Source organism: Litoribrevibacter albus, from assembly GCF_030159995.1.
Taxonomy (GTDB): domain Bacteria; phylum Pseudomonadota; class Gammaproteobacteria; order Pseudomonadales; family Litoribrevibacteraceae; genus Litoribrevibacter; species Litoribrevibacter albus.
The window spans coordinates 1-57,671 of sequence record NZ_BSNM01000011.1 but is presented as its reverse complement, the minus strand read 5'-3'; the positions used below and the strand labels follow the sequence as shown (position 1 = coordinate 57,671).

Annotated in this window: 50 protein-coding genes, 2 tRNA genes and 2 pseudogenes (1 of these 54 running past the window's edge); 37 read left to right on the top strand and 17 right to left on the bottom strand. The window is 44.3% G+C overall.

The genetic code is table 11. The features are described 5' to 3' along the window. Window positions 1-241, bottom strand: the 5' portion of a protein-coding gene (locus QQL66_RS07355; protein WP_284380417.1) for a CidA/LrgA family protein. It extends 119 nt beyond the left edge of the window; the window shows 241 of its 360 coding nt (coding positions 1-241); its start codon is at window positions 239-241; its stop codon lies off the left edge, out of view. Between the two features lie 143 nt (window positions 242-384). Between QQL66_RS07355 and QQL66_RS07350 the strand changes: the two genes are divergently transcribed. Continuing rightward, entirely contained in the window at window positions 385-597 is a 213-nt protein-coding gene (locus QQL66_RS07350; RefSeq protein WP_284380416.1) for a hypothetical protein, read from the top strand. A 335-nt stretch (window positions 598-932) separates the two neighbouring features. Here QQL66_RS07350 and QQL66_RS21245 read toward each other — a convergent pair whose 3' ends face one another. From QQL66_RS21245 to QQL66_RS07320, 6 genes and pseudogenes are all read right to left on the bottom strand, one after another. Beyond that, entirely contained in the window at window positions 933-1,241 is a 309-nt protein-coding gene (locus tag QQL66_RS21245) for a Trm112 family protein (protein WP_431356899.1), read from the bottom strand. Window positions 1,242-1,260: 19 nt separating this feature from the next. Beyond that, a pseudogene (yidD, locus tag QQL66_RS21240) lies at window positions 1,261-1,461 on the bottom strand (membrane protein insertion efficiency factor YidD); the annotation flags it as partial. Window positions 1,462-1,485: 24 nt separating this feature from the next. Continuing rightward, window positions 1,486-2,886, bottom strand: a complete 1,401-nt coding sequence (cysS, locus tag QQL66_RS07335) for a cysteine--tRNA ligase (RefSeq protein ID WP_284380413.1) — start codon at window positions 2,884-2,886, stop codon at window positions 1,486-1,488. Window positions 2,887-2,950: 64 nt separating this feature from the next. Continuing rightward, on the bottom strand, window positions 2,951-3,799 hold the full coding sequence (locus QQL66_RS07330; protein ID WP_284380412.1) for a 6-pyruvoyl trahydropterin synthase family protein: 849 nt from the start codon (window positions 3,797-3,799) through the stop codon (window positions 2,951-2,953). A 162-nt stretch (window positions 3,800-3,961) separates the two neighbouring features. Further along, window positions 3,962-4,543: a Fe-Mn family superoxide dismutase gene (locus tag QQL66_RS07325; RefSeq protein ID WP_284380411.1), complete on the bottom strand. Its 582-nt coding sequence runs from the start codon at window positions 4,541-4,543 to the stop codon at window positions 3,962-3,964. 150 nt (window positions 4,544-4,693) lie between these two features. Next, entirely contained in the window at window positions 4,694-5,749 is a 1,056-nt protein-coding gene (locus QQL66_RS07320; RefSeq protein ID WP_284380410.1) for a saccharopine dehydrogenase NADP-binding domain-containing protein, read from the bottom strand. A gap of 160 nt (window positions 5,750-5,909) precedes the next feature. On the opposite strand from QQL66_RS07320, the gene QQL66_RS07315 reads away from it, so the two are divergent. Further along, window positions 5,910-6,773, top strand: a complete 864-nt coding sequence (locus QQL66_RS07315) for a hypothetical protein (protein ID WP_284380409.1) — start codon at window positions 5,910-5,912, stop codon at window positions 6,771-6,773. A gap of 42 nt (window positions 6,774-6,815) precedes the next feature. Here QQL66_RS07315 and QQL66_RS07310 read toward each other — a convergent pair whose 3' ends face one another. Beyond that, on the bottom strand, window positions 6,816-7,385 hold the full coding sequence (locus QQL66_RS07310; protein WP_284380408.1) for a hypothetical protein: 570 nt from the start codon (window positions 7,383-7,385) through the stop codon (window positions 6,816-6,818). 88 nt (window positions 7,386-7,473) lie between these two features. Between QQL66_RS07310 and QQL66_RS07305 the strand changes: the two genes are divergently transcribed. Then, entirely contained in the window at window positions 7,474-8,394 is a 921-nt protein-coding gene (locus QQL66_RS07305; RefSeq protein ID WP_284380406.1) for a hypothetical protein, read from the top strand. Here QQL66_RS07305 and QQL66_RS07300 read toward each other — a convergent pair. Next, a complete protein-coding gene (locus QQL66_RS07300; protein WP_284380403.1) occupies window positions 8,374-9,807 on the bottom strand; it encodes a hypothetical protein in 1,434 nt (477 codons plus the stop codon). The two genes, QQL66_RS07305 and QQL66_RS07300, sit on opposite strands and share 21 nt — an antisense overlap. Before the next feature lie 210 nt (window positions 9,808-10,017). Here QQL66_RS07300 and QQL66_RS07295 point away from each other — a divergent pair, with 210 nt between their 5' ends. Next, the gene (locus QQL66_RS07295) at window positions 10,018-10,686 is read left to right on the top strand and encodes a DUF2846 domain-containing protein (RefSeq protein ID WP_284380402.1); all 669 of its coding nucleotides are present in this window, start codon (window positions 10,018-10,020) and stop codon (window positions 10,684-10,686) included. A 36-nt stretch (window positions 10,687-10,722) separates the two neighbouring features. Here the strand turns inward: QQL66_RS07295 and QQL66_RS07290 are convergent, their stop codons facing one another. After that, window positions 10,723-11,043 carry an H-NS histone family protein gene (locus tag QQL66_RS07290; protein WP_284380401.1) on the bottom strand — a complete coding sequence of 107 codons (321 nt, stop codon included), beginning with the start codon at window positions 11,041-11,043 and terminating at the stop codon, window positions 10,723-10,725. 195 nt (window positions 11,044-11,238) lie between these two features. Next, window positions 11,239-12,426 (bottom strand): pyridoxal phosphate-dependent aminotransferase, encoded by a 1,188-nt coding sequence (locus QQL66_RS07285; RefSeq protein ID WP_284380399.1) that lies wholly within the window; start codon window positions 12,424-12,426, stop codon window positions 11,239-11,241. Between the two features lie 223 nt (window positions 12,427-12,649). Here QQL66_RS07285 and uvrB point away from each other — a divergent pair, with 223 nt between their 5' ends. The 11 genes from uvrB (at window position 12,650) to QQL66_RS07230 (ending at window position 22,835) form a co-directional block, all read left to right on the top strand. Then, window positions 12,650-14,692 carry an excinuclease ABC subunit UvrB gene (gene uvrB, locus QQL66_RS07280; RefSeq protein WP_284380398.1) on the top strand — a complete coding sequence of 681 codons (2,043 nt, stop codon included), beginning with the start codon at window positions 12,650-12,652 and terminating at the stop codon, window positions 14,690-14,692. Between the two features lie 113 nt (window positions 14,693-14,805). Further along, a tRNA-Val gene (locus QQL66_RS07275) sits at window positions 14,806-14,882 on the top strand. A 166-nt stretch (window positions 14,883-15,048) separates the two neighbouring features. Then, window positions 15,049-16,968 carry a threonine--tRNA ligase gene (gene thrS, locus QQL66_RS07270; RefSeq protein ID WP_284380397.1) on the top strand — a complete coding sequence of 640 codons (1,920 nt, stop codon included), beginning with the start codon at window positions 15,049-15,051 and terminating at the stop codon, window positions 16,966-16,968. 8 nt (window positions 16,969-16,976) lie between these two features. Further along, window positions 16,977-17,522, top strand: a complete 546-nt coding sequence (infC, locus tag QQL66_RS07265; protein ID WP_284380396.1) for a translation initiation factor IF-3 — start codon at window positions 16,977-16,979, stop codon at window positions 17,520-17,522. A 154-nt stretch (window positions 17,523-17,676) separates the two neighbouring features. Further along, a complete protein-coding gene (gene rpmI / locus QQL66_RS07260; RefSeq protein WP_284380394.1) occupies window positions 17,677-17,871 on the top strand; it encodes a 50S ribosomal protein L35 in 195 nt (64 codons plus the stop codon). A 55-nt stretch (window positions 17,872-17,926) separates the two neighbouring features. Further along, complete coding sequence (gene rplT, locus QQL66_RS07255; protein ID WP_284380393.1) at window positions 17,927-18,283, top strand: 50S ribosomal protein L20; 357 nt, start codon at window positions 17,927-17,929, stop codon at window positions 18,281-18,283. A gap of 241 nt (window positions 18,284-18,524) precedes the next feature. Then, window positions 18,525-19,523 carry a phenylalanine--tRNA ligase subunit alpha gene (gene pheS / locus QQL66_RS07250; RefSeq protein ID WP_284380392.1) on the top strand — a complete coding sequence of 333 codons (999 nt, stop codon included), beginning with the start codon at window positions 18,525-18,527 and terminating at the stop codon, window positions 19,521-19,523. Between the two features lie 89 nt (window positions 19,524-19,612). Then, window positions 19,613-21,997 (top strand): phenylalanine--tRNA ligase subunit beta, encoded by a 2,385-nt coding sequence (gene pheT, locus QQL66_RS07245; RefSeq protein ID WP_284380391.1) that lies wholly within the window; start codon window positions 19,613-19,615, stop codon window positions 21,995-21,997. A gap of 3 nt (window positions 21,998-22,000) precedes the next feature. Then, a complete protein-coding gene (gene ihfA / locus QQL66_RS07240; protein ID WP_284380390.1) occupies window positions 22,001-22,303 on the top strand; it encodes an integration host factor subunit alpha in 303 nt (100 codons plus the stop codon). Further along, window positions 22,284-22,637, top strand: coding sequence for a MerR family transcriptional regulator (locus QQL66_RS07235; protein ID WP_284380389.1), 354 nt, complete (start codon window positions 22,284-22,286; stop codon window positions 22,635-22,637). Before ihfA ends, QQL66_RS07235 begins: the two co-directional genes overlap by 20 nt. A 121-nt stretch (window positions 22,638-22,758) precedes the next feature. Then, window positions 22,759-22,835, top strand: a tRNA-Pro gene (locus QQL66_RS07230). A gap of 7 nt (window positions 22,836-22,842) precedes the next feature. On the opposite strand, the gene QQL66_RS07225 is transcribed toward QQL66_RS07230, so the two are convergent. From QQL66_RS07225 to QQL66_RS07210, 5 genes and pseudogenes are all read right to left on the bottom strand, one after another. Continuing rightward, window positions 22,843-23,559, bottom strand: coding sequence for a 1-acylglycerol-3-phosphate O-acyltransferase (locus QQL66_RS07225; RefSeq protein ID WP_284380387.1), 717 nt, complete (start codon window positions 23,557-23,559; stop codon window positions 22,843-22,845). A gap of 46 nt (window positions 23,560-23,605) precedes the next feature. Beyond that, the gene (locus QQL66_RS07220; protein WP_284380385.1) at window positions 23,606-23,953 is read right to left on the bottom strand and encodes a hypothetical protein; all 348 of its coding nucleotides are present in this window, start codon (window positions 23,951-23,953) and stop codon (window positions 23,606-23,608) included. Between the two features lie 231 nt (window positions 23,954-24,184). After that, window positions 24,185-24,565: a CZB domain-containing protein gene (locus QQL66_RS21235; protein ID WP_431356906.1), complete on the bottom strand. Its 381-nt coding sequence runs from the start codon at window positions 24,563-24,565 to the stop codon at window positions 24,185-24,187. Next, window positions 24,560-24,928, bottom strand: a pseudogene (locus tag QQL66_RS21230) (methyl-accepting chemotaxis protein); the annotation flags it as partial. The pseudogene QQL66_RS21230 and the gene QQL66_RS21235, both read right to left, overlap by 6 nt. 516 nt (window positions 24,929-25,444) lie before the next feature. After that, window positions 25,445-26,257 carry an inositol monophosphatase family protein gene (locus QQL66_RS07210; RefSeq protein WP_284380382.1) on the bottom strand — a complete coding sequence of 271 codons (813 nt, stop codon included), beginning with the start codon at window positions 26,255-26,257 and terminating at the stop codon, window positions 25,445-25,447. Window positions 26,258-26,353: 96 nt separating this feature from the next. Here QQL66_RS07210 and QQL66_RS07205 point away from each other — a divergent pair, with 96 nt between their 5' ends. Then, window positions 26,354-27,109 carry a DUF2189 domain-containing protein gene (locus tag QQL66_RS07205; RefSeq protein ID WP_284380381.1) on the top strand — a complete coding sequence of 252 codons (756 nt, stop codon included), beginning with the start codon at window positions 26,354-26,356 and terminating at the stop codon, window positions 27,107-27,109. 62 nt (window positions 27,110-27,171) lie between these two features. Here QQL66_RS07205 and QQL66_RS07200 read toward each other — a convergent pair whose 3' ends face one another. After that, window positions 27,172-28,041, bottom strand: a complete 870-nt coding sequence (locus QQL66_RS07200) for a LysR family transcriptional regulator (RefSeq protein ID WP_284380380.1) — start codon at window positions 28,039-28,041, stop codon at window positions 27,172-27,174. A 175-nt stretch (window positions 28,042-28,216) separates the two neighbouring features. On the opposite strand from QQL66_RS07200, the gene leuC reads away from it, so the two are divergent. The 21 genes from leuC to QQL66_RS07095 form a co-directional block, all read left to right on the top strand. Beyond that, complete coding sequence (gene leuC / locus QQL66_RS07195; protein ID WP_284380378.1) at window positions 28,217-29,650, top strand: 3-isopropylmalate dehydratase large subunit; 1,434 nt, start codon at window positions 28,217-28,219, stop codon at window positions 29,648-29,650. Window positions 29,651-29,671: 21 nt separating this feature from the next. Further along, the gene (leuD, locus tag QQL66_RS07190; RefSeq protein ID WP_284380376.1) at window positions 29,672-30,319 is read left to right on the top strand and encodes a 3-isopropylmalate dehydratase small subunit; all 648 of its coding nucleotides are present in this window, start codon (window positions 29,672-29,674) and stop codon (window positions 30,317-30,319) included. A 100-nt stretch (window positions 30,320-30,419) separates the two neighbouring features. Next, window positions 30,420-31,499, top strand: coding sequence for a 3-isopropylmalate dehydrogenase (gene leuB / locus QQL66_RS07185; RefSeq protein WP_284380374.1), 1,080 nt, complete (start codon window positions 30,420-30,422; stop codon window positions 31,497-31,499). 279 nt (window positions 31,500-31,778) lie between these two features. Then, window positions 31,779-32,897 (top strand): aspartate-semialdehyde dehydrogenase, encoded by a 1,119-nt coding sequence (asd, locus tag QQL66_RS07180; RefSeq protein WP_284380373.1) that lies wholly within the window; start codon window positions 31,779-31,781, stop codon window positions 32,895-32,897. 315 nt (window positions 32,898-33,212) lie between these two features. Further along, a complete protein-coding gene (locus QQL66_RS07175; protein ID WP_284380372.1) occupies window positions 33,213-36,566 on the top strand; it encodes a FimV/HubP family polar landmark protein in 3,354 nt (1,117 codons plus the stop codon). A 47-nt stretch (window positions 36,567-36,613) separates the two neighbouring features. Further along, on the top strand, window positions 36,614-37,459 hold the full coding sequence (gene truA, locus QQL66_RS07170; protein ID WP_431356898.1) for a tRNA pseudouridine(38-40) synthase TruA: 846 nt from the start codon (window positions 36,614-36,616) through the stop codon (window positions 37,457-37,459). Window positions 37,460-37,552: 93 nt separating this feature from the next. After that, window positions 37,553-38,170 carry a phosphoribosylanthranilate isomerase gene (locus tag QQL66_RS07165; RefSeq protein ID WP_284380370.1) on the top strand — a complete coding sequence of 206 codons (618 nt, stop codon included), beginning with the start codon at window positions 37,553-37,555 and terminating at the stop codon, window positions 38,168-38,170. Beyond that, window positions 38,167-39,378, top strand: coding sequence for a tryptophan synthase subunit beta (gene trpB / locus QQL66_RS07160; RefSeq protein ID WP_284380369.1), 1,212 nt, complete (start codon window positions 38,167-38,169; stop codon window positions 39,376-39,378). Before QQL66_RS07165 ends, trpB begins: the two co-directional genes overlap by 4 nt. A 57-nt stretch (window positions 39,379-39,435) precedes the next feature. Further along, complete coding sequence (gene trpA / locus QQL66_RS07155) at window positions 39,436-40,251, top strand: tryptophan synthase subunit alpha (protein ID WP_284380368.1); 816 nt, start codon at window positions 39,436-39,438, stop codon at window positions 40,249-40,251. A 36-nt stretch (window positions 40,252-40,287) separates the two neighbouring features. Further along, the gene (accD, locus tag QQL66_RS07150; RefSeq protein WP_284380367.1) at window positions 40,288-41,169 is read left to right on the top strand and encodes an acetyl-CoA carboxylase, carboxyltransferase subunit beta; all 882 of its coding nucleotides are present in this window, start codon (window positions 40,288-40,290) and stop codon (window positions 41,167-41,169) included. Next, a complete protein-coding gene (folC, locus tag QQL66_RS07145) occupies window positions 41,166-42,437 on the top strand; it encodes a bifunctional tetrahydrofolate synthase/dihydrofolate synthase (RefSeq protein WP_284380366.1) in 1,272 nt (423 codons plus the stop codon). The genes accD and folC overlap by 4 nt, the downstream gene beginning before the upstream one ends. Then, window positions 42,427-43,089 carry an SPOR domain-containing protein gene (locus QQL66_RS07140; protein ID WP_284380365.1) on the top strand — a complete coding sequence of 221 codons (663 nt, stop codon included), beginning with the start codon at window positions 42,427-42,429 and terminating at the stop codon, window positions 43,087-43,089. The genes folC and QQL66_RS07140 overlap by 11 nt, the downstream gene beginning before the upstream one ends. Window positions 43,090-43,175: 86 nt before the next feature. Continuing rightward, window positions 43,176-43,808, top strand: a complete 633-nt coding sequence (locus tag QQL66_RS07135) for a CvpA family protein (RefSeq protein WP_284380364.1) — start codon at window positions 43,176-43,178, stop codon at window positions 43,806-43,808. Between the two features lie 26 nt (window positions 43,809-43,834). Beyond that, entirely contained in the window at window positions 43,835-45,394 is a 1,560-nt protein-coding gene (gene purF / locus QQL66_RS07130; protein ID WP_284380363.1) for an amidophosphoribosyltransferase, read from the top strand. 195 nt (window positions 45,395-45,589) lie between these two features. Beyond that, window positions 45,590-46,792 (top strand): O-succinylhomoserine sulfhydrylase, encoded by a 1,203-nt coding sequence (locus QQL66_RS07125; protein WP_284380361.1) that lies wholly within the window; start codon window positions 45,590-45,592, stop codon window positions 46,790-46,792. Window positions 46,793-46,917: 125 nt separating this feature from the next. After that, the gene (locus QQL66_RS07120) at window positions 46,918-47,841 is read left to right on the top strand and encodes an AAA family ATPase (protein WP_284380973.1); all 924 of its coding nucleotides are present in this window, start codon (window positions 46,918-46,920) and stop codon (window positions 47,839-47,841) included. A 197-nt stretch (window positions 47,842-48,038) separates the two neighbouring features. Continuing rightward, complete coding sequence (locus tag QQL66_RS07115) at window positions 48,039-49,076, top strand: DUF58 domain-containing protein (RefSeq protein WP_284380359.1); 1,038 nt, start codon at window positions 48,039-48,041, stop codon at window positions 49,074-49,076. Next, on the top strand, window positions 49,073-51,136 hold the full coding sequence (locus QQL66_RS07110) for a transglutaminase TgpA family protein (protein WP_284380358.1): 2,064 nt from the start codon (window positions 49,073-49,075) through the stop codon (window positions 51,134-51,136). The genes QQL66_RS07115 and QQL66_RS07110 overlap by 4 nt, the downstream gene beginning before the upstream one ends. A gap of 88 nt (window positions 51,137-51,224) precedes the next feature. Beyond that, window positions 51,225-52,430 carry an HD-GYP domain-containing protein gene (locus QQL66_RS07105; RefSeq protein ID WP_284380357.1) on the top strand — a complete coding sequence of 402 codons (1,206 nt, stop codon included), beginning with the start codon at window positions 51,225-51,227 and terminating at the stop codon, window positions 52,428-52,430. A 140-nt stretch (window positions 52,431-52,570) separates the two neighbouring features. Beyond that, window positions 52,571-53,821, top strand: a complete 1,251-nt coding sequence (locus tag QQL66_RS07100) for a PilT/PilU family type 4a pilus ATPase (protein ID WP_284380355.1) — start codon at window positions 52,571-52,573, stop codon at window positions 53,819-53,821. A gap of 137 nt (window positions 53,822-53,958) precedes the next feature. Continuing rightward, window positions 53,959-57,671, top strand: a 3,713-nt coding sequence (locus QQL66_RS07095) for a retention module-containing protein (RefSeq protein ID WP_284380353.1), incomplete at its 3' end; no start/stop codon positions are given.

Here is a 57,671-nt window from a genome sequence, read left to right as displayed (position 1 = left end):
TTTGAAGTAGTTCCAAGTATTGAATGACACCAACCCCTGCAGGGATAAGCAAAAGTGGTAAATACAAAAGCAGCGTTTCGCTCGTTGTAATTAGTGCTTTGGGGGCTTTATCACGCCAGCAGAGAAATGCGAACAATAACAGCATTCCTGCGACCGAGCCGGGTATGGGACTGTCCAATAGAAGAACGAGTAATTCACCAAACAGGTAAAAAACGAAAAGAATGGAAAAGCCTTGTAACATATGATTACTGTCTTTCAGATGGAACGAAGATTTTTAGTTTTGGATGTCAGCGATGTGAAGTTTAACTTTTATCGAGGTTAAAGAATAGAAGTAGCCCATCGGACTTTTTACAGGATGTAAATTCGCAAGAAATAGGAGTTTGTATGCGAGGTCGAGACTTAAAACACATTCGTGTAGGAAATGAAGTTTTCCTTAAAACTCAGGTACTTAAGAACCTATCTAAAGAAATAGGTGTATTGGTTGATCGGATGGCAACTTTATATGCCTCTGGAAACGGCGTGAATGAAGTTGTGCGTTTGGAACGCATGATTCAGCAAAGAGCGGATGTCATTAACCAGTTGACAGATATTGATTAGCTTCATTGTGCAATAAGGTCGTGACTTTGTCGTCATATTGTAAGACTTTGGCTATTAGTTGTTCTATGATTGGTCATAGGTAACGGATGTATGAAGTAGAGGTGAAGTCTGATGGATTATGAGATTGTTTTTGCTTTGGTGTTAATCGTACTTGCGATGGCAGTTAGTGGTGTAGTTTTAAGGAAGCAGTGGGTAGATTATTGTTCCCGTATTTTTAACAAACGCTCGAATAAAACAACGCGCCGCTCTAGCAAAACACACGCTTGAGTAGATTTTATAACAGGTATCGTAATGGTAGCTGTTGGAGATAAACGCTGGCTATTGCCAGCGTTTTTTTATGCGCCTTTAATACTTTCGTATTCTTCAAGAGTCAATTGGCGTGCTTCATGTTCCAGCATGACCGGAATGTCGTCCTTAATTGGATAGGCCAGTTTACTTTTCTTACACCATAACTCTTCTGTGTCAGCGTGATAGGTCAATTCGCCTTGGCTAACAGGGCAGACCAACATGGCCAAAAGTTGTTTATCGATCATCTTTGATTCCTTGATTTGTAGATTGTCTGTTGCAATGGCAGGGCGATGACACGTCTGCGTTGTTGTTTCTGACAGATGTATCTGAATCCAGCGGTTCTGTACCTGGCACATAGTCAAAACCGCCTTGATTCCAAGGGTGGCATTTACTGATACGCTTAAGTGCCAACCAGCTTCCTCTGGTTACACCGTGAACTTCAAACGCAGTCAAGGCATATTGAGAGCAGCTAGGATAAAACCGGCAATGACTTCCAATGAAAGGACTAATGCAGACTTGATAGAATCTGATTAGTCCTTTACCAATAAACTGTGGAAGTCGTTTTAGTGTATTCATATCTTTCAGCGTATTCAGGGCTTTTTAAGCTCTTTGCCAGCGTGTTCCGTCGCGTGTATCTTCCAGTTCTATACCAGCAGCTTTTAGTTCGTCGCGAATTTGGTCGGCCCGGGCAAAATCTTTGTTCTTCTTCGCATCGATGCGCTCTTGAACGAGAGTATCAATTTGCTCGTCAGTAAGGCCACCTTCTGTTTGTTTCCCTCGCGACTTAAACCATTCTTCGGTCGTATGAGTCAATAAACCGAGTAATTGAGCAGAGGCAATTAACTGTGCTGCAATTTGGCTTTTTTCTTCTTCTGAGTCCGATTTGTTGATTTGCTTGGCTAGATGATGAAGTTCCGCAATAGCGATCGGTGTATTTAGGTCATCATTCAGTGCTTCAAGCAGCGTGGTGGAGACGGCAGTGGTCTCAACTTCTGATACGTTGATATCGCGCAGCGCTGTATAAAGCTTATCTAAGGCTGTGTACGCTTGTTCGATCAAATCTGAAGACCAGTTTAATTGAGAACGGTAGTGTGCCGATAAGAGTGCAAATCGAACCACTTCACCTGGAATTTCAGACAACAAATCACGTACGGTGATGAAGTTGCCCAAGGATTTAGACATCTTCTCATGGCTGTCCGAATCTTTGTTCTGAATGGTGATGTATCCGTTATGCATCCAGTACTTAACATAGGTCTCACCATCGTGTGCACATGTACTTTGTGCGATTTCATTTTCGTGGTGAGGGAAAGTTAAATCCTGACCGCCACCGTGAATGTCAATGGTGGTACCGAGGTGACGCTCGATCATTGCTGAACATTCAATGTGCCAACCAGGGCGACCACGGCCCCATGGGCTGTCCCAACCTGGTAGCTCGTCAGTAGATGGTTTCCAAAGAACAAAGTCACCTGCATACTTTTTGTATGGGGCAACTTCAACTCGGGCACCCGCTAACATGTCTTCAAGAGATCGATTGGATAGTTCACCATACTTTTCATAGGCTTGAACATCGAACAATACATGACCTTCAGCTGCGTAGGCGTATCCTTTTTCGATCAAGCGCGAAATCATGTCGATCATTTGATCGATGTTTTCAGTAGCGCGGGGTTCTACATCAGGAGGAAGTACATTCAGTTGATGGATGTCTTCGCGATAGGCATCGGCGAACTTATCGCTGATAACGCGAATATCGACGTTTTGCTCTAACGCGGCCTTGTTAATTTTGTCGTCTACGTCCGTAATGTTGCGTGCGTAGGTCACTTTAGGAAAGTGATGTTTCAGTAAACGATACAGAGTATCAAAAACCACCGCCGGACGAGCATTCCCTATATGAATGTAGTTGTAGACCGTAGGACCACACACATACATTTTAATGTTGTTTGGGTCTGTAGGTTGGAATAACTCTTTCTTTTGGGTCAGTGTGTTATAAACAGAAATACTCATAATGTCGTTTTGAATCCTAAAGATGTGCTTCTTGGCGGCTATCATATCGAAGAGTAATACAAGGTCAATACTCTGCGATAGCTCCCTTACGGTAGCCTTCAAATGCTTTCACTTTAACAGTGGAATTAGGGTGTTGCTGATGAATCGTTTTAGCTATGTGATTGGCAATCCATTCTACAGTTGAGTCAGTGTCAATGAGGTAAACCTGATCCCGATTCATTGAAAGTTCAAACTCTCCTTGAGGTGCTTGATACTTAAACCTGATCGTATCAGGCGTTTGATCAGGTGTATCAACAATATCTTCTCGCGTCCCAATGTAGATGTCGTTGAATGTGATGGCCCACTGCTTCTCCAATATTTGATCTCTTTTTCCATCAATGTAGATCTCTATTGGAGATCGATGACCATGTGCTATGCGTTGACAGTTGCCATCATGTTTTTTAAGACCGTGGCTGTAGTGATAGAACGCAGCGTTTATTGCTTCTGGATATAGGTCCAGTGATACACCGGTCACATTATCAGGAAGAATGTTCATTAACTCCGTTTCCATCAGGCGAGCAAGTATTTCTTCAGTAATGCATTGAGCATCGATAAACAAAAACGCATCTGAAGGTGCAGATGTGTTTAGGAATCGAGGGCCATTCTTCCACTCGATACTAGTTCGATCTTGCTGTTCAGTAGTGATGGTTAAGTTCGGGGTTTGTGTAGCAATGAGCAGCTTGTGGTCAGCAAAGTTATCGATAAATTGCTTGATGGTTTTTTTAACATGCCCAAAGTCAAATAACATGCCTTCGTCGTTAAGCTCACCACTAAGCTCACAATTGACGAGCCAGCTTTCGCCAAGCAGACCTCGGTTGTGATCGAGGTAAGAGAAATCAATGACGGTTAATTGGTCGACGAACAGCCTGGTCATGTTAGTTTTGCACCTAGAATAAAGAGGCGCTTATGATACCTGATTTATCGACTAATGTATTTCTAATCGATGAGTGAACACTGCATGCTTAGACTGGGTTAGATCGCTTTCAGCAACACAATAAAAAAGGCGCCGAAGCGCCTTTTATTCAACCGGGAGCAATTATGCAAAGTTTGCAGCAGCGAAATCCCAATTTACTAGAGCCCAGAAACCTTTTAGGTATTCAGGGCGTACATTACGGTAGTCAATGTAGTATGCGTGTTCCCATAGATCTACAGTGATCAATGGTGTTACACCTTCTTCAGTGATTGGTGTGCCAGCGTTAGACGTGTTAACGATGTCTAGAGAACCGTCAGCTTTCTTAACCAACCAAGTCCAGCTAGAACCAAAGTTGTTTACTGCCTTGTCGTTGAACTGAGCTTGGAAATCTGCAAAAGAACCAAAAGCTGCGTTGATTGCGTCAGCTAGCGCACCTGTTGGCTCGCCGCCGCCGTTTGGAGAAAGACTATTCCAGTAGAAAGTGTGGTTCCAGATTTGTGCAGCATTGTTGAATACACCGCCTTCAGAAGTTTTGATGATTTCTTCTAAAGTTTTGTTTTCAAGATCCGTACCTTCAATTAGGCCATTTAGCTTTTGCACGTAAGTGTTGTGGTGCTTGCCGTGGTGGAACTCAAGAGTTTCTTGTGAAATGTGTGGTTCCAAAGCATTTATTTCGTAAGGTAATGCAGGCAATTCGAAAGCCATTGGTTAACTCTCCATATCAAGTCAATTTTCTTTGGTGTCATTTAGGCTGATCGCCTGTGTTTGACACTCTGGTGGTGGGGATATTAGCACTGATTTAATGAGTTCGCTATTCATGAAAAAAGTGTGGGTATTTCCATATCTGCTTTATATCTATCCGTACATATCGCCAAATCGAATAGAGCTGCAACCCGGTATGTTTTCCACCAATTTCCAGGTCATTAATTCTGTTGGCGTATAAACTCCACCGCTGCGGTCATGTTTTAGTAAATAACCTGCGATGTAGATTGTGGCGTCGACTGTGAATTGATAGATGTCAGGTGTAGAAACTCTGGCAACCATTTCGCGCTCGTCCGGTGAGATTCCTTTCGCCCAATAATGACTAATACCGCTTGGTTGACCTTTGTTATGACTGAACAGCTTGTCGATCATTTGATGCAGGGGCTTGGAAATTAACAAACCAGGAAACCAGTTCAGTAAACGTACGATAGGGGTAAATTGTTTAGTGATTGCAAAGTAGCTTCGTATATTGGGACATTGGGTACTGCGGTGAATGGCTGCGAGATCACCTGAGGGGACTTGGCTAACATGCTTGAGTCGGCTGGCAAAAAGAACACGCTTGGCGTTGAAGGAATATTTGGTCGCTTCAGGTGAATGATTGGTTAACTGTATATTGCCTCTGGATAGGCGATTTAGTGTGGCTTTTATGCTGCCAGCGGAAAATCGGTGGCTAATGTCATAAGCAATTTCAATATTCGTTAGCTCTTTGAGGTTGTGCTTAATACTGCCTGCTAGACAGTCTCCTGGAATGCATTCGGCTCCGATACCGGCACAAATAACAGAGTCTCCCTCTTTGGCGATGTCTGACAATGAATATAACGTGGTTAACGTATGATACTGACCACCAACGTCCAGGTAGTGACAATGTGAATTTATTGCAGCTCGTGCTATGGGTTCCGGGTTATTTACTAAGGAGCCTGCACAGTTGATGAAAATCTCGGCATCCTCAAGGTGTCGTTCAATGGTCTTGAAGTTAATAACATCAAAACAAACGTAAGGAAGGTTGGTTTTATTGGCGATTTGTTTCAGCTTTTTGAGGTTTCTTCCGGCAAGTAGAGGATATATGCCTTGTTTCAATAATTCTAACGTAACGGCTTTGCCTATTTGGCCATAGGCACCGTATACAATAATCCCAACACTTTTGGACACAAGACCTCCCATCCAAGTGAATTTCTTCGTTTATTCGACTTGAGCGAATAACTATGACAGGCTTTGTATGGGATTTCGAGCAGCATCTGCTTAATAACCTAGGTATAATGCTTCGTTATTAGAAAATTGATGGAATAGTGTGAACTTTTATAGGTAGTTTATGGCACACGATGATTTATTAGATTTAAAAGCCGAGCGTGATGATTGGCAAACGACTAAGCGTTCGCCTAAAAAAGTAGAAACCACAGTTAAAGAATCTCCTTCTGGATCGGGTGGAATGTTCGCCATTATCGTTAGTTTGATTTTGGCTGTGTTACTGGCGGGGATGGGGTATTGGGTTGCGGATCAGTTTGATCGAGTGTACGACCAGTTCGATCGAACAAACCAGCAGATTAATCTTCTCTCTCAGCGAGTGCAGGTATTGGAAGGTAAGCTGGATATTTCGAACGATTCGGTGGCCTCCTCTGAAGCAGCTTTCCGGGCTACTCTAAAAGAGCATGATTCAGAGATTAGAAAGCTTTGGGGTGTGAGTTATGACAGGAATCGTAAGAGCATTCAGGATCAGGAAAAAGAGATTGCGAGCTTAAAAGCATCTAGCAAGAGTGTTAAGTCTCAAACTGACAAGATTTCTGCTTCGCTAACTAAGGTGGATCAAAAGGTTAATGAGCTTACCAAACTAAAATTAAGTGATGCATTGGCTTCAATCAGGCAGGACATTAAACAAAGTTCGGATTTAATTAATGCGCTGTCTCAAAAAATAAATCCATACCTTCCAAAGCTGGAAGAATATCAGGCTTCTATTACAGCGAATACAAAGCAAATTAAAGACTTGAATGATGAGTTGCTTCGCTCAGTAACGGATCTTCAAATTCAATTGAATGATGATTCACTAGATAAGGAAGTTAATAAATTGTCCAAGCTGATCGAGTCAATTGATAAAAACCGAACTCGTGTCAATGCAGAATTGGTCAAGCTTTCAGGTAAAGTGAATGACTTGCAGAAAAAAATAGGAAGTCAAAAGTAGCGAAGGAAATTAAGACCTGCCGGATGGCAGGTCTTTGTATGATTAGCTTTTGCCGTTCATAGTGTCGAACTTATTAACCAGTGCTTCTGGGTATTTCTTTTTGTTTCCTTTGTTAAGTACAAATACCACTGTTTCACCATTCGGACCGTAGCCGATTTTTGCATGACGGTAAGCAGCTTCACCGGTTTTGCGAACCGCTGCCATGTCTTGGAATGCACTGAAAACATAGATGCGACCATGAAGGTGCATTTCTGCATAGAAGTCATCAGCGGCTGGAAGGCTGCCATCAAGAAGTTCCACGCTTGGAATACCTTCACGCTTTTTCTTGTCTTGTTTGGTTAAACCGAATACAAGAGTTTCACCCTTAGGGCCAGCACCAATGCGGTTATACATGTAAGCTGTGTGGCCGTGTTTTAGAAAATCTTCGTAAAGAGTGTGATCGTAGAATACATAAATGCGGTTATCCTTATGAACTTCATAAAGCTCTGCATTTCGTAGACTTTGGGCTTGATGTGCTTCAGCATTAACTGAAGAAGTATTTTCTTGAGTTGTTTGACATGCTGCAGTCAGTGCAACTGACGCAGACAATAGGGCAACTTTTAATAGTTTCATTGTAGTCTCCTTTTATATTTGGCTATAGGCTAAAGAGACGGTGTTTCAGATTTATTACAAAACCTATGTTAATTAATGGATAGAGGTTATGTGGCGAGAAATTAAATACACTATTGGTGTTAATCGAGGTGTTTCTGAGCAAACTGTTTGGATTAGGGATGTGATAATCAAGCGTCTTCCTGGCCCTATTGCTGAACAGGTTTTTTTATCCGGTACGTCAAGTAACTCTACCTCTTCTGCATTCTGGTGTGGCTATCAATCGGCGATTCAAATGTTGTTTGGACGTTTTCTTAATAATGAAATTGCATCCATTGTAGTTAATGAGCATCGAAGCTTTAAACCATCGGATTGGATTACTGAAATTGAAAAGAAATCTGAAGCTTTTGTCTTGGTGGGCAAGAAGGATTTTATAACAGCACCGGATCAAATTGATTTGCTATTGGTTGCCGCCAATGAGCAAGGTTATGAAAGTAAAGCTTCTAAACTATGTAAGGTTAAGAGAAATATTGATGGACTCTCATTGGTTGATTTGAACATGCCCGTGTTTAAGGATTTAAAAAAATCGAAGGGTGTATTTAGTCGGTTGGAGTTAGCACATGACGAGGTTTTACCTGGTGATGGATATGATTGGTTTGTAAAGCCGTTTCGTGTTGTTGAAGATTTTTATGTCTCTCTGTCAATGCTTGGATATCTTATAAAGATATTGATGAAGCATGAGTTGGATCTCACTTCATTCATTCCTCGGTTAACGCTTGTACTAAATGGAATAAGCTCAGCTGAGCAAGAGCTAAATTGTTATATAGCGAATGGTGGGGAGACTGGTTTATTTTTGGAAACTTTTATCAAAGAGGTTGGTGAGAATATTCAAGTTTTAATGCAATATTTTAAAGATAATGGGGCTTTGAAGGATTATCAGCAGGATATGATGATATTTAAGATAGGTGAAAAGGCTCGTGACATAAGATATCAACGAGCCTTAAGCAAGGAACTAGAAGTTAGTATTTCTTAGATTGGTTTGGTTAAAAGTTGAGACCGAGTTGGTTGTGATCCTTGATGATAATGTAGCGGTAACATTAACGCCTGAAGCATTCATCGTTCCTATGTTATTTGAGGATGATGAGCCTCTATTTTGATTTCGACTCAGTTGCTCAAGCGCTTCTTTTACCCTTTTGTTGAGATCTTTTTTATTGAGAGCTTCTTTAAGCTCTTCAATATCTTCATCTTCAAGCTCTTTGTCCATATCATCAATTTCACTGGTATCTGGAACGACTACCACGGTTTTCAGGGTGGTTGTGCTAACTCCACCAGCTGCTGTTGCATCTAATGCACCTTCTACCACTAGATCGGACATTTCATTGCTTTCCATTCTGGCGAGATTAATAGATGCAATTTGATCGGCTGGTATATCGAGTGAATCTGATGTTGTTGTGTTTACCTTGTTGATGGCTTCCATGATGTCGGAACTGTAATAGGAGTCCATTTGCCTTTCTGGGGAAATATAATTGCCGTAATAGTGATTAGTTACTGGATTTGCTTGTACAGGTGTTTCTACTGGAAGATTGGCTTGTGCCGTTTTTTCCGCACTTGGTGCAGTTGTGATTAAACCAGGTGTAGTATTATCTGCTTGAGATTCGATAGCTTTGCTTTGATCTGCGATTGCTGGTGCGCTAGAAAATTCCTGATTCACAGTATTTACAGGGTGTGACTTTTCTTCTGCAGCTGTAGTGGTTGGTACTGTTGAGGTTGCTACGGCTTTTTCTGAGGCTTGGTTATCTTCAGAAACTTGGTTTTCGATCTGGGCTTCAGGTTTAATTTCTTGTGGTGTCTCAGAAAGCGTTGGGACGTTGCTTTGGGTAACTTCAACCGGCTCTTTCGTGGCTGCTGATTGCTCCTTAATGGACTCAGTTCTCGGCACTTCCGTGGTGTTTGTTGTCTGAGTAGTGGTGTCATTGCCAATCTTGGTTGCGGCTACTGCTTTTTGATTTTCTTTCGATGGCTCAGTCTGTTTGCTATCAGGGTTGGCTAATGACTGCTCTTCTTTATTTGTGTCAGTGGTACTGGTAGTAGTATTTTTTGACACGAGTTGCTCATCACTTACTTTATCTTCTTCACCGGATTTCTCAGATGCTGCTGTTGTTTGGCTTGATCCTTCGGTCGTAACATCACCAATAACGTTTCCTTCATCATTGGTGTCTGATGAGTCTGTTTCTTTTCCTGGTTTCTTAACAATAACGATCGTTAGTTCTTCATCATCCAACTCAATGCCTGCTTGTTTGGCTGCTTCCGCAAGCAATCTATTTAGCTCAGCTTGTTTCTCTTTTGTAAGTTTGGACGTTTCACTGGCATAGGTGAAGCTTTGTCCCGCTATTCCTAGCGAACAAATGAGAGCAGTTGTTAACATTGAGTTCAGTTTTGAAGGCATGGCTAAGCCCTATGTATAGAGTTTGTATTATTATTGTTAGCTTAGTTGTACATGGTATGAAATTCTGTATAAATATCAATCAGTGATGCAGAATTGCCCTTAAAAGTGTGAACAAACTCCACAAATGTGCTCAACCCCATTCTTTTAGTTGGTATTCATTGATATAGTTTTGATCACAATAACAATAAAAGCCATAACTAGGATAATGTTATGCCTATCAGTCTAGCAAAACGTATTATATTTCTCTCTCTTGTAATTTTGTCTGTAGCCAATCTTCAAGGGTGTCGTATCTATCAGTCTTTGGGGAAAAGTATTCCCGGCTCGTGGTTGCATCCGGTAAATGGGCCTGAGTACTCTTTACCTGAAGATGTGGATATGGAGCGAAACGCTCTGATTGTTATATATCGTCCGAATTCACAGTGGGCATCGGAAGAAATTGAATCTCCGAGTGTATATATTGATGATATTAGAGAATTTGGTATTAAAAATAATGCGCACTACTGGTTTGAAGTGGAGCCAGGTAAGCGTCATATCGTTATCCGTAGGCCTTTATTAGGGTTGGAAGGAACAAGTCACTTTAGCTTGCGTATTATTTCTGACTTTACTGTTAATCTTCAGGCTGGAAATACTTATTTCTTGCGCTATTCCGAGTTAACGCCACCTCCAATGGATAAGGCTGTATCTGAAGAGGAACCTGTGGGTGATGGCGCTTTATTCTTAATTCCAGAAGAGTTGGCTTATCGTGATTTGTTGACTACTAAGTTTGATGATCACAGTGGTAGGTTTTTAACCTATAAAATGGAGTATCACGAACCAGAGAAGTATGAGGAGTTACAAGCTCAGAAAGATGATGGTTCTCGGTGGTATTGGCCCTTCTAATAAAAAAGCTCCTTAAAGGAGCTTTTTTATTAGGTGTTAGATTTCAAGGCTTGATAATGATTTGCCTTCTGATAGTGCTTGCTCAACCCATTTAGGCTTTCTGCCTCTTCCTGTCCAGGTTTCGCTGTTGTTTTTAGGGTTTTGATATTTAGGGGCCACTTTTGCCTTCTTTTTAGAAGGGTTCTTTAATCCATCAAGAACTTCATCTAGATCTAATCCGTGTTCATTAGCGATGTTGTGGATTTGCTGAAGAGCCGTTTTCTTTGCGTCTTGAGCTTTGGATTTAATTGTCTTTTCTAAATCTTTTTGAATTTGCTTTAAATCTTCAAGGCTGTATTCACTAAAGTTGATAGACATTTATTAAGTTTCCCGGTTGTTTTTAATGGATGGCAGTATTATAGATAATATGGCTGAGTTTTGAATATTTTCAACTAAACAAATGCATTAAATTTATTTTATAAAGAAGCGGTGGGTAGAGCGCTGTTTGATAAGGGGAATAATAAAATAAAAAACGGGCTTGATAGCCCGTTTTTTATTTAAGTGGATTGGTAATTAAAGTGCTTCGATCGCTTTTTTAATTCTAGCAATAGCGTCTTCTAATATTGCCATACTTGTCGCGAAGGATAAGCGCATGTTGCCTGGGCTTCCAAAAGCAGAGCCGGGAACTACTGCAACACCTGACTCAAGAAGGTATTCAGCCAGGTCTAAATCGTTGGACAGTTTGTCAGAGCTATCGATAACTTTCTGAGCACTTGGGAATACATAGAAAGTTCCGTCTCCTTCTATACACTCAACGCCTGGAATCTCATTAAGCGCTGAAACTACATAGTCATGGCGCTTTTTAAATTCTGTCACCATTTGCGCTACGCAGTTTTGATCTCCGGCTAATGCTGCTTCGGCTGCATATTGAGCAATCGAAGTTGGGTTTGACGTACTTTGAGACTGGATTTTCTTCATTGCGCCGATTAGTTTAGCTGGACCGCCTGCATAGCCGATTCTCCAACCGGTCATGGAATAGGCTTTTGAAACACCATTTAGGACGATAGTGCGGTCATACAGCTCAGGGCAAACATTCAGAATGTTGTTGAAACCTTCCTCATTCCAAGTGATGTGCTCATACATGTCGTCAGTGGCGATCAAAATGCTAGGGTGCTTCAGTAGGACGTCAGCCAGTGCTTTTAATTCAGCTTTTGTATATGCAACGCCCGTAGGGTTTGAAGGGCTGTTGATTACAAAGAGGCGAGTTTTGTCTGTAATGGCGCTTTCTAGTTGCTCAGCAGTTACTTTGAAACGAGACTCAATGGTTGTTTCAATAATAACGGGTTCGCCTTCTGCCATGCGTACCATGTCAGGATAAGATACCCAGTACGGTGCAGGAATAATAACTTCGTCGCCTTTGTTTAGCAGCGCAAGTGCTAAATTGAAAAAGCTTTGCTTTCCGCCGCAGGAAACCAGAATTTGATTGGCTTCATAATCCAAGCCATTATCTTGCTTGAATTTGTTGATAATCGCCTTTTTAAGAGAAGGGGTTCCGTCAACTGCAGTATATTTCGTGAAACCATTGTTTAGTGCTTCAATGGCAGCCTGTTTAATATGATCCGGCGTATCAAAATCAGGTTCACCTGCACCTAATCCGATAATGTCTTTACCGGCTGCTCGCAATTCTGCAGCACGGTTTGTTACTGCGAGTGTTGGAGAAGGTTTGATTTGTTGCACGCGGTCAGACAGTTGTACGTCCAATCTTAAATCCTCTTACAAAAAGGCCGTATTTAGTAGGTCTGCGAGAACTTATTTTTAGCATAGTAATCAATACATAAAATTAGTATTGAGTTATCATGCTTTGTCTGCAGATAAATCGGCCAGATGATACCGTAAAATAAGGGTGTCGTGAATAGTTATAGGCTTGGATCCTGCGAAAAATAAGCAATTATCCGTCCGTATTTTGTGAATGTGTTGAGTCGTTATGTCTAATGTGATTGATCTTTCTGAAAAGCAGAAACCTATTGAGGTCGTTTCTAAGTATCAGCCAGCAGGTGATCAGCCTGAAGCGATCAATAAATTGGTTGAGGGGATTAATGCAGGGTTAGTGCATCAGACGTTGTTAGGGGTAACGGGTTCTGGAAAAACGTTTACCATGGCGAACGTCATTGGACGTCTTCAGCGTCCGGCAATTGTATTGGCTCATAATAAGACGTTAGCAGCGCAATTATATGGTGAGTTTAAGGAATTTTTTCCAAACAACTCTGTGGAGTATTTTGTTTCCTATTATGACTATTATCAGCCTGAGGCTTATGTCCCAAGTTCGGACACCTTTATTGATAAAGATGCGTCGGTAAATGAACATATCGAACAAATGAGGCTTTCAGCGACTAAATCACTTCTGGAAAGGAAGGACTGTATTATCGTAGCGACAGTTTCTTCGATTTATGGACTTGGTGATCCTAAATCGTATTTAGGAATGATGTTGCATTTGGTTCGTGGGGATCAAATTGATCAGCGTAAAATAATACGACGCTTAGCCGAGCTGCAGTATACGCGTAATGATGCAGATTTTAGGCGTGCTACTTATCGGGTTCGGGGGGATGTTATTGATGTGTTTCCAGCGGAATCAGATAAAGAAGCGGTTCGTATTGAGCTGTTTGATGATGAAGTGGAGCAACTTAGTTGGTTTGATCCTTTAACGGGAGAGATTCTTAATAAAGTGCCTCGCGTTACTATTTATCCTAAGACCCACTACGTGACTCCGCGTGAAACAATTTTAGAGGCAATCGAGCATATAAAAGTTGAATTGGCGGAGAGGCTTGAGCAGCTTCGAGAAAATAATAAGCTTGTAGAGGCTCAGCGATTAGAACAGCGTACTCGCTATGATCTGGAGATGATGCAGGAGCTGGGCTATTGCACGGGTATTGAAAATTACTCGCGTTATTTGTCCAAAAGAGATCCAGGGCAAGCGCCGCCTACTTTGTTTGATTATATTCCTTCGGATGCGGTGTTGTTTATTGATGAGTCTCATGTAACAGTGCCCCAGTTAGGGGCGATGTATAAAGGCGATCGAAGTCGTAAGGAAACTTTGGTTGAGTATGGTTTTAGATTGCCGTCTGCACTGGATAACCGACCAATGCGGTTTGATGAGTGGGAGCGAATCGCTCCTCAAATGGTGTTTGTTTCTGCTACGCCTTCTCACTACGAGGCGGAACATGCATCGCAAGTTGTTGAACAGGTAGTTCGGCCTACAGGATTGCTTGATCCTGAGATTGAAGTGCGTCCTGCGTCATCACAAGTCGATGATCTTTTATCTGAGATTCGTCAGCGTGCTAACCGAGATGAAAGGGTGTTGGCGACTGTATTAACCAAACGTATGGCGGAGGATCTGACTGATTATTTGTTGGATCATGATGTTCGCGTTCGATATTTGCATTCGGATATTGATACGGTTGAGCGTGTAGAAATTATTCGTGATCTGCGTTTGGGTGAGTTTGACGTGTTGGTGGGGATTAACTTACTTCGGGAAGGATTGGATATGCCTGAAGTTTCTCTTGTGGCAATTCTTGATGCAGATAAAGAAGGTTTTTTGCGTTCGGATCGTTCTTTGATTCAGACCATTGGTCGTGCGGCCCGAAATGTGAGTGGTAAAGCTATTTTATATGCGGATCGTGAAACAGGTTCGATGAAACGAGCTATTGATGAAACGTCGCGTCGCCGGGCTAAGCAGCAGGCCTTCAATGAAGAGTATGGGATTATTCCGAAAGGCTTGGATAAGAAAATTACTGATATCATGGAAGGGGTGGTTCCGGGAGGGAGAGGGAAGTCTAAATCTCGTAAGGTTGCGGAACCTGCTCAAGAATACAAAATGTCTACTGATGCCTTGACGCCGGGTGAAATTAAGAAACAAATCACTCGGCTGGAAGATGAAATGTATCAAGCGGCTAAGAACCTGGAATTTGAGAAAGCAGCCCATATTCGTGATGAGTTGGTGCGTTTAAAGCAGAAAATACTGGTGGAGTAATCTGCTAAAGTAATAAAAATTAAGAAGATAGCTGGTGGGTGCTTGCATTTCGGAAGGATGTAAATATAATGCCCACCTCAATAACCTCTGTCTAATATGTATTAGATTCTTTTAGTCCCGTAGCTCAGTTGGTTAGAGCGCTACCTTGACATGGTAGAGGTCACCAGTTCGAATCTGGTCGGGACTACCAATCTCTTTGATTTTTCTTTGTTTTCCTGTTGACACTTATGAGTGTCGATCTTAGCATGTTTTCCCTTTGTATTTGGATGTGCTTGTTGCGAGTTAATATGTGCTTGCTGTGAGCTTAATTTTTCATGTGGCCTTTGGTATGGGCCACCACTGATGGGGATTTTATTGTGCCTGTTATTACCCTTCCTGACGGAAGTCAGCGTTCTTTTGATCAAGCTGTCACTATTATGCAAGTAGCGGAAGATATTGGCCCTGGTTTGGCTAAAGCTACAATTGCTGGTCGTGTAAATGGTGAACTTCAAGATGCGTGTGAAACCATAGCAGAAGACGCTGAGCTTCAAATTATCACGGCAAAAGATCAGGATGGGGTGGATATTATTCGTCACTCTTGTGCTCATTTGATCGGGCATGCGATAAAACAGTTGCGTCCTGATGTGAAGATGGCAATTGGTCCTGTTATTGAAGATGGTTTCTATTATGACATCGAAACCGAAGAGGCGTTTACGCCTGAAGATCTGGCTGAGCTTGAAAAGCGAATGAAGGATCTGATTGCCAAGAATTACGATGTTGTTAAAAAGTGGACGCCGGTTGCAGAAGCAAGAGCTTTATTTGAATCTCGTGGTGAGTCCTACAAGGTTGAAATTATTGATGAGATGGACGATTCCGTTAAGGAAGTGGGTCTGTATCATCACGAAGAATACGTCGATATGTGTCGTGGACCGCACGTTCCAAATACGCGTTTCTTGAAAGTCTTTAAGTTGATGAAGTTGGCGGGTGCGTACTGGCGTGGTGATAACAACAACAAAATGTTGACGCGTATTTATGGTACGGCTTGGTCAGATAAAAAAGAGTTAAAAGCTTATATTCAGCGTATCGAAGAAGCTGAAAAGCGTGATCACCGTAAATTAGCTAAGAAGCTGGATCTTTTCCATATGCAGGAAGAGGCACCAGGCATGGTTTTCTGGCATCCAAAAGGTTGGTCGCTGTATCAGGTTCTTGAGCAGTATATGCGCCAAAAACAGCGCGAGCGTGGTTATCAAGAAGTTAAGACGCCGCAGGTGGTTGATCGCTCTCTTTGGGAGAAGTCTGGTCACTGGGATAAATTTAAAGAAGATATGTTCACTACCGGTTCTGAAAATCGCGACTATGCGATTAAACCGATGAACTGTCCGTGTCATGTTCAAGTCTATAATCAGGGCTTGAAGAGTTACCGTGATTTGCCATTGAGACTTGCTGAGTTTGGTTCTTGTCACCGGAATGAGCCGTCAGGTGCGTTGCACGGTATTATGCGTGTTCGAGGCTTTGTTCAGGATGATGCGCATATCTTTGTAACTGAAGATGCGATTCAAAATGAAGTGTCAGAATTCATCGACTTCTTACATGAAGTCTATGATGACTTCGGTTTCGAAGAGTTAATTTATAAGTTATCGACTCGCCCTGAAAAACGAGTGGGCTCTGATGAAATCTGGGATAAGGCTGAAAAAGCATTGGCAGAAGCTTTGGATGCAAAAGAACTGCCGTGGGAAGAGTTACCTGGTGAAGGGGCTTTCTATGGACCAAAAATTGAGTTCTCTTTGAAGGATTGTTTGGGGCGTGTGTGGCAGTGTGGGACGGTTCAGGTGGACTTCTCAATGCCTGGGCGTTTGAGTGCTGAATACGTTGATGAAAATGGTGAAAGAAAAGCACCGGTTATGCTACACCGTGCTATTCTTGGTTCATTCGAACGATTCATCGGAATTCTGATTGAACATTATGAAGGGAAATTCCCTGTTTGGTTGGCGCCGGTTCAGGCGGTTTTGATGAATATTACGGATCGTCAGTCTGAATATGTGCAAAATATTGCGAAAAGATTGACTGAAAACGGGTTTAGAGTGAATGCGGACTTGAGAAATGAGAAGATCGGCTTTAAAATCCGCGAGCACACTCTACAGAAGGTTCCTTATCAGATCGTTGTGGGTGATAAGGAAATGGAAAATGGAGAGGTGGCGGTTCGTGCTCTCAATGGCGAAGACTTAGGTGTAATGTCTGTTGAAGCCTTTGAAAATCTGCTAAATGAAAAGATTGCAGAGCGTGGACGTAAGCAATAACTGGAGATATGGCAATTAGAAATCCAAGAGCACGTGGCGGTAAAGAACAACAAGCTCCTATCAATGAAAATATCCGCGCGAAAGAAGTTCGACTAATTGGAGCAGACGGTGAGCAGGTGGGTGTAGTCTCAATTAATGAGGCGTTAAGTGCAGCATCTGAGGCCGAACTAGATTTAGTACAGATTTCCGATGGTGATCCGATCGTATGTAAGGTCATGGATTACGGAAAGAAATTGTACGAAGATAAGCAGCGACAAAAAGCGGCGAAGAAAAAGCAGCAACAGACGCAGCTTAAAGAAATGAAGTTCCGTCCTGGCACTGAAGAAGGGGATTATCAGGTAAAACTACGCAACCTGGTACGTTTCCTTGAGAAGGGGGATAAAGCCAAGATATCTCTGAGATATCGTGGTCGCGAAATGGCGCACCAGGACATCGGTATGCAGTTGATGTTAAGACTTGAAAAAGATCTTGAAGAATTCGGCACCGTAGAACAGCGCCCTAAGATGGAAGGTCGTCAAATGACGATGGTCTTAGCCCCTAAGAAGAAGAAATAGACTGTCTAATTTACTGAGTCCTTCATTACTTAGTGAATAGTGTTTATTTCATATTTTGACTAAGCCTCCAAAGCTGATTTCAAATGCTCCAATGGTTATCTGTTGGAGCTTTGGTAGTTGGATTTTGTGTTGGCTAAATGCGGAGTTATTCCAAATGCCTAAAATGAAAACTAAGCGCGGTGCAGCTAAGCGCTTTAAAAAGACTGCGAACGGTTTCAAACACCGTCAATCTCATACCAGTCACATTTTGACTAAGAAGAGTACTAAGCGTAAGCGTCAACTTCGTCCTAAGCATCAGGTTGAAAAGTCTGATTTGAAGTTGGTTCAACGTATGGTTCCTTTCGCGTAATTTCTCTTTAACAGAGTTATTACCTTAATCAATATTTCTGGTAGAGGGTTAAGTTATGCCTCGCGTAAAACGTGGTGTTCAGGCGCGTCGTCGTCACAAGAAGATTCTTAAGCAAGCAAAAGGTTACTACGGTGCTCGTAGCCGTGTATTCCGTGTTGCTAAACAAGCAGTAATCAAAGCAGGTCAATATGCTTACCGTGACCGTCGTCAGCGTAAGCGTCAATTCCGTGCGTTGTGGATTGCTCGTATCAATGCAGGTGCTCGTTTGAATGGTCTGTCTTACAGCCGTTTCATCTCTGGCCTTAAAAAGTCAAACGTTGAAATCGACCGTAAGATTCTTGCTGACTTGGCTGTAAATGACAAAGTTGCATTTACTGCGCTTGTTGAGAAAGCAAAGACTGCATTGGCATAATATTGGTTTTTTAGCCAAATATTAGCGACTAGTGTTTGTATAAAAGAGGGAGCTTAGGCTCCCTTTTTTATTGCCTCAAGAAACTGATGGTCAGTTTCTTCCCTCATCCCCTCGGATTATCAGGGCTTTTTAGTGAATCTCTGTACCATTTTAGCTTGTGCTCAGGTAATATTATCCGTCCTATTTTTCGACTCAATTTTGTTTCGTTATTCATTAAAATTTTTAAATACGGGAACCTTTCATGGAGAATTTGAAGCCCCTCGTAGAGCAGGCATTAAATGCAGTTAAAGAGTCTGATAATGCTCAGGCTTTAGATCAAATTCGTGTTCAGTACTTGGGTAAAAAAGGTGAGCTTACCCAGTTGTTGAAGGGCTTGGGTACCTTGAGTGCTGAAGAGCGCCCTCAAGCGGGTGCCAAAATTAATGAAGCGAAACAAGAAGTTCAGCAAGCAATTAATGAGCGAAAAGATACGTTACAAGCTGAGGAGCTTAATAAGAAGCTCGCTTGTGAGACGATCGATGTAACCCTTCCAGGGCGTGGCCAGTCCGTTGGTAGTATCCATCCTGTAACTCGTACGTTAGAGAGAATTGAGTCATTCTTTGCCAAGGTTGGATTTAATGTCGAGCAGGGCCCAGAAATTGAAGATGATTATCATAACTTCGAAGCCTTAAATATCCCTGGTCATCACCCAGCACGTGCAATGCATGATACCTTCTATTTTGATGCTAACACTTTGTTGCGTACCCATACCTCGCCAGTGCAGGTACGTACCATGGAAAGCTCTGAACCGCCAATTCGGATTATCTGTCCAGGTCGAGTATATCGTTGTGACTCTGATATGACGCACACACCGATGTTCCATCAGGTTGAAGGGCTATATGTTGATAAGCAAGTGAGTTTTGCAGACCTGAAAAGTTTGATTGAAGACTTCCTGAAGGTGTTTTTTGAAAGAGATTTGGCCGTTCGTTTCCGTCCCTCTTACTTCCCGTTTACTGAACCCTCTGCGGAAGTGGACATTGAGTGGGGCCGTAACCCAGATGGCAGCATCAAATGGTTGGAAGTTATGGGCTGCGGAATGGTTCATCCAAAAGTATTTGAAGCATCGGGTATTGATTCAAAAGAATACTCAGGCTTTGCCTTTGGTTTAGGTGTAGAGCGTCTGACGATGTTGAGATATGGCGTAAACGATCTACGTATGTTCTTTGAAAATGATATGAAGTTCTTAAATCAATTTAAGTAACTTCAGGGTTAAGAGAAGCAGCAAACTCAAAGAACAGTCCATAACAATGGGCTAAAGCAAGGCAAAGAATTTAAAGGTTAGGAATAAAGATGAAATTCAGTGAAAGTTGGTTAAGAGAATGGGTTAATCCTTCCATTGATACAGCAGAGTTGATGCATCAGTTAACCATGGCTGGTTTGGAAGTCGATGGTCATGAAGCGGTTGCTGGTGAGTTTAGTGGGGTCGTGGTAGGACAGATTCTGTCTTTTGATCGTCATCCTGATGCAGATAAGCTGAACGTATGTGTTGTTGATACTGGCGACGAAGCTCCAAGCCAGATCGTTTGTGGTGCACCTAATGTTAAACAGGGGATGAAAATCCCAGTGGCAAAAGTGGGTGCGGTACTGCCGGGTAATTTCAAAATTAAGAAGGCTAAACTGCGTGGTGTAGAGTCTTTCGGTATGTGTTGCGCGGAAGAAGAGTTGGGTCTTTCTGATAGCTCTGATGGTTTGATGGAACTGCGAGAAGATGCGCCTGTAGGAACTTGTTTCCGTGAATATATGGGCCTGGATGATGTCGCGATTGATGTGGATCTGACTCCAAATCGTGGTGATTGCCTGAGTATTGCAGGTTTGGCCCGTGAAGTAGGTACATTGACGCGTACAGCAGTTACTACGCCAGAAATTCTTGCAGTTGAGGCGGTTAGCCAGGATGTGCGTGGTGTTACTTTGGAGGCGCCTTCTGCATGCCCTCGTTATGCCGGACGCGTTGTTAAGAATGTCGATGTAAAGGCTGCCACGCCAATCTGGATACAAGAAAAATTGCGTCGTAGTGGTATTCGTAGCATTGACCCTATTGTTGATATCACCAACTTTGTGTTGCTTGAGCTTGGTCAGCCGATGCACGCGTTTGATTTGAATAAGTTGGAAGGTGATATCCGGGTTCGTATGTCAGAAGCGGGCGAGAAGCTTACTTTGCTGGATGGTCAAGAAGTAGAGTTAACCGACGGTACTTTGGTTATTGCTGATCAGAAATCGGTATTGGCGATGGCCGGTGTTATGGGTGGGGAAGCCTCTTCTGTGACATCTGAGACGAAAGATATTCTTTTTGAAGCGGCTTATTTTGATCAGATTGCCATTGCTGGTAAGGCGCGCTCCTATGGTCTTCATACGGATTCATCACATCGATTCGAGCGCGGTGTAGACTTTAAGTTACAGGAAAAGGCAATTGAGCGTGCGACTCAATTATTGGTTGAAATTGCAGGTGGTGAGCCTGGTCCGGTGTTTGTTGAAGAAAACACTGAATCCGTACCGGCAGAGCGAAAAGTTGTTCTGGCTTCACAAAAAGTTGAGTCATTACTCGGACTGAAAATTTCCGATTCAGAGATTGAAGAAATTCTTACTCGTTTGGGCTTGGTTGTTTCTGAGAAAATCGATGCTGGTTGGGTATTTGAAGTGCCAAGTTATCGATTCGATATTAGTATCGAAGAAGACTTGATTGAGGAGGTGGGTCGTATATATGGCTATAACAATCTTCCTCGAACTTTGCCTGTTGCTGATATGCAGTTGCTGTCTGAGCCGGAAGTTATTTCTCCGTTGTCCAGTGTTCGTGCTCAGTTAGTAAGTTCTGGTTATCAAGAGGCAATTACCTATAGCTTTATTGAGCCAAAACTTCAGAAGCTGTTTGATCCTGAGATTGAACCGAAAGCATTAGCAAATCCTATTTCGGCAGATATGGCGGTTATGCGCACAAGTTTGCTACCAGGTTTGGCTAAGGCGCTGCAATACAATGCAAAACGTCAACAAAGCCGTATTCGCTTGTTTGAAACAGGACAGGTATTTATCCCTCAGGAAGATCAACTTCGTCAGGTAGATCATATTGCTGGTGTTGTATATGGTGCGCGACTTCCTGAGCGCTGGAATAGTGGTAAAGAAAGTGTTGATTTCTTTGATGTGAAGGGTGATATCGAAGCAATTCTGGGAATTACTGGGGCTTTGGATTCTATAGCTTTTGAACCGGCTTCTGATAATGCTGCCTTTCATCCTGGTCAGACGGCTAAGTTGATGAAGGGAGAACAGCTGGTAGGTTATGTCGGTACAATTCACCCTAATGTCGGTAAATTGGCGGAATTACCTGGAACGGTAATTGCTTTTGAATTAGAACTGGGATTAATTTTAGAGGGTAATATCCCTGAATTTAAAGATATTTCTAAATTCCCGGAAGTTCGCAGAGATTTGGCTGTGATAGTTGATGAATCTGTAAATGTGTCTAAGATTAAGAAGTGCATTGAACAGAATTCAGGCGAATTCATGAATTCATTGTCCATTTTCGATGTCTATCAAGGCAAAGGTATTGAGGAAGGTCATAAGAGTATTGCGTTGGGCTTGACTTGGCAGCACCCAGAGCGCACGCTAAATGACGAGGAAATTAATCAGTGTGTTGAATCAATCGTCAACGCATTAGATCAAGAGTATCAAGCCAAGCTAAGGAGTTAGCGCATGAGTGCTCTGACAAAGGCTGATATGGCCGAGCGCCTTTTTGAAGAGCTTGGCCTCAATAAACGTGAGGCCAAAGAAATTGTGGAAATGTTCTTTGAAGAAGTGCGTGAGTGCCTTTCGGAGAATGAGCAGGTTAAGTTATCAGGTTTTGGTAACTTTGATTTACGTGATAAAAGTCAGCGTCCAGGACGGAATCCTAAGACGGGGGAGGAAATTCCTATTTCTGCTCGTCGTGTTGTCACATTTAGGCCGGGACAAAAACTAAAAACAAAAGTAGAAGCCTATGCTGGAAGCCAGTCATAATAATGAACTCCCTGTGATTCCAGGGAAGCGCTACTTCACTATTGGTGAAGTAAGTGAGTTGTGCGGCGTTAAGCCGCACGTCTTGCGCTATTGGGAACAAGAGTTCACCCAATTGCAGCCTGTAAAGCGACGTAATCGTCGTTATTATCAGCGACAAGATGTGTTGATGATTCGTCAGATACGCAGTCTTTTGTATGATCAAGGTTTTACTATTGGTGGTGCTCGTCAACGTTTGGCGGGTGATGATGCCAAGGGTGAAGAAACTAACTTTAAGCAGTTAATTCGCCAAACCATCTCAGAACTTGAAGAAGTCCTTGAGGTGCTAAAAGCTTAATGGCTAATTCTAGTCTTAGTGCTTGAAATTTATAAAGAAAGTTCTATGATAGGCGTTCGTTGTTACGAACGCCTTTCTTTTGCATGTCTTATTTTGCTTAATAGGGTCAGTGCAGAATATTCGGAGTATAGCTCAGCTTGGTAGAGCACCGTCATGGGGTGGCGGGGGTCGCTGGTTCGAATCCAGTTACTCCGACCAGTGTTACTTAAGTCTTGTAAGTTTCCTGGTCCAGTCTTTTAATCTCGTCTTTCATTATTGACCAGCATTTTTCTCTTAATTCATTTGTATCTGACAGAGTTAACCCTTGTGTTGGGATTGCTGGAAGTTCATTTATTCTCACGGAACCTGAATTGAGCTGGTTGAGTTGAAGGTTTTTTTTGTAGCTGCTCACGCAAATAGGTATGACAGGAACCTGAGCTTCAATAGCCATTCTGAATGCGCCGCTTTTAAACGGGAGGATATTATTTCCTCTGTTTCGCGTTCCCTCGGCAAAGACCCAAATGGATGTGTTTTCTTTTTGAAGAGCAAGAGTGGAGTTATCCAGTGTTTTAGCTGATTTATCGCTGTTTTTTCTATCAATGAAGATGTTTCCAGCTAGCCAATAAAGTTGGCCGAATAATGGTAGGTACTTCAGGCTTTTCTTTCCAACGGTCACTGTTCGATAGGGGACAACGGCTCCACACACAAACAGATCAAGATTATCTTGATGGTTAACAACGTAAACTGCGGTGTGTTCTTTTTTGAATGAGAAGCTCTCGATTATTAATTTAATCCCTAGCAGCTTTAGCCCGTATTTTGAATAAATGTTTGCAAAGATGCGGGTATTGTCTGGATTGAATGGCCTTAGTAGGCAGATCAAGATTCCTAGGGCTGCTGTGAACAGAAAGAACGTAATTACTAGAGGAATTCTAAAAACTAACATGGTCGACTCTTTTTTATGGCGAGCTTACATGTGTAAGCTACTTGCCTCAAGAGCTTTTGCGACAACTTTCGTTTAGATCAATTAAGCTGGCAGAGGGTTTATCTGCTTCTATTGTATTTAATTTCCTCTGAATCGCTTGGCTCCATAGTTTTAAATTTTCTGGAGAATCAGGATCAGACGTAAGCGCTTTGTCAATCAGGGCCTGCTTGCAGCTTGAGACTGCGATCACATGTTTTGGAAAGCCTCTTTGAGTAAGGACATAGGCTTTTTTCAGTTCTTTTTCTTGAAGTAGCTGGATGTAAAAGCCAAGCTCAATTTGAGTGAGTAGGTCATGAGCTTCTTCATTTCCGTGAAGACGTCGAATGTAAGGACGGCATTTTTGATGCTTGAGCATTTTTTATCCTTTGCGTGCTTTTTCTGTCAATTATATGAATGATTATTTTTTGGTCTATTTTTATTTTGATAAATGACGGAGTTTTGACACTGGAATGTGATCTAATGCTCAAATTGATGGGGATTTATTCTCAATTTTGAAGGGATATGACGTAAGTTGTCATGAAATGGTATTGAAAGACTAAAAAAGCCAACGTTCATCGTTGGCTTTTTTAGTTGATAGAGTGTTGGATTAGTTTTCGATTTCGTTGAGCAGGTCATTCAGGCAGCGTTGAACTTGATTGGATGCACTCTCCATCATGTGTGCCTGATTGATGGCTTCTGATTCATTTCCTTGGTTAAAGGCTGCAATAGCTGCTTTACCGTATTCATGCATTTGTCGATGAGGTTCATCGAGACGTTGGAAAGATCTTAGGTGACTGAATTTTTGGTTACCAAGACCGTGGTTGCACCATTCCCCTAGTCGGCATTGGTTGTGTCCTTCAATGTCGTTGTCAGATAGGCGAATTTGATTAGATAAGTGATCGTATACCTGTGATTTCCAGATGATGTGATCAAGAGAGGCTGCTTGGACAAAGGATTGTTCACTGCAGCCATCAATGGTTGTCAGCATTGTTTTTGCAATATCGATTACCTGGTTTACGGAGCTGATGATCTGAGTGTTGTTAATTACAACATCTTCACATTTTTCAGCCATCTGTTGGCTACGGGCATCAACGTCACGGGTTTGCTTATCGATATTTTCTACCAGATTTGAAATTTCTGAGGCCGCTTCACCCGCTCTTTGAGCCAGCGCACGAACTTCATCTGCTACTACTGCGAATCCGCGCCCTTGTTCACCAGCACGGGCTGCTTCAATTGCAGCGTTCAATGCAAGTAAGTTGGTTTGTTCTGAAATGTTGTTAATTGCCCCAACAAAGGTACTGATTTGTTCTGCAACTGTTCGAAGTTGTTGAATACTGGTGACGCTGTCCATAGCGGTATCCCGAATAGATTCAACGGCATCTTTGGTACTTGTTAATAGAGTAGAGCTTTCTTCAAATAGTTGTTGTGACCCGTTTAAGCGCTCTCTTTCCGAAATCATCTGATCGCTGGTGCTGGCCACGGACTGACGAATTTCGTCAATGCCTTTGGTAGACGTCGAAATTAATTTTACGACGTCATTTTCTTTTCCTTTTTTGGTTAAGCTAGCGAGCTCGTTTTTTAGTGATTGGATTTCTTCTTCTTTTTGCTGGCAGGAAACTGAAAGCTCATTGATTTCTTGCTGCAATTGCGAATTCTTACCCTTGAGTTTTTCAACTTCTTGTTTATTACCAAACCACATATGTATTTCCTTGCACTGAAGTGCGGAGCGCTAGCGCTACGCTGGTTTAACCGTCTCTAAACGTACGTCTTTTGAGTTGATAAATATTAGTCTAGTTGTCGGCGTTTGCTGGAGTTTCTTTAAGGTTATTTGTGGCTAATGTAAGTACCTAATGGTTCTGTTTGGGGGTTATTTAAGCAGTTCTTGTAATTGGGGGTGGATCGTTGGAACGGAAATCAGAAGCTGCTTGCTCATTAGGTCGGGGATCAAATCACTGTCTTGTATTTGGTCGCCATAGTGTCCGGTATATGCTCCTGCTTCTTTCGCGATAAGTGTACCGGCTGCCATATCCCAGGGTTGAACTGTTTCGAAATACGCCTGTAAACGGCCGCAGGCTACCCAGCATAGATCAATGGCAGCAGAGCCATTTCTGCGTATATCCCGCGCGTGCGTGATGATGGTGTTTATGTTTGGGAGGAGATTCTGGATGGTTGATTTATCGTAAGGTAGTCCCGTGGCTACTAAGGCATTTGACAGATCATCACATTCTGAGACTTTTATTGGAACTTGATTGAGAAAGGCTCCTTCGTCTTTTATTGCATAAAATGTTTCATTCAAAAAGGGGCAGTGAACGATTCCAAATTGCACTTCGTTCTTTTCAACATAGGCAATCGAAACGGCGACTTGGGGATGTCCGAGAGCAAAATTTACGGTGCCATCAATAGGATCTATAACCCAAGTGGGAGATGTGTAATCAAATTCATCCTGGCCTGGAATGTAACTTTCTTCAGTTAAGAATTGATCTTCAGTGAAGTGGCTTTTCAACTCTGAAATTAGAAAGTCATCTACTTGTTGATCGATGCTTGTAACCAGTTCGTTATGATTTTTATAGGACTGTTCGAAGCTGTTATTTTTCCTGCCTGCAATGATTAGCTCACCGGCAGTTTGTGCCAATTTGTATGCAAGTTTGAATCTCTCTGAGTTGGCTTTCTGATAATTCATAATACTTTTCCGATGAGTGGTGTACAAAAAATGAGCGATTATGGTGGTGCCTGCTAGCTTTAAGTATGTAGCAAGTAGAAGTTTGGGGGAACTGATATGCCACAAGTGATAAAAAAACAAGAAGCGGCAAGGGTTGAAACGCCGAGCGCTGCAAGACCCTTATCAATGCATGATATACAACAAGCTATCCACCATGGATGGATTGACTTCCGGGCAACCAAAGCTGTGAGTCTTCTTTACGGACTGGTCTTTACCTTGGCCGGATATGGCATGGTTGCATTAACTTTTGCCTCAGACAGACCTTATCTGTTCTTTGCCTTATTTATTGGTGCGATGTTGGCTGGGCCATTATTCGCTGTGGGTATTTACGATTTGAGCCGTCAACTGAAAAAAGGAAAAGAACCAACGTTGTCTCATTCACTTCAGGCGATGAAGTCCGGTGCTTTCTTTGATGTTGTGGCGCTTGGGTTTGGTTTAATGCTGATCATGATCTTCTGGATGCGTATGGCCAGTGTGGTGCATGCATTAATGCCCGAAACCATGACGGTGATGGAGATGATTCCTTTCTTAATGGTTGGAACCGTAGTAGGAGCAATTTTCTGTGCTGTGGTGTTCGGAATTACTGTGTTTGGCTTGCCAATGATGGTTCATAAGCCTGTGGATGTTGTGAGTGCCAGTGTGGCGAGTTTAAAAGCTGTGGCTGACAACAAAGGAGTGATGCTTGGATGGGCATGTATTGTAGGGATATGTACAGTAGTAGGCTTTGCCACTGGTTTGGTAGGCTTTATTATCTTGTTCCCCTTCTTGGCTCATGCTACTTGGCATCTATATCAGCGAGCCTTTGTAATTTAGCCAAGTTACCAATCAGTGGCTTAGGAGCGCCGACCTTGGGGTCGGCGCTTTTTTATGTCTTATTATTTCTCATCGGCTTTTAGCATTTCTATGAGTGCTTTGGCTGCATTGGTTAATGAATGGTGTTTGTGCACAACATAACCCAGTTGGCGGCTGCTCATTTGTGTTGTTATAGGGAGTTGGTGTAAGTTCTCGCAGAGTGATTCAGGTAAAACACTCCAGCCGTATCCGATCGACACCATCATTCGAATGGTATCCAGATAGTTGGTGGAGGTTACAACATCAAGGCTTACTTGGGTGTCCGCAAACAGCTCTTCAACCTTTTGGCGCGTGAAAGTATTTGGGCTGGGTAGAATCGCTTTGTGACTTGCCAGGTCGATTAAGTTGAGATGGGGTGATGCTGCAAGTGGATGATCCTGACTACATACGAAGTGCATTTGGTCATGCCAGATGGCTTTGCTGATCAGACTCGGGTGAGGATCAGGTGCTAGAGTGATTAACGCCATTTCCTTATCGCCATGAAGCACTTGCTCGTAACCACTTTCTGACTCGCTGAATTCAATCTTTAAATCCACGTCAGGGTAGCGCTGGGAATACTCCTTCAGAATCGGGGGTAATCGATGTAGGCCAATGTGGTGGCTGCAAATTATCTCCAATGATCCGCTCACTTGAAGCGATAGGTTATGTAACTCTTGTTCTGTGGATTTGATCAGGTGAAGTATCTGTTTGGCTTTCGGTAATAAGGCATTGCCGGAAGGCGTTAAAGATACTTTTCTTCCGACTCGATCAAACAGCTTGGTTTCAAGTCGCTCTTCGAGGCTAGAGACTCTTTTACTGACGGCTGGTTGGGTCAGAAAGAGTTCTTCGGCGGCTTCTGAAAAAGACTGATGTTTAGCAACACTTAAAAAAGCTCTCAGTGTTTGGGTATCCATTCATTTGTACCTGATTGGTATTCAGCAAATTGCTACTCAGAATTTTATGATAACAAATAGTTATCCAATGTATAAAAAATATGAATTTATTTTATTTTTATAACCCCTTAGTATGCACCTCATATGATGAGAGTCAGAATAATAAGCCAGATTATTTAGTGATGAGGAGAATAAAATGGCGGGTAAAACTCTGTATGACAAATTGTGGGAATCCCACGTTGTTAAAGAGCGCGAAGACGGTACTGCGCTAATTTATATTGATCGTCAGTTGCTTCATGAAGTGACTTCTCCACAAGCTTTTGAAGGATTGCGTTTGGCCGGGCGTAAGCCTTGGCGTTTGGATGCAAACCTGGCAACACCAGATCACAACGTACCAACTACAGCTAATGAACGTGAAGTAGGTATCGAAGGTATTGTTGATCCTGTGTCTAAAATTCAGGTGAAAACGTTAGACGAAAACTGTGATGAATTCGGAATTGTAGAGTTCAAAATGCAGGACGTTCGTCAGGGGATTGTTCACGTAGTGGGTCCTGAGCAGGGCGCAACGTTACCAGGTATGACAGTTGTGTGTGGTGATTCTCATACGGCGACTCACGGTGCGTTTGCTGCATTAGCACACGGCATTGGTACCTCTGAAGTTGAGCATGTGATGGCAACTCAGTGCTTAATTCAACGTAAAATGAAGAACTTGTTGATCAAGGTTGATGGTGAACTTGGTCAGGGCATTACCGGTAAAGACGTTGTTCTTCATGTGATTGGTGTCATTGGTACCGCTGGTGGTAATGGTTGTGCTATGGAGTTTGGCGGTAGTGCAATTCGTTCCATGAGCATGGAAGGCCGTATGACCATGTGTAACATGGCGATTGAGGCAGGCGCTCGTGTAGGCATGGTTGCATTCGATGAAATCACTGCTGAATACGTGAAAGGCCGTACTTACGCACCGAAAGCTGAGCACTGGGATCAAGCGGTTGAGTATTGGAATACCTTGGTGTCTGACGAGGATGCAGTATTCGATAAAGTAGTTGAAATCAAAGCGGAAGACATCAAACCACAAGTGACTTGGGGAACGTCTCCTGAGCAAGTGGTTTCTATCGACGATACGGTTCCAACACCTGAGAGTGAAAGCGACCCTGTGAAGCGTTCTGCTATTGAGCGTGCTTTAAGTTACATGGGTCTAGAGGCCGGTCAGAAGATTACCGATATTCAATTAGATCGAGTGTTTATTGGTTCTTGTACGAACTCTCGTATCGAAGACCTTCGTGCCGCTGCTGAGGTGGTAAAAGGTAAAAAAGTTGCTGCTAGCTTGAAACAAGCGTTGGTAGTTCCTGGTTCTGGCTTGGTTAAACAGCAAGCGGAAGCAGAAGGTTTGGATAAAGTATTCACCGAAGCAGGTCTTGAATGGCGTGAGCCGGGTTGTTCCATGTGTTTGGCGATGAATGCGGATAAGCTTGGTAATGGTGAGCATTGTGCGTCAACTTCAAACCGTAACTTTGAAGGTCGTCAGGGTTATGGTGGACGTACTCACCTTGTAAGCCCTGCAATGGCGGCAGCTGCAGCGATTGCTGGTCATTTTGTTGATGTTAATACATTCATGAAAGAAAACGCATAAGGTGCTCCGGGAGAATTTGTAATGAATAAATTTACTTGCCATCAAGGTATTGCGGCACCTATGGATCGTGCCAACATCGATACGGATATGATCATTCCGAAGCAATTCTTGAAGTCGATTAAACGCAGTGGCTTTGGCCCTAACTTATTCGATGAATTGCGTTATTTGGATGAAGGTAAGCCAGACGCAGATAACAGTGGTCGTCCATTGAATCCGGATTTTGTGTTGAATCAGCCTCGCTATCAGGGTGCGTCAGTTCTTTTATCTCGTGAGAACTTTGGTTGTGGTTCGAGCCGTGAACATGCTCCGTGGGCGTTGGAAGATTTTGGCTTCCGCGCCATCATTGCACCAAGTTATGCAGATATCTTCTTTAATAACTGTTTCAAGAATGGTTTGCTTCCTATCATCTTGGATGAAGCGGTAGTCGATCAGCTGTTTAAAGAGGTAGAAGCAGAAGAAGGCTATCAATTGACGGTTGACCTGGAAAACCAGAAAGTCATAAAACCAAGCGGAGAGGAAATTGCCTTTGAGGTTGATCCGTTCCGTAAGCATTGTTTGATCAATGGCCTGGACGACATCGGTTTGACGCTTCAAGATGCGGATGACATTCGTGCGTATGAAGAAAAACGTCGTGCGTCTCAACCTTGGTTGTTTGATGTCGTTAAGTAATATGTGGTTTTTTCGATGGTGAATCAATGCGGATTTCACCATCCAATTACTGAGTGTGCGTCATTTGATAACTCAGTCAGAAAGGAAATAGAGAAAGAATATGTCTAAGAATGTATTGATTTTGCCTGGTGACGGTATTGGTCCTGAGATCGTTGCTGAAGCGGTTAAAGTATTAAACGTAGTTAATGATAAGTTTGATCTTGGTCTGACGTTGGAAGAAGGTCTTGTGGGTGGTTCTGCGTATGATGTACACGGTACGCCGCTTCCTGAAGAGACTATGAATAAGGCGAAAGCGTCTGATGCGATTCTACTGGGTGCAGTAGGTGGTCCTAAGTGGGATAACCTTGAAGATCGTGAACTACGTCCTGAGAAGGGCTTGTTGGGTCTTCGTTCTGGCTTGGAATTGTTTGGCAACCTTCGTCCAGCCATTCTTTATCCACAGCTTGCCGATGCGTCTTCATTGAAGCCAGAGATCGTTTCTGGGTTGGATATTCTGATTGTACGTGAACTAACCGGTGGTATTTACTTCGGTAAGCCGCGTGGTATTCGTACTTTGGAAAACGGTGAGCGTGAAGGTTATAACACCTACGTTTACTCTGAGTCTGAAATTCGTCGTATTGCTAAAGTTGCGTTTGAGTCTGCTCAGAAACGTAATAAGAAGCTTTGTTCTGTGGATAAAGCCAACGTTCTGGAAGTAACTGTGTTGTGGCGTGAAATTCTGGAAGAAGTATCTAAAGACTATCCAGATGTTGAGCTGTCTCACATGTATGTGGATAACGCAGCGATGCAGTTGGTTCGCGCGCCTAAGCAGTTCGATGTAATGGTGACTGGTAACATGTTTGGTGACATTCTGTCGGATGCAGCTGCGATGTTGACCGGTTCAATCGGTATGTTGCCTTCTGCGTCTCTGGATAAAGATAACAAAGGTATGTACGAGCCATGTCACGGTTCTGCTCCTGACATCGCTGGTCAAGGCATTGCTAACCCGTTAGCGACTATCTTGTCTGCGGCAATGATGCTTCGTTATTCATTGAATGAAGTAGCTGCTGCTGATGCGATCGAAGAAGCGGTAAGTAAAGTACTTGATCAGGGCTTGCGTACTGCGGACATTTTCTCTGATGGTATGAAGAAAGTGTCTACCGAAGAAATGGGTGAGGCTGTGGTTGCAGCCCTGTCTTAATTGATCGGAAAGGGGCGGTTAAAAAGCTTTTCTTTTTTGACCGTTCCTTTAAATAGTTTGATTTATATCCTGAATCTAATACAAAGATTCAGTATAATCTCCGAATAGTTCGTATCCCGAATTTAACGAGTTAAAGAAACGTTAACGAGCGATAATAAATCGAGGCGAAAGTCGACGCAAAAACGAGCTTACTTTTGTAGGTGAGTATTTATAGACGACTTTTAACAAAGAGTTATTGAACGCAGTGGTTTCGCTATCCAAAGTTAGAGGAATGCTAAAGTGAAAGTAGGTCTAGTAGGTTGGCGTGGCATGGTTGGTTCCGTGCTTATGCAGCGTATGCAGGAAGAAAAAGATTTTGATCTGATCGAGCCTGTATTTTTCACCACGTCTCAAGCCGGTCAAGATGCACCAATTATTGGTGGCATTACGCCAGCAGAGAAAACACTACAAGACGCGACCGATATTAGTATTCTAAGCACGATGGATGTGATCATTACCTGTCAGGGTGGTGACTATACCAAAGCAGTTTTCCCTAAGTTGCGTGAAAGCGGTTGGGATGGTTATTGGATTGATGCCGCATCGTCTTTGCGCATGGCAGATGATGCAGTGATTGTTCTTGATCCTGTAAACCAACACGTTATTAAAGATGCATTGGCTAAGGGTGTTAAAAACTACGTTGGTGGTAACTGTACTGTTAGCTTGATGTTGATGGCGATCGGTGGTTTGTTTGAGAAGGATCTGGTGGAGTGGGTTAGCCCTATGACTTACCAGGCAGCTTCTGGTTCTGGTGCGAAGCACATGCGCGAGCTGATTTCTCAAATGGGTGCAGTTCGTGACAATGTTAAGGATCTTCTGGATGATCCTGCTTCTGCAATTCTTGAGATCGATAAGAAGACGGCAGAGTTTATCCGCAGTAGTGATTACCCAACGGATCAATTTGGTGTGCCTTTGGCTGGTAGTTTGATTCCTTATATTGATTCTCAGCTTGAGTCAGGCCAGAGCCGTGAGGAATGGAAAGCAGAAGTAGAAACCAACAAGATCTTAGGTACGTCAGATAATGCGACGCCGATCGATGGTATTTGTGTTCGTGTTGGTGCAATGCGTTGTCATAGTCAGGCGTTGACGATCAAGTTGAAGAAAGATCTTCCGGTAGAAGAAATTGAGTCAATTTTGGCGGCTCATAATGACTGGGTTAAAGTGATTCCAAATGATCGTGAAGTGACTATGGAAGAACTGACGCCAGCGAAAGTTACTGGTACGTTGAGTGTACCTGTTGGTCGTATCCGTAAGCTATCTATGGGGCCTGAGTACATCTCTGCATTTACTGTGGGTGACCAGTTGCTATGGGGTGCAGCAGAGCCTCTACGTCGTATGCTGAGAATTCTTCTCGACAAGTAATGCCGATATCGCTCACGTTTATTATGTGAGATATGTCACAGAAAGGCTGGATGCAGAATGTATCCGGCCTTTTTTATGTCTGCTTTTTGATGTGGTTTGATAATTCAATAGGACAACCTGTTGATAAATCAGTATTTATGGTCGATACTTTTTCAATTAACGAATAATAGCCATCATCCGGCCAAAAACGTCTAAACTGGTTAGATAAAATCGTACATTTGACGCATCCAGTAGATGTTTGAGTGCTTTGAGTCGATAAATGCTTTTTTATGATTCAAAGCATGATGCGAGTAAATAACAACAAAGGATCGACGCATGAAGCTTCGTAAACTCACCTCTGCATTAGTTGCAGCTGGCGCACTTAGTTCTCCTTGGGCACTAGGATTAGGACTTGGAGATATCACACTTAAGTCGTCCTTAAATCAACCATTGCAGGCTGAGATTAAACTACTTCAAACAAGAGAGTTAGCGGAAGAAGAAGTTCTTCCTTCATTGGCAGCTCAAGAAGAGTTTGATCGCGCAGGCGTGGAGCGTTTCTTCTTTTTAAGCAATATTGATTTTGATGTTAAGTTGTCGGGGGCAGGTGATGGCGTCTTACTACTAACGACAAAACAAACGATTCAGGAACCTTTCTTAAACTTTTTAGTAGAAGTGAATTGGCCGAATGGTCGTGTACTTCGTGAATATACGGTTCTGCTTGATCCTCCTGTGTATGAAGATGAAGCTCCTGAAATCGTGGTGACGCCTCAAACATCGGCGCCGACTCAAGCGATTATGGACGCTGAAAAAGCAGCCGCCAAAACAACCAATTCTCAAGCGGTTGTTACACCAGTAGCCAGTTCAACAAGTTCAAACTCATCTGGTGGTACCTACGGCCCCGTGGGATCATCAGATACATTATGGAATATCGCTCTAGAAGTAAGACCTGATCGCTCAGTTAGTGTTCAGCAAACGATGATGGCGATCCGAGAGTTGAACCCGAATGCTTTCGTTGGCGGTAATATCAATAAAATTAAGAAAGGGTCTGTTCTACGTGTGCCTACACTCGATCAGATTCAGGATTGGAGTGAAGGTTCGGCAGTTAAAGAAGTTGCCAAACATAATCAGCGTTATCAGCAGTCGATTCACTCTGATACCGCCGGTCAGATTCAATTGAGCGGTGTTGATCAGTCGTTGCAATCCAATGTGATGGAACCGGATGAAGCTCGGCTAAAGATAGTAAGGTCTGAAGATGCGAGTGCATCCTCAGGCTCAGCAAGTGGTGACCAGGCCGGTACCGATGCTGAAGTAGAAACCCTTCAGAATGAATTAGCGATTACTCAGGAAAATCTGGATAAAGCTAATCGAGAGAATGAAAAACTTGCTGCTCGATTGGAAGCACTTGAAGAGCGGATGTCAAAACTATCGCGCTTGGTGACTTTAAAAGATTCTCAGATGGCCGAGTTGCAAATGACAATGTCAGATCAGGATATGCCTGAAGAGACATTGTCTGAGTCTCAAGATATGGAAATGTCAGAGGCTGCAGTTTCTGAATCATCAGGCATGATGGATGCTGAAATGCCGATGGAAGGTATGGACGAATCCATGCCGGAAGAGATGATGGCAGATGGCTCTATGGCTGATGAGGCTATGGAAGAAAGTGCTATGGTCGAGGATGGGGCTATGGTCGATGGGGCCACGGTTGATGAAGCTATGCCGGAAGATGCCTCTGAAATGACAGAGGTTGAGCCGGAAGCACCTGTTCAGGCCGAAGTGACACCGCCTCCTTCCGATAAGCCTGTTATCAAGCTTGATGAACAATACACTCCTGTATCTCAGCCTAAGCAAGGTTTAATTGAAACTGTTTTGGGTAACCCTGTTTGGCTGATTGCCATTGGGGCTGGCTCTCTATTATTCGTTATCTTGCTGTTCATGATGTCTCGCCGAAGCTATCAACGCGAAAATGAATTGGCTGACGTGGTTGAGCAAAATCCTACGGATGGTAAATCCTCCATGGATATTGCTGATGAAGAATTGAGTACTATTGATGAAGAGTTGGATAGTCTTGATTTGGAATCTCAAGGCTTTGGCCAAGTATCTTTAGATGGCGATACCAACCTTGATGTTGATGATGTGATTGCTCGAGCGGACAGTTACATTGCTTACGGCCAGTTTGATAACGCTGTTGGCGTGCTGGAGGAAGCGATCAATAATGAGCCAAGCCGTATCGACTTGCGTTTGAAAATGTTAGAGGTTTGTGCAGAAACTCAGAATACCCAGGGCTTCGAACGTCAGAAACAAGAAATTCTTAATCTGGGTGCAGAAGATGTAAGCAGTCAGATTCGCGTTCTTGAACAGAAATTACCAGGTTCAATGGGTGAAGCTGCTACTGTAGATGCATTTGACAGTGGGGATAGCCTACTAGTAGATCAGGGCGCTGACGAAGAGAACGATGAGTTTAGTTACTCTTTGGAAGATCTGGAATCTGAGTTGGCCTCTGATTTGAGTGGTGATTCTTTAACAGAAAGTTCAATGGCTGAGGAGTCAGATGATCTTGACGAGCTTGAATTCAATTTGGATGAAGAGCTTGGCTTAAATGATTCTGCAGCAGAAACGTCTGATTTTGATGTGTCTGCATCTGCCGATGAGTATTCTTTGGATATGGATTTGGGCACGGATGAAGTGTCTGAAAATGTATCTGCTTCTGGTGATGAATTCGATTCACTGGGTGATCTGGAACTTGATGGTTTTGATTCTGATTTGGATGCGTCCTTGGAATCTTCCGAGACAGCACAGCTAGATAGCCTTGCAGAAGAAGCTGAAAGCGAAGACAGTTTTGCAATGGATCCAAGTTTGGACCTTGAACAAGATGCTGATGAGCTGTCTTTAGATGATATGCCTGTGGTTGAGGATAATGTTCTAGAAGCGCCTAGCGAAGGTTCTTTAGACATGTCTGACCTCGGTTCAGACGATCTATTGGCTAAAGAGTCGGCAGGTGATTTATCTGTGTCTGAGGTGGCGAGTGATGCTGACTCAGATTTGGATATGGATGATCTGGAAGATTTGGCTAAGTCTTTGGGTGTGGATTCTGCGGATGAGGTGGATCTTGACGCGGAACTAGCGTCTGCGTCAGAGGTGACTCCTTCTTTGGATTTGGCTGAAGAAACGCCTGTAGAATCATTTGATGTAGAGTCTACGGAAGAAATTACGGATGACTTTGCACTGAATGACCTAGAGGAGTCGACTGATCTTGAGCTGGATTCTGCTGATGATCTAAGTGCTCTCGCTGAAAGTTCTGAAGAATTTGAAGTGCCGGAAGAAATTTCAGAGCAGGATTCAGCTTTAGAGGATACTTCTTTTGATGAGCTTTCTTTGGATGAATCGGTTGCACTGGATAGTGACAGTGCGTCAGAAGTTGCTTTTGACGAAAGTGCAGTTGAGGAAAGTGCAGTTGAGGAAAGTATTGCAGAAGAAAGTGATCTGGATGCCGATGTGAAGTCTACTCTGAATGAAGAGGAGTTGGATTTCTATGTGGGTGCGGATGAGGTTGCGACGAAACTTGATCTGGCTCGAGCTTATGTTGATATGGGCGACATTGATGGCGCGAAAGATATCCTTGAGGAAGTAATTGTCGAGGGTAACGAAGATCAAAAAACCGAAGCAACTGACTTGCTGAATGGGTTATCATAACCCATTCAGTGGTTCGCCATCGATTGGCGATTTAGTTTTGTTGTACGGTGAGTAACTTGTCAGAACATCCTTTTGTTGAGCGTATCGCGCTTGGCATCGAATATTTTGGGCATGGTTTTAAAGGGTGGCAGCGTCAGCCATCCGCCAAGCCTTCCATCCAAGAAGAACTAGAAAAAGCACTAAGTCGAATTGCCAATGCACCGATTGAAGTCGTTTGTGCGGGGCGAACCGACGCTGGTGTTCATGCGACTCATCAGGTGGTTCATTTTGATAGCCCTGTGGAGCGAAATGATAATTCATGGATTCGGGGTGTAAATTCCCAACTGCCTGATCAAATTGGTGTTAGATGGATTCGTCGTGTGGATTCATCCTTCCATGCTCGGTTCTCTGCTACTGCTCGACGTTATCGTTATATTATTGATAACAGTCCCACTATGCCTGTAATTCACCGTAATGGCGTGACCTGGCATTATGCTCCGTTGGATGAGCAGACGATGAATGAGGCGGGTCAGGCATTGCTTGGTGAAAATGATTTTACCTCCTTCAGAGCCAAAGAGTGTCAATCGCATACTCCAATGAGAAATATTCATCACTTGATGGTTCGAAGAATAGGTGGCTTGGTCGTTATAGATGTAAAAGCCAATGCATTTTTGCATCATATGATTCGTAATATCGCAGGTGTGTTGTGCGAAGTCGGGGACGGTCGAAAGCCTGTGGAGTGGGTGGCTGAAGTTCTTGCTGCAAAGGATAGATCTCAAGCCAGTGTAACAGCACCACCTCATGGTCTGTATTTTGTGGATGTCGATTACGATGCATGTTATTCGATTCCTAAAGGCAGTGAATCCTTGGGACCTTTATTGGTGTCTCCGGTAAATCATCTGTTTGATTGCTGATTTGTTAGTTGAGGCGTAGGCGCAGCGTTAAGTTTGGCTGTAGCTTGCTTGGGCTTTCTGTTAGTATTTCTCATTTGTTAAAGTGGATTCAAAGTGACTAGAACGCGAGTCAAAATATGTGGCATTACTCGGTCAGAAGATGCGCTTGGGGCGGTCTCTGCGGGGTGTGATGCTATCGGGTTGGTGTTTTATCCCCCGAGTCCCAGAAATGTCAGTATTGAGCAGGCGCAGCAGGTTGTTGCTAATTTGCCTCCGTATGTGACAGTGGTTGGGTTGTTCGTAAACCCTGATCCGCAGATGGTGTCTGATGCCATAGAAAAAGTGGGTCTGACATGTGTTCAGTTTCATGGCGATGAATCCCCTGAGTTTTGTAATCAATTTAATGTTCGCTGGTATAAGGCTGTTCGAGTGAAAGACGATACGGATCTTCACTCTTATGCTAAGTCTTATGAGAACGCATCCGCTTTACTGTTGGATACGTATAAAGCAGGTGTCCCGGGTGGTACGGGTGAAACCTTTAATTGGTCATTAATTCCTAATGATCTTCCTAAACCTGTAATTCTTGCTGGTGGCTTGGAACCATCGAATGTAGCCAAAGCTGTTCAGCAAGTACGGCCTTACGCTGTGGATGTTAGTGGTGGTGTTGAGGCTGAAAAGGCGATCAAGTCCAATGATAAAATGATCGCATTCGTTCAAGAGGTGTTGAAATGACAGATAAAGCGCAATCGGCGCAATTACCGGATGAGAATGGTCACTTTGGTGTTTATGGTGGTCGTTTCGTATCAGAAACATTAATGAGTGCTCTGGATGAATTGACGGAACTGTATAACCGTCTTAAAAATGATCCGGATTTTCAGGCTGAGTTTGATCACGATCTTGCTCACTATGTTGGTCGTCCTTCCCCTCTATATCATGCACAACGATGGTCTAAAGAATTAGGCGGTGCACAGATCTATCTAAAACGTGAAGACCTTAACCACACAGGTGCCCATAAAGTAAATAATACTATTGGTCAGGCATTACTGGCTAAGTACATGGGTAAACCGCGCGTGATTGCGGAAACTGGTGCTGGTCAGCACGGTGTTGCAACTGCAACTGTGGCTGCGCGCCTTGGATTGGAGTGTAAGGTGTTCATGGGGGCTGAAGATGTTCAGCGTCAGGCACTGAATGTGTATCGCATGAAGCTGTTAGGCGCTGAGGTTCTTCCGGTAGAAGCTGGAACTCGCACCTTGAAAGACGCAATGAACGAAGCCATGCGTGACTGGGTAACGAATGTTGATTCGACCTTCTACATTATTGGTACTGCGGCAGGTCCACATCCATATCCGATGCTAGTACGTGACTTTAACTCGGTGATCGGTCGTGAAGCGCGCCGTCAGAGTCTTGAGCAGGCAGGCAAATTACCGGATGCATTGGTGGCCTGTGTTGGTGGTGGTTCGAATGCGATTGGTTTGTTCCATCCGTTCCTGGAAGATACTGATGTGGCTATGTACGGCGTTGAGGCTGGCGGCTTGGGTATCGAAACCGGGCAGCACGCGGCGCCGTTATCTGCGGGTCGTCCAGGTGTTCTTCATGGCAATCGTACTTACTTAATGGAAGACGATAACGGACAGATTCTGGGGACTCACTCCGTATCTGCAGGTTTGGATTACCCTGGTGTGGGTCCTGAGCACAGCTACCTTAAAGATACTGGTCGTGCTAATTACGTGTCTGTAACGGACGATGAAGCATTGGCTGCATTCCGTAAATTGACTCGTATAGAAGGTATTATGCCTGCGTTGGAATCAAGTCATGCGTTGGCATATGCGGAAAAATTAGCGAAAACCATGTCTCCGGATCAAATGATCGTTGTGAATTTGTCAGGACGTGGGGACAAGGATATTCACACTATTGCTCAGATTGATGGTATTACAGTTTAGTGTCATTCAATAAAAAGCAGTTGTGTTGATAAACAGTTTGTATAGGTTGCAACGTTAATGAGTCGAATTAAATCTTATTTTGAAACACTGAAGGCATCGGGCAAAAAAGCTCTGATTCCATATATCACCGCTGGTGATCCTACTCTGGATGCAACGGTTCCTCTAATGCACAGCCTTGTAGAAGCGGGTGCTGACGTGATTGAGTTGGGTGTACCGTTTTCTGATCCGATGGCGGATGGCCCAGCTATTCAATTGGCCTGTGAGCGTGCACTTGCACATAACACCAGTTTGAAAGACGTGTTGAACTGTGTTCGCCAGTTCCGTGAAACCAATGCAGAGACGCCAATCGTGTTGATGGGGTATTTAAATCCTGTCGAAATCATGGGGTACGATACCTTCGCTCAAGAAGCGGAAGCTGCGGGTGTGGATGGCGTGTTGTTAGTTGACCTTCCACCGGAAGAAGCAGATTCAGTAAAACCTCTTTTCGAAAAACATCAGCTAGACAGTATTTTCTTGCTTGCTCCAACGACCTCGGATGCTCGTACTAAACTGATTTGTGAGCATGGTTCCGGCTATGTTTATTACGTGTCAGTGAAGGGTGTAACAGGTTCTTCAGCATTAGATACGGAAGAAGTAGCACGTAAAGTTGCGGCAATCCAGGCTCAAACAGATTTGCCGGTAGGTGTAGGCTTCGGTATTAAAGATGGTGAAACTGCAGCTCAGGTTGCTGAAGTTGCAGATGGCGTAATTGTGGGCTCTGTTTTGGTAAATGCCATTGCCGATTCAGCATCACAAGGGCTTTCGGTTGAAGATACGTGCCAGCGTTTGTCTGCTATTCTGCGAGATATGCGACAAGCGATGGATAAAGCCTGATTCACCCTATTAACTTATCGTTGGCAGGAACGCTAAATGAGTAGCTGGCTAGATAAAATCGTACCTTCAATTGTTCGTTCGGAATCTCAACGCCGGACGAACGTACCTGAAGGGCTTTGGAAAAAGTGTCCAAAGTGTGATGCTATCTTGTATCGCCCTGAGCTTGAAAAGAACGATGAAGTTTGCCCTAAGTGTGATCATCACATGCGGGTCAGTGCTCGTCGTCGAGTTGATCTTTTCCTCGATCCAGAGGATAGAGTAGAGTTGGCGGCTGATGTTCAGCCGGAAGATCGCTTGAAGTTTAAGGATTCCAAGCGCTATAAAGATCGCCTGAATGCTGCTCAGAAAGATACCGGCGAAAATGACGCTTTAGTGACCTTTCACGGTAAGTTGGAAGGTCAAGCTATCGTTATTGCTGTGTTCGAATTCAATTTCATGGGCGGTTCGATGGGTGCCGTGGTGGGAGAGAAATTCGTACGCGCAGTGAAGGTTGCTTTAGATAATCAAATTCCTTTTGTGTGTTTCTCTGCCAGTGGTGGAGCGCGGATGCAAGAAGCCTTGATCTCTTTGATGCAAATGGCGAAGACCTCGGCTGCGCTGGAGCGTTTAAAGCGCAAAGGCATTCCTTTTGTATCTGTGATGACTGACCCAGTGTTTGGTGGGGTATCCGCCAGCTTGGCTATGTTGGGTGATATCAACGTTGCTGAGCCGAATGCCTTAGTGGGCTTTGCCGGTCCAAGGGTGATTGAGCAGACCGTACGCGAAAAACTGCCTGAGGGCTTTCAGCGCAGTGAGTTTTTGTTGGAGCACGGCACTGTGGATATGATCATTCACCGCAAGCAATTACGAGCAAAACTCTCTAAAATTCTGGCCAGTTTAACGTGGCACTCCAAAACACCTTCTGAACGTTCTGTATGATTCAACGCACGTCTTTAAATGAATGGCTTTCCTATTTGGAGAGCATGCATCCAACTGAGATTGATCTCGGGTTGGATCGCATTAAACAAGTCGCGGTTCATCTTCACCTTGATTCCATAGCCAAACAAGTCATTACGGTTGCTGGCACCAATGGAAAAGGCACCAGTTGTGCTTTTTTAGAGGCCTATTCTCAGCGATTAAAGAAACGCGTTGGTCTGTATACCTCTCCACATTTAATTCGTTTTAATGAGCGGGTACGCATTAATGGGCAAGAGGCCTCAGATCAAGAGCTGATTTCCGCGTTTGAGCGTGTTGAAGAGGCTCGGGGGGAGGTGTCATTAACCTATTTCGAGTTCACAACACTGGCTGCATTTGTTCTGTTTAAAGATGCGGATTTAGATGTGGCGTTGTTAGAAATCGGTCTGGGTGGTCGTTTAGACGCGGTCAATATCATCGACCCAGATTTGGCCTTGGTGACGTCGATTTCTGTTGATCATGAAGCTTGGCTCGGCAGTGATATCGAAACAATAGGTCGTGAGAAAGCGGGGATTTATCGTTCAGAGACGCCAGCGGTCTATGGCGCAGAGGGTGGCCCTTTGTCGGTGGCTGAATATGCTACGAGTATCGGAGCTCGTTTTTACCAAGCCGGCACGGATTATCAGGTTGTCCCTTCAGCTGATGAGTGGTGCTGGGCTAATAAGTCGTCTGAACTTCTTAACGGTGCCTCTTTAACTCATATTAAATTCCCTGCCTTTTCTGTGCAAAACGTTGCAACTTGTATTTGTGGGTTAGCCTCGCTGGGTTGGCCTTTGGATACTCAGGATGTAAATTGGGCCATTGAGCATGCTGTTATTCGGGGAAGAATGGAAACGTTCAATCACCAAGGCGTTAGCGGGTGGTTGGATGTTGCACATAACCCTGATGCGGCAAAATACTTAGCCAGACAACTTCAGTCTAAAGTGAACTCCGACCATAGGACTGTCGCAATCTTTGGTTCGATGGCAGATAAAGACATCGAGGGCGTCATCGAGGAATTGAAAGCGTCTTTTGATGCCTGGTTGTGTATCAATCTTCCGCTAGATCGAGCTTTGTCGTCGGAAGCTCTGGCACAAATCGTAGACAAGAAAGGATTGTCTGCCCAACATTTTACCGATTTTGAATCTGCCTTTGCTGAATTCAAGTCATCTTATGATCTACATACCGATAAACTGGTTGTGTTAGGATCATTTTTCACTGTAGCCGAAGCTATTTTATATTATGAAAGATAACCCGAACGGATCGAAATCGGAGGCAGCTTCTAAAACGCAGAAGGCTGCAAGCGCACAGCGAAGTGAGACGGATTCTCCTGAACTGATCAAGTATCGTTTGCTGGGGGCCGTGGTCACTTTTGTGTTGCTGGCTTTATTTGGCCCGGAAGTGCTTGATGGCAGTGGTCGTGTCCAAACCAGTAGTATCATAGAAATTCCTGATCGTCCTCAAGTCCCGGAACCTTCAATTCTCAAACCACCTGCGCCGAAAGGGACTGGGTTTGATGAGCAGTCCATCGCTAAAGCACAGCAAAAATTATTGGAAGAACGGCCAGCTATTCAACCGAAAGAAAAGCCACAACTTCAAGAGGCGAACGTTCCAAGTTCTCCGTCGTTACCTCGTAAAGCTCCCGAATTGGCTCAGAATAAACCTGCCTGGACATTACAGTTGGCGACGTTCAGTCAGCCGAAAAATGCCTACGCATTGAGAGAAAGGCTGACTAAAGCAGGTTTTAATACCTACAGCCGATTGTTGAAGGATTCATCTGGTCAAACTAAGTACCAGGTATTTGTGGGGCCGGAGCTTAGTAAAGAGCGATTATTGGCGGTTAAAAACCAGATTGCCAAGAAGATGAAATTGAACGACGGCATCATAAAGCCGTACCGACCTTAACTGGGATTAAATTTGAAGGCAGTTTATGGGTTTTGTGAAGACGATTGCTTTGATAGAATTCGCAACCCTGTAGAAAGGATGTGTATATGAACTGGTTAGATATCGTCATTATTAGTGTGATCGTTGTTTCAGCTCTGATCAGCTTGAAACGAGGTTTTGTTAAAGAATTATTGTCTTTGATCACCTGGGTGGCGGCTATTTTAATAGCTCGTATCTATGCCTACGATTTCTCTCATTACTTGAGTGATTTCGCGAACAATGGAAAGTCGGCACTTGTGCTGGCTTTTTTTGTGCTTTTTATTGGCACTCTTGTAGTGGGTTCACTGATCAATTTTATTGTTAGTCAATTTGTGCATGCGGTTGGTTTGAGTATGATGGACCGCTTTTTAGGGATGGCCTTTGGTGTGATTCGTGGCGCCCTGATCGTTGTAGTTGGCATTGGATTGATGAGTTTAACGGCGTTTACTGATGGGCCGGCTTGGCAGTCATCGGTTATTGTGCCGCATTTTGCTCAGGTGGAAGAGTGGACCAAAGAAACGACTAAACTATTATCAGAGCAGCTGTCCGAAATGGATATGTCTGGTCTGGTTGATCCGTCAAAAGCTGGAGAGGCGCTTCAGCAGGCGGGCGAAGTCATGTCAGAGATACCAGATTCTGTATCTGTACCTGACGATGCATTTCCGAATGGCTCTGAAGAAGTCATTCAAGTAGAAAACTAATATTAGGCTTAATGAGGTAGTACTCCATGTGCGGCATTGCTGGCGTCGTTTCTTTTACGAACGTTAATCAGACTTTATATGATGCGTTAACTGTTCTTCAACACAGGGGGCAGGATGCCGCAGGCATAGTGACAAGCCATAACGGACGATTTCATCTTCGTAAAAATAATGGTTTGGTGAGAGACGTTTTTCGTACCCGTCACATGCACCGACTGATTGGTAAAATGGGCATTGGTCATGTTCGTTACCCAACTGCCGGTTCTTCCTCGTCGGCCGAAGCTCAACCTTTCTATGTAAACTCGCCTTACGGCATCACTCTGGCTCATAACGGTAACCTGACAAACTCGAAAGAAATTGGTCAGAAGCTGTATGAAACCGATCTTCGCCACATCAATACCACCTCAGATTCTGAAGTACTATTGAATGTGTTTGCTCATGAATTGCAAAAGCAAGGCAAACAGACGCCAACTGCTGAAGATATTTTCGAAGCGGTGAAAGGTGTACATAAGCGTTGTCGTGGTGGTTATGCGGTTGTGGCCATGATCGCAGGTCAGGGCGTATTAGGTTTCCGTGATCCGAATGGTATTCGCCCGGCAGTATTTGGTAAGCGTGAAACACCGGAAGGTGTTGAGTACATGATCGCTTCTGAAAGTGTGGCCTTGTCTTCTCTTGGCTTCACGGTCGAACGTGATATTGCTCCGGGTGAGGCGATTTTCATTACTGAAGATGGTCAGTTGCACACAATGCAGTGTGCTGAAAACCCAACGCTACGCCCGTGTATTTTTGAGTACGTCTATTTCGCTCGTCCAGACAGTGTGATGGATGGCAACTCTGTTTATAAAACTCGTTTGAAAATGGGTGAGCTGCTGGCTGAAAAAATCAAACGCGAATGGCCTGATCATGACATTGATGTGGTAATTCCGATTCCTGATACCAGCCGTACTTCTGCATTGCAGTTGGCTAACCGTTTGGGTGTTAAGTACCGTGAAGGCTTCATGAAGAACCGCTACATCGGTCGTACTTTCATCATGCCAGGTCAGAACCAGCGTAAGAAATCCGTTCGACAGAAGTTAAATCCTGTTGAGATTGAGTTTGCTGGTAAGAATGTCTTGTTGGTGGATGATTCGATCGTTCGTGGAACTACTAGTCGTCAGATCATTGAGATGGCACGTGAAGTAGGCGCGAATAAGGTGTACATGGCATCGGCGGCGCCTGAAGTATGCTATCCAAACGTCTATGGGATTGATATGCCATCTGCCAGCGAGTTGATTGCTCACGGTCGTACCGTTGAAGAGATCAGTGAGTTAATCGGGGCTGATGGTTTGATCTATCAAGATTTGGACGATTTGATTGAAGCGTCCAAAGGCGTTAACGAGAATATTCAAGGCTTCGATTGTGCTGTATTTAATGGCGAATACATTACTGGTGATGTAACCCCTGAATACCTTGCAGCGCTGGAACAAGCCCGTAATGATGCGGCTAAGAATAAAAAGTCGAACATTGTGGTTGATGTCTCTGATGAAAATGAAGAAGACGCCAACGGCTCAGACGATGCAACGGTTGGTATTCATAATGAGATCAACTAACGCATAAGTTCTTTAAAAAGCCGAACCTAGTGTTCGGCTTTTTTGTGGGCTTCCATCTCAGCTTCATCAATCAATCGGCCAAGGCGGGAATAATCTACGATTTCTTACTCAATCTGGGTGGTCTTGGCGTACAATAGCATCTATTTTAAATTGTTTAGCCCGTATATCTGGGTAATGGGTAGAAAGGAACACATTATGACTGAGCGTACTCGCATTCAATCTGATTTATCAGACGCGCATCTTGAGACTTATGCCGTGCGAGGTGGACAACATCGCACGCCAGAGTCTGAACACAGTGAGCCAATTTTCACCACATCGAGTTATGTTTTTAACAGTGCAGCAGAAGCCGCAGCTCGCTTTGGTGGTGATGAGCCGGGGAATATCTATTCCCGCTTCACTAATCCTACTGTCGCTATTTTTGAAGAACGTCTTGCAGCAATGGAAGGTGCAGAAAAGGCGGTGGCAACTTCCTCTGGAATGGCTGCCATTCTTAGTACAGGTGCCGCACTGTTGAAAGCTGGTGATCATGTTGTGTGTTCACGCTCTGTATTTGGCACCACCAATGTTTTGTTTGATAAGTATTTCAAAAAGTTTGGTATCGAGACCACGTTTGTTGATCTGACGGATATTGAAAGCTGGAAGTCAGCTATACGTCCACAAACCAAATTACTATTTATGGAGACGCCTTCGAACCCATTGGGTGAAGTGGCTGAAATTTCTGAGTTAGCGGATTTAGCGCATGCCAACGATGCTTTGTTGGTTGTGGATAACTGTTTCTGTACACCGGTATTACAACAGCCGTTGAAACTTGGTGCTGACATTGTTATTCATTCGGCGACCAAATATCTGGACGGTCAAGGCCGCTGTGTTGGTGGTGTAGTGGCTGGTCGTGAAACGGAAATGAACGAAGTATTTGGCTTCTTGCGTTCAGCGGGAACTACGATGAGCCCGTTCAATGCTTGGGTGTTCTTGAAAGGATTGGAAACCTTGTCGATTCGTATGAAAGCGCATTGCGAGTCCGCTCTTGAATTAGCTCAATGGTTGGAGGCGCAACCTAAGATTGCCAAAGTGCATTATGGTGGGCTTAAAAGTCATCCTCAGCACCAATTGGCGAGTAGACAGCAGAAAGGGTTTGGTGGTGTATTGTCATTTGAAGTGGAAGGGGGCAAAGACGCCGCTTGGACGTTAATTGATAACACCAGAATGCTTTCCATCACCGCGAACTTGGGTGATACCAAAACCACCATTACGCATCCGGCGACAACAACACATGGTCGTTTGTCCGATGAAGATAAAGCTCGCGCAGGTATTACCTCTGGCTTGATTCGTTTATCGGTTGGTTTGGAAAACGTTGAAGACATTAAAGCCGATATTTTGCGTGGTATTAATGCGCTTTAATTAATGGCTCGTTAACAAATGGCTCGTTAATTCAATGGCCCTTGAATTTAACAGCCATTTAGTTCGTTATAAAAATAAGCCAGAAACGACAGCACGGATAGGAGTAAGCTTTGGAAAAACAAACCATGCAAGCGCAACAATTGATCGACAAAATGAGTGATGCTTTAGCTCAGGTAAATCAAGTGATTCTTGGTAAAGAGCTTCAACTTAAATTAGCGTTTACATGTTTGATTGCCAAAGGGCACTTATTGATTGAAGATTTGCCTGGTATGGGAAAGACGACGCTTTCTCATGCGTTGGCAAATGTTTTAGGGCTTAGTTATAACCGGGTGCAATTTACCAGTGACCTGTTGCCATCCGATGTACTTGGGGTGACGATTTTTAATCGGGATGAAAACAGTTTCGAGTTTCATAAAGGGCCGATTTTTTCCCAAGTAGTATTAGCAGATGAGATTAACCGCGCCAGTCCGAAAACCCAGAGTGCCTTGTTGGAAGCGATGGAAGAGTTTCAGGTCAGTATCGAAGGCGCCTCCCATCCCTTACCACAACCCTTCTTTGTCATCGCAACACAAAACCCGATGGATCAGGCCGGAACCTATCCTTTACCTGAATCTCAATTAGACCGTTTTTTGATGCGTGTAACCTTGGGATATCCGCCAGCAGAAGCAGAACGTGAGCTGCTAAAGGGGGTTAATCGTCGAGACATGGCCAAAGAGCTGCCTTCGATTATTTCTCCGAAGGAATTGATGCAGTTGCAACTTCTTTCTTCCAATATCAAAGTTTCCGATGCTTTGTTGGATTATATTCAGCGTCTGGTGGCCTTTTCCCGTGAGTCCGCTGAAACCCAAATTGGTTTGTCTCCGCGTGGTGCTTTATCGTTACTGCGAAGTGCTCAAGCCTGGGCAATGATCCATGGTCGGGGTTATGTGATTCCCGACGATGTTCAGGCGGTGTTGGCGAGTGTGGTTGATCATAGGGTGACACTGTCTTCTATGGCTTCGCATCAAACTTTGTCTTCAATGATGTTAGAGCAGGTGGCTGCGATTTAGACCTTCGGTGATTTAACGAATTAAGTAAATACAACGAATATTTATCGTTTATACGTTAGAGCTGTGGTCATCTGGATACCTGCATTGCACGTATCAATTCATATTAGAAACTATCATTTAAATAATAATTCCAAGAACATTGATATGTTTATCAACCATAAAGGTTGAACCTATTCTGTAGATGGAGCATGACAGACATGCAGCGATTTCGTTCCTGGTTTGATGCTTGGTTAGCGCGTCGATCCCCCCTTTCTAACAAAGTTCGTCTGACGAATCGCAATATTTATATCTTTCCCTCCAAACCCGGCTGGTTGTTGGTTGCCGTATTGTTGGTGATGCTGTTGACAGCGATTAACTATCAAAACAGCTTGGTCTTTGGCATGTGCTTTTGGCTGGGTAGTGTTTTTGCTGTGCTGATTTGGCATACCTGGAAAAATCTGGCGGGATTGGAAGTTTCGGTGGGGAGTGAAGTTGCGGGCTTCGTAGGAGAGACAGTTCCTGTCAGTCACAAAATCACTGCTTTGGATCGTTCGGTGCATTTCAATATTAAAATGCATTGGCGTCGGGATGTAGCCATGTCTTCAGGCGTTGATATTGAAAAAGGGCATGGTGACTCTGTTCAATTGCTTCATCATGTTTTGAGTCGAGGGTGGAATCAAACACCGCGCATCGAAGTGCTCAGCCGCTACCCGCTAGGAATTCTGACAGCGTGGTCTGTTATTCAATTAGAACATCCTGTACTGGGTTACCCTAAACCTGTTTTTGGTGTGACGCCTAATATCCATGCTGAAGGCGCTTTTGATCAGGAAGGTGATGCTCAGAATTCTCATCGGTCAAAACAATCGGGAAGCGACTTTGACAGTTTGACGCCCTACATTGAAGGGGACTCTCTGAAAAAAGTTGACTGGAAACGTTTTGCTAAAACCGAAGAGTTAGTTACTAAATCGTTTGTTACGCCCCCTGTCTCTAATACCTGGCTTAAATTTGAGGATTTTCAAGGGTTACCGCTCGAACAGCGATTGTCTGCGATGGCCGGTTGGGTAATCGAATGGTCTAATCAAAATAAGGTGTTTGGACTCTCTTTGCCTAATCAGCAGTTACCACAAGGAACGGGTGAGCAGCATCAACTTGATTGCCTCCGTGCATTGGCCTTATTTGATGCTGATCAGACTGACTCTTCAGAGGTAAAGATCTCTTCGAAGGTGAATCGTATGCCTGAGGGGAACCGCAAATGAATCAGTTGGATCAGGTATTGACGGTTTCGGCACTTAGGTGGATGTTGCTGGCGCAAGCGCTAAGTCTAGGGATGCACCTTATCCGAATGCCATACGGTTTGATGGCGTTACTTGGATTATGTTTGATTTGGCGTTTTCAGATCATTCGAGGTCGTTGGCGTTTTCCAAATAACTCTGTGAAAGTCATGCTGGCGACCACAGGGCTGATTGTTTTGGTCCTAAGCTTTCATAAGTTATCCGTAATGGCGGCCGTGAGTTTTTTATTGCTGGCTTATGGATTAAAACTAATTGAGCTTCATACACAGCGGGATGCCTTTATCTCGCTGTTCTTATCCTATCTTGTGGTAGCGGTAGTTTTCCTATTCGATACTTCGTTGTCCACTGCGTCGTTAGCCTTCGTGGTTTGCGTGATCATCACCTGTGCATTAATTGCGATGCATAGTATTAAAGAGCGATCCACGGTTGAGTTGGTTCGGCAGAGTTCGCTCTATTGGCTTTCAGCGATTCCGTTAATGATTATCTTCTTTGTCTTTTTTCCTCGGATGGCGCCTCTCTGGTCTTTGGATCTTGGGTCAGGGGCTAAGACGGGGTTATCCGACAACATCAGCCCGGGAGATATTGCCCGCTTAACTCAATCGGATGAGTTGGTGTTTCGAGCCAAATTTGATCAAGGTTTACCTATCCCGCCAGAGCAGCTGTATTGGCGAGCGTTTGTGCTGGATAAAACCGACGGGCGAGGATGGCAGCGAAGTAAAGGTGTGGATTACATCGGTAATCATATCGACTGGTATGGCGACCCTGTTTCAAACTGGCAACAACACATGAGTATTCAGGGGCCTTTTTATCCCTACGATGTGATCCTTGAGCCGACGCAGCAGCGCTGGTTATACAGTTTAGATGGTTCATTGCCTCAACAGCGTAACGTGGGTCTCACGCAGGATTTCATGCTTGAATATAACAAGCCTATTCGTCAGGTACTCAGATACAGAAGTCAATTACCTGCTCAAGTAATTCGCGAACCTCGACTTGCCCGATGGCGTACTGCCAGGGAGCTGCAACTTCCAGAGAATGAGAACCCCAGAACCAAAGCCCTAGCACAGCAGTTTTGGCAGAAGACCGGTGATGTCGAGGGGTTTATCAGCACAGCGCTTGCTTACTTTGTGGAGAACCAGTTCAGTTACACTTTGAAGCCTCCAGTGTTAGGCGAGAAAGCCAATGATGAGTTTTTGTTTGAGACTCGAAAGGGTTTTTGTGGGCACTATGCGGGCGCTTTGGCGTTGTTAGCTCGGTATGCCGGTATTCCTGCTCGTGTGGTTGCCGGCTATTTGGGAGGCGAATGGAATAATGCAGCCAACTACTTAACCGTGCGGCAATACGATGCACATGCCTGGGCGGAGATTTGGGTGCCTCAAAAAGGGTGGGTAAAAGTCGATCCAACCTCTGTAATTGCGCCGGATCGGGTTGAACTAGGCTTGGCTGAAGCCATGCGAGAGGAAGGTTCATTTTTGGAAAATTCGCTATTTTCTCCTCACCGATATCAAGGTCTGGCGGTTATGGATTCCATCAGAAAGTTTGTGGATAACATTAATTACCAGTGGTCACTGCGGGTGGTTGGGTTTGATGTTAATAAACAGGCCGGTATCTTTTCCGACTTGATCAAGCAATGGGGGCGATATTCCTGGCTCTTGATCGGTGGATTTATCTTATTGGCGTTAGCTCTGCCGTTAATTCTTTGGGGCGGGTTCCAGTTGATTAAAGGCTTGAGACGCAAACGAACCATCAAACAGAAATTCGAAGATAAATTAGTTAATACGATAATTAAAAAATCCAACTATGCTAATGCTTATGGCCTAATAAAATCCGATGTTCGTCATTGGACTCCAAGGGAAATGTTCGAACACCTTCGAACGTCATTCCCTGAACAGTCTCAACAGATTGGGTGGTTATCCATGCGTTACGAAGAACTCTGCTACGGAGATATGGCCTCACTGGGGGAGGAAGACTCTCTGAACCAATGGCGCTTTATGTATAAGCAACTGAAACAATTAGAAATAAAATAATACGTTAAAAGAGCTGAGTTTTGGGTAGATCAGGAGCACATTAGCTAACTGACTTTCTGTTGTTGGTTTGACGTTGTTGACGAGTTTTATGATCAAAAAAATACCGATTGATTTGCTAGTACCAGAGATGTACGTCACTGGCTTTCACTGGGATCAGGATGTTGGATCTCAATACCAGAAAGAGGGGCGAGTACCCGACCAGAAAACGGTTGAAATTATTCGCTCGAAAGGTGTTCGTTACGTCTTCATTGATAATGAGCGCGGCATTGACGTAGATGCCGGCGTATCGGTTGAACAAATTGAACAGCAGGGCAATGAACAGCTCGAAGCCTATGCCAACGAAAAGCCGATGATTAAGAAGTCGGTTTCCAGAAAAGATGAATTAGAAAAAGCCAGGAAAGTACATACCAAAGCCAAGGGGCTTGTGAACGATGCCATGAAAAAGGCATTGAAAGGTGACAAGGTTGAAATTCATGAATTTAAAGAGGTTGCTAACGAGTTTATTGATTCTGTTGGACGCAATCAAAACGCGTTGGCTTGCTTAAGTCGAATTCGGGAGAAAGACTCTTACTTGCTTGAACACTCCGTCAATGTCGGTGTGTTGATGTCGATCCTTGGTAAGGCAATGGATCTTGAGCGCCAAACGCTATTCGAGTACGTTTTAGGGGCGCTACTACATGACATCGGGAAAATTCTGATTCCTGATGACGTACTTCACAAGCCGGGGCGTTTGACCGAAGCTGAATTCGAGTTAATGAAGAAGCACTCTACGTTCAGTCGCGATATTCTGGTGAAATCCGGAGGCCTTCCCCAAGCGAGTATCAACGTAGCCTATCAGCATCATGAACGTCTGGACGGCACAGGCTACCCTGGTAAATTGGATCACAGTTCGATCAGTCTCGAAGGTAAGATGGCAGCGGTGGTGGATGTTTATGATGCCATCACGGCGGATCGTTGTTATCACAAGGGGATGCCTCCAACCATTGCGCTTAAACGGATGCTGGAATGGACGGGCGATCATCTCGATAAGGAACTGGTTCATCTTTTCATTCGGGCTATGGGAATTTATCCGGTAGGGTCCTTGGTTGAGCTTAATAATCAGCGATTGGCGGTGGTCGAAGAAGTGAACGAAGAAGATCAAAAACGACCGGTAGTGAAGGTGATCTATAACGCGCAATACAAACGCTATGTGAATATTGAATTATTAGACCTCTCCAAAAAGAAAGATTTTGCGATCGTTAAACCCGTTGATCCAAGTCTGTATGGCATCAATATCAATGATTTTATTGCTTGATTTGCAAGTCTTTTTTCTTTGAAGCGTTACGAATGTGACGCTTTTCTTTTTTCTGAAATTCAGCTCTTAAGTTTCATCCAACTCTGTTAGATCCGACTATACTTTTGGAGCAGTAATTAAGTATCTAGAAGGAAATCTCTGTGGAATTTAAAGACTATTTGCGCCTTATGGTTGAGAAAGATGGCTCCGATTTGTATTTGTCTACCGGTGCCCCCATCAGTGCAAAAATCTACGGCAAGCTGGTTGCTGTCTCCAAAGAGCCTCTGCCACAAGGGGCGGTTAAGAAAATTGCCTTCAGTTTGATGGATGAGGACCAGAAAAAAGAATTTGAGCATAAGCCAGAATCCAACTTGGCGATTTCCGAACCTGGCATCGGTCGATTTCGGGTGAATGTTTTTAAACAGCGTAATGAATTTTCGATGGTCATTCGGACCATTAAGACCGATATTCCGAGTTTTATGGATTTAGGGCTACCAGAAATTCTCCCTAAACTCATTATGCAAAAGCGCGGTTTGATTCTATTTGTAGGGGGGACGGGGTCAGGTAAATCCACCTCTTTGGCTTCCCTGATTGATTACCGAAACTCTAACAGTGCCGGACACATCATTACCATCGAAGATCCGGTGGAGTTTGTGCATCGTCATAAAAAGTCCATTGTAAACCAGCGTGAAGTGGGTATGGACACCAATTGCTATGAAGATGCGTTGGTCAATACCTTGCGTCAGGCGCCAGACGTTATTTTGATTGGTGAGATTCGAACTCAGGAAACGATGGAGCACGCGCTGGAATTTGCCGAAACGGGTCATCTCTGTCTTTCAACTCTGCATGCGAACAACGCCAACCAAGCCGTTGACCGTATTGTGAATTTCTTTCCTGAAGAGCGTCATAAACAGCTCTTTTTGGATCTGTCACTGAATTTACAGGCCATTATTTCTCAGCGCTTGATTCCGACTGTGGATGGAAAACGTGCAGCGGCCATCGAGATTTTATTGAATACGCCACGGGTTGCAGACCTGATTAAGAAAGGGGATGTGTCGGCCATCAAAGAAGTGATGGTGAAATCTGAGAATGTCGGCATGCAGACCTTCGATTCAGCCCTCTTCAAACTCTTTAAACAAGGTAAGATCTCCGAAGAAGAGGCGTTGAAGAATGCGGATTCACGGAACAACTTACGACTTAAAATTCAATTGGGTGAGGATGATGCCAGTGCACCTGAACCACCTAAACCTCAGCCTGCGGCCAGACCAGCCCCAGGCGCTGGTGCTGGTGCTGCTCAACCGGCGGCACAGCCTAAAGCCGAAGAAAAGGCACCTGCCAGTTCGTCTTACTCCTTGGACAGCTTGTCGTTGATGCCAAAAGACGGGGAAAACGACGACGAAGAGGACATCTAAACACAGTAATTTCGAAACAAATCACAGTGTTTACATTTTGTAACTAAGTCCAGTGCATTTATGTACTTAGGTACAATAGCCAACTTGTGTTGTTTTGATATCTTGATCTCCAATTGGAGAACTGTAGAGAGATCAAAATGGCACAAGTTATTGGAAACGTTACTTTTCTGGTTGGAACAGTAATTGCGGTTGATGCCGCAGGGAATGAGCGTCAACTAGCATTGGGCGATACGGTCTATTTGGGTGAGCGCATTATCACCCAGGGTGCGGACAGCCAGGTGATGATTGGGCTTGAGTCTGGCGAAAGCCTGACGTTAGGCCGCAGCAGTGAAGCGCTTCTGGATCAGGATCTTCTTGATCTGGCCAACTACGCGGTAGAAGACGAGCTTGCCAAAGCAGAACTTCTACAACGTCGAATCCTTGAAGATCCAAACTTTGATTTCTCTCAGTTAGACGCGACCGCTGCTGGTGGCGAAGGCGGGGCAGGGTTTAAATCCGTACCCGTTGTGCTCTCTCATGAATACGATTTTGACTATACCTCGAACACCAATAGCAACATTGGTGCTGCAGGTACGATTAGCGATGACGAAACTGCCGGTACCCGTCAAATAACTACTGAACAAGAACTGACCTCCGATCCCTCTTTTACCTCTGCAAATCAGTTCTCTGTTTCCGAAGATACCGTATTTTCTGGTCAATTCACCGCAGAAGATCCGGACGGTGGTGCCGTAACCTTTGATCTAATCTCTGAACCCGCCAATGGTGTGATCTCTCTTGATGAAAATGGACAGTTCACTTACACGCCAAATGCTGATTTCAATGGGGCTGACCAGATTGAAATTTTGGTCACCGATTCTCAAGGTAGCCAGACCTCTCAAGTTATTACGATTTCCGTCACACCCGTGGATGATGCGCCACGAGTCGATGCAACCAATGATCTGGGGGACATCAATGAAGGTGCAACCACGAACGTTGATCTGACCGAACTCTTTGACGAAGTAGACGGCGAAGACGTTACGGTTGTTCTTAAAGATGGCGAGAGTCTGCCAGCTGGTTTAGAAATCAATGAACAAGGCCAGTTGGTGGGGACGCCTGATGTTCCTGGTGATTATCAGTTTACTGTGGTTGGTACGGACGAAAGCGGTAACAGCGTTGAAACCACAGTTTCGGTTTCGGTCATTGAGACCGTCAACGATGCGCCTGTATTTAATGGTGATTTGGATCTGGGTAATTTTGATGAAGCATCAGAATTGGAAGTGAACCTAGGCTCTGATTTCACTGATGAAGAAAATGACACACTGACCTTCGAATTGGCTGGTGGCAGTACCTTACCTAATGGTCTTGTTTTGGCTATCGACGGAACTATTACCGGGGCACCTACAACGCCAGGCCAATACCAATTCACTGTCGTAGTGACGGACTCGGCAGGCAATAGTATTTCAGAAACATATTCCTTAACTGTGGATAACACTTTACCACCGGAAGCGCCTACTGTAGACGTGTCTGAGGATGGTAGCCAAGTCACTGGTACCGCAGAACCAGGTACCACGGTAACGGTTGGTTTGCCGGATGGCAGTACCGTTGAAACGACAACGGATGAAAACGGTCAGTACCAAGTTGACCTGTCGCCTGCATTGACCAATGGTGAAACCGTGGTTGTTACCGCTTCTGATGAGGCTGGAGACTCTCCTAGCGTTTCTACGTCCGCACCAGATACGACAGCGCCTGTGGTTGAAACAGGTGATGTCACCATCTCCGACGGTGGTGATCTTATTCAGGGCCAGGTAGAAGCGGGTGCTGAGGTGTCTGTAACGCTGCCTGACTCGTCAACCCCTCTGGAAATTGTGGCAGATGAACAGGGTAACTTCGAAGTAGCACTGGACCCTGCTCTTGTCGATGGTGAAACCGTCATTGTTGAAGTTTCAGATGCGTCTGGAAATACCACGACCGTAGAATTAACAGCTCCGGATTTGTATCCACCACAAGCACCAAGTGCTGTAGTGTCGGATGACGGAAGCCTTATTTCAGGTACAACCGAACCGAATACCAATGTTCGAATTACTCTTCCTGACGGCAGTGAAGGCATTACTTCGTCTGACGAATCGGGTAACTACCAGTTTATTCTTGAGCCTGCATTGGTTGATGGTGAACAGATTTCCGTTGTCGCGGAAGACCAAGGTGGTGTGTCGGATGCGACGACAACACAAGCTCCGGATCTTTATGCGCCACAAGCACCTACTGTTAACGTCAGTGACGATGGTACAACGGTTTCCGGAACCACCGAACCAGGCTCAAGTGTTCAAGTAAATTTGCCGGATGGTTCTGAAGTTACGACCACTGCCGATGAAAACGGTCAGTATCAAGTAGAGCTGTCACCTGCTCTAACTGAAGGCGAAACCATTGAAGTTGTCTCTACGGACGAAGGTGGTTCTTCCGAAACCGTTTCTGTTTCTGCACCTGATTTGAATAAAGAAGGTGAGGTTAGTATTGCCGGCAATGCAATTGATGGCGAAACCCTTACTGCAAATGTTTCTGATGCCGATGGTATTTCTGGTGATATTAATTACCAATGGCAAGTGTCGTTTGATGGTGGTGCGAGCTGGGAAACCATACTGGGCGCAACTGACCAGACCTTCTCTCCTGATGATTCTGAAGTGGGTGGCTTACTCCGTGTTGAAGTGAGTTACACCGATGATGATGGGACCACTGAAACTTTCATATCTAACGCGACCAATCCGGTAACGGATGTCGATGAGTTTGATGTATCTGATGTGTCTGACAGTGACGGTACCGAAAATTCCATTGCCGAAAACGCAGCGGCCGGCACTCAGGTAGGGATCACTGCTTCTGCAGCGGATAATGATGCCACTGATGCCGTGTCTTATACTGTCAATAACGACCGTTTCACCGTGGATGCGAACGGCGTAGTGACGGTAGCCGAGGGTGCGAGCTTCGACGCCGAGACCGAAGGCTCGATCCAGTTAACCGTGACTGCAACCTCTACGGATGGTTCAACGTCCAACGAGACCTTTACCGTTCAGGTGAGCGATGTCGATGAGTTCGACGTCGGTGCGGTGACGGATACGAATTCCGATACCAACACCATCGCTGAGAACGCAACGGCCGGAACGCAGGTGGGTATCACCGCCTCAGCGACTGACAATGATGCGACCAACAACACAGTAACCTATGCCGTGGATGACACCCGCTTCGAGATCGACGCCAATGGCGTAGTGACGGTAGCGGACGGTGCGAGCTTCGATGCGGAAGGTGAAGGGTCGATTGACATCATCATTACTGCGACCTCGGCGGACGGTTCTCAATCCCACGAGACCTTCACGGTTCAGGTCAGTGACATCAATGAATATGACGTGTCGGACGTTACTGACACCAATGCGGCAGCGAATACCATTGCAGAGAACGCAACGGCCGGTACCCAAGTGGGGATTACCGCCTCAGCGACCGATACTGATGTGACAGATACTGTGTCTTACACTGTGAACGACGACCGTTTCACTGTGGATGCAAACGGCGTAGTGACCGTGGCGGACGGTGCGAGCTTCGATGCCGAGACCGAAGGTTCGATCCAGTTGACTGTGACGGCGACGTCTACCGACGGTTCAACGTCTAACGAAACCTTCTCCATCAACGTTAGCGACGTCGATGAATTTGATGTGGGTGCGGTGACTGATACAGATTCAGCCACGAATACGATTGCTGAAAACGTAACGGCCGGTACCCAGGTGGGCATTACTGCCTCAGCGACTGACAATGACGCGACCAACAACACCGTTTCTTACTCGGTGGATGACACCCGCTTCGAGATCGACGCCAATGGCGTGGTGACCGT

What these genes read in the sequence shown, in the direction of transcription:
- QQL66_RS07330 (WP_284380412.1), bottom strand. Translation starts at nt 3,799, where the DNA reads ATGACCAGGCTGTTCGTCGACCAATTAACCGTCATTGATTTCTCTTAC.
- QQL66_RS07115 (WP_284380359.1), top strand. Translation starts at nt 48,039, where the DNA reads ATGCAGCGATTTCGTTCCTGGTTTGATGCTTGGTTAGCGCGTCGATCC.
- trpB (WP_284380369.1), top strand. Translation starts at nt 38,167, where the DNA reads ATGACAGATAAAGCGCAATCGGCGCAATTACCGGATGAGAATGGTCAC.
- QQL66_RS07325 (WP_284380411.1), bottom strand. Translation starts at nt 4,543, where the DNA reads ATGGCTTTCGAATTGCCTGCATTACCTTACGAAATAAATGCTTTGGAA.
- QQL66_RS21235 (WP_431356906.1), bottom strand. Translation starts at nt 24,565, where the DNA reads ATGCTGACAACCATTGATGGCTGCAGTGAACAATCCTTTGTCCAAGCA.
- QQL66_RS07125 (WP_284380361.1), top strand. Translation starts at nt 45,590, where the DNA reads ATGACTGAGCGTACTCGCATTCAATCTGATTTATCAGACGCGCATCTT.
- QQL66_RS07135 (WP_284380364.1), top strand. Translation starts at nt 43,176, where the DNA reads ATGAACTGGTTAGATATCGTCATTATTAGTGTGATCGTTGTTTCAGCT.
- QQL66_RS07120 (WP_284380973.1), top strand. Translation starts at nt 46,918, where the DNA reads ATGCAAGCGCAACAATTGATCGACAAAATGAGTGATGCTTTAGCTCAG.
- uvrB (WP_284380398.1), top strand. Translation starts at nt 12,650, where the DNA reads ATGTCTAATGTGATTGATCTTTCTGAAAAGCAGAAACCTATTGAGGTC.
- ihfA (WP_284380390.1), top strand. Translation starts at nt 22,001, where the DNA reads ATGAGTGCTCTGACAAAGGCTGATATGGCCGAGCGCCTTTTTGAAGAG.
- rpmI (WP_284380394.1), top strand. Translation starts at nt 17,677, where the DNA reads ATGCCTAAAATGAAAACTAAGCGCGGTGCAGCTAAGCGCTTTAAAAAG.
- QQL66_RS07315 (WP_284380409.1), top strand. Translation starts at nt 5,910, where the DNA reads ATGGCACACGATGATTTATTAGATTTAAAAGCCGAGCGTGATGATTGG.
- QQL66_RS07310 (WP_284380408.1), bottom strand. Translation starts at nt 7,385, where the DNA reads ATGAAACTATTAAAAGTTGCCCTATTGTCTGCGTCAGTTGCACTGACT.
- QQL66_RS07235 (WP_284380389.1), top strand. Translation starts at nt 22,284, where the DNA reads ATGCTGGAAGCCAGTCATAATAATGAACTCCCTGTGATTCCAGGGAAG.
- pheT (WP_284380391.1), top strand. Translation starts at nt 19,613, where the DNA reads ATGAAATTCAGTGAAAGTTGGTTAAGAGAATGGGTTAATCCTTCCATT.
- QQL66_RS07220 (WP_284380385.1), bottom strand. Translation starts at nt 23,953, where the DNA reads ATGCTCAAGCATCAAAAATGCCGTCCTTACATTCGACGTCTTCACGGA.
- QQL66_RS07105 (WP_284380357.1), top strand. Translation starts at nt 51,225, where the DNA reads ATGATCAAAAAAATACCGATTGATTTGCTAGTACCAGAGATGTACGTC.
- cysS (WP_284380413.1), bottom strand. Translation starts at nt 2,886, where the DNA reads ATGAGTATTTCTGTTTATAACACACTGACCCAAAAGAAAGAGTTATTC.
- leuB (WP_284380374.1), top strand. Translation starts at nt 30,420, where the DNA reads ATGTCTAAGAATGTATTGATTTTGCCTGGTGACGGTATTGGTCCTGAG.
- QQL66_RS07205 (WP_284380381.1), top strand. Translation starts at nt 26,354, where the DNA reads ATGCCACAAGTGATAAAAAAACAAGAAGCGGCAAGGGTTGAAACGCCG.
- accD (WP_284380367.1), top strand. Translation starts at nt 40,288, where the DNA reads ATGAGTAGCTGGCTAGATAAAATCGTACCTTCAATTGTTCGTTCGGAA.
- folC (WP_284380366.1), top strand. Translation starts at nt 41,166, where the DNA reads ATGATTCAACGCACGTCTTTAAATGAATGGCTTTCCTATTTGGAGAGC.
- QQL66_RS07290 (WP_284380401.1), bottom strand. Translation starts at nt 11,043, where the DNA reads ATGTCTATCAACTTTAGTGAATACAGCCTTGAAGATTTAAAGCAAATT.
- QQL66_RS07210 (WP_284380382.1), bottom strand. Translation starts at nt 26,257, where the DNA reads ATGAATTATCAGAAAGCCAACTCAGAGAGATTCAAACTTGCATACAAA.
- QQL66_RS07175 (WP_284380372.1), top strand. Translation starts at nt 33,213, where the DNA reads ATGAAGCTTCGTAAACTCACCTCTGCATTAGTTGCAGCTGGCGCACTT.
- QQL66_RS07350 (WP_284380416.1), top strand. Translation starts at nt 385, where the DNA reads ATGCGAGGTCGAGACTTAAAACACATTCGTGTAGGAAATGAAGTTTTC.
- trpA (WP_284380368.1), top strand. Translation starts at nt 39,436, where the DNA reads ATGAGTCGAATTAAATCTTATTTTGAAACACTGAAGGCATCGGGCAAA.
- QQL66_RS07140 (WP_284380365.1), top strand. Translation starts at nt 42,427, where the DNA reads ATGAAAGATAACCCGAACGGATCGAAATCGGAGGCAGCTTCTAAAACG.
- leuC (WP_284380378.1), top strand. Translation starts at nt 28,217, where the DNA reads ATGGCGGGTAAAACTCTGTATGACAAATTGTGGGAATCCCACGTTGTT.
- QQL66_RS07295 (WP_284380402.1), top strand. Translation starts at nt 10,018, where the DNA reads ATGCCTATCAGTCTAGCAAAACGTATTATATTTCTCTCTCTTGTAATT.
- infC (WP_284380396.1), top strand. Translation starts at nt 16,977, where the DNA reads ATGGCAATTAGAAATCCAAGAGCACGTGGCGGTAAAGAACAACAAGCT.
- QQL66_RS07305 (WP_284380406.1), top strand. Translation starts at nt 7,474, where the DNA reads ATGTGGCGAGAAATTAAATACACTATTGGTGTTAATCGAGGTGTTTCT.
- QQL66_RS07110 (WP_284380358.1), top strand. Translation starts at nt 49,073, where the DNA reads ATGAATCAGTTGGATCAGGTATTGACGGTTTCGGCACTTAGGTGGATG.
- leuD (WP_284380376.1), top strand. Translation starts at nt 29,672, where the DNA reads ATGAATAAATTTACTTGCCATCAAGGTATTGCGGCACCTATGGATCGT.
- pheS (WP_284380392.1), top strand. Translation starts at nt 18,525, where the DNA reads ATGGAGAATTTGAAGCCCCTCGTAGAGCAGGCATTAAATGCAGTTAAA.
- QQL66_RS21245 (WP_431356899.1), bottom strand. Translation starts at nt 1,241, where the DNA reads ATGTGCCAGGTACAGAACCGCTGGATTCAGATACATCTGTCAGAAACA.
- QQL66_RS07200 (WP_284380380.1), bottom strand. Translation starts at nt 28,041, where the DNA reads ATGGATACCCAAACACTGAGAGCTTTTTTAAGTGTTGCTAAACATCAG.
- QQL66_RS07225 (WP_284380387.1), bottom strand. Translation starts at nt 23,559, where the DNA reads ATGTTAGTTTTTAGAATTCCTCTAGTAATTACGTTCTTTCTGTTCACA.
- QQL66_RS07300 (WP_284380403.1), bottom strand. Translation starts at nt 9,807, where the DNA reads ATGCCTTCAAAACTGAACTCAATGTTAACAACTGCTCTCATTTGTTCG.
- purF (WP_284380363.1), top strand. Translation starts at nt 43,835, where the DNA reads ATGTGCGGCATTGCTGGCGTCGTTTCTTTTACGAACGTTAATCAGACT.
- rplT (WP_284380393.1), top strand. Translation starts at nt 17,927, where the DNA reads ATGCCTCGCGTAAAACGTGGTGTTCAGGCGCGTCGTCGTCACAAGAAG.